Genomic DNA, 53797 nt, shown 5'->3' with positions numbered 1-53797 from the left:
ACGCGCTACCTGTCGCACAAGATGGACGAGCTGGACATCCCGCCGATCCCCGAGTTCGTCGAGATGATCGCGGACACCGGAGCGGGCCTGTACGCGTGCCAGGCCTCCGTCGACCTGTTCGGCCTGTCCAAAGAGGACTTCATCGACCAGGTCCAGGACATCATCACAGTCGGAGAGTTCTACGAGCTCGCCGCGGGAGGCCAGATCATCTTCACCTGACCGGAGCGCTCGGTGCCGCAGGACGGCGGTTTCACCGAGCACCCCGCAGCTGTGTGACGCCCAACGAGTCGAGGCTTGGATGAACGCATCGGACGGGACATCGACGGGTAACAGCGACGAGCACGTGGGCGAGGCGCACCATGGTGGGCTGTCCGGACGGATGAACTGGCTGCGTGCCGGTGTGCTCGGCGCCAACGACGGCATCGTGTCCACCGCGGGCCTGGTGGTGGGCGTTGCCGGTGCCACAGCGGCCACCGGGCCGATCCTCACCGCGGGCATCGCGGGAGTTGTCGCGGGTGCGGTCTCGATGGCGCTGGGCGAGTACGTGTCGGTGAGCAGTCAGCGCGACACCGAACGGTCCCTTCTGGCAAGGGAGCGCGCCGAGCTGACGCTCTACCCCGACGAAGAGCTCGACGAACTGACCGCGCTGTACGTGGCGAAAGGTCTTCGGCGCGCGACAGCCCGCCAGGTCGCCGAAGAGCTGACCGAGCACGACGCCTTCGCTGCACACGCTGACGCGGAACTGGGCATCGACCCTCACGCGCTCACCAATCCTCTGCACGCCGCCGGTGCGTCAGCCGTCGCGTTCATCATCGGCTCGCTGCTGCCGCTGGTCGCCATTCTGTTGCCGCCGCCGGGCGCGCGGGTCGCCGTCACGTTCGTCGTGGTGCTGCTCGCGCTGGCCGCGACCGGCGCGGTGAGTGCTCACCTGGGTACCGCGCGCAAGACCGCCGCCGTCGCCCGCCTGGTCCTCGGTGGAGCACTCGCCATGCTCGTGACCTTCGGCATCGGCCAACTCGTCGGAGTAGCCGTCGTCTGAACGGCGGCCCGATCGTCGTCAAGTAGTCCTGTGAACACTGTCAGGTAGGTGAACGTGCGGCCGGATGTCGGCTACGGCGGCATCTGCGCCCGCGTGGTGACATCCCGTCGCGGATGGCTGTGCAGTCGAACGACACCGCATTGTCCGTACTCACGTATTAGGCGGCACCAGTCGCGTGAGACCGGGCACGCGCTGACCGAGCTCGCGCGGCACGAGCCGACGTGCTCGCGACTGCTGTTCGGGAGGCTCTGGCTGCCTCGCTCAGCGCGGGAACCGTCGGTGGTCGGAAGCTGAACCTCACGCCGTCACGGCGCAGTCGCCACGCACCGAGTGTGAACAGCACGGCCGCGAATCCTGCCGCGAGCGCAGGGTGCGGTCCACCCGGCGCAGCACCACGGTTCTCGGGCGTGCCGCACCTGCCTGACACCGTTCGGGTCAGCGCGATCGTGAGAGCGTCGGCAGGTCTCACGGTCGCGCCAGGTGCTGGGGCGATCAGAAGATGATCTCGCAATTGGACAGCGACTCGAAGCGCGAGTCGCAGCGGTCCGCAGGCCCCGCGCCACCGTCACCGACGTCCAGTCCCGCCGGGTCGGTCAGCGTGTCGTTGCCGGCGTCGCCGTTGACGATGTCGTTGCCGGGGCCGCCGTCGAGGTCGTCGACACCAGCGCCACCGTTGAGACGATCGTTGCCGTTGCCACCCGTCAACCGGTCGGCGCCGTTCTGTCCGTTGAGGGTGTCGGCGTCGTCGCCCCCGCTCACGGAGTCCGCTCCGGCCCCCGCGTTCACGGTGTCGTCACCCGGACCCGCCTCGATGACGTCAGCGGCCGCGCCACCGTTGAGAGTGTCGTTGCCCGCCGCGCCGTCCAGCCGGTCCGGACCCTCGCCTCCGACGAGCGTGTCGTTGCCGGCCTCCCCGTTGAGGCTGTCTGCGCCGATCTCACCGGAAGCCCAGTCGTGGCCCGCGCCGCCGAAGAACTCGTCCGCACCCGCGCCCAGGCAGGCCGTGTCGTTGCCATTCATGCCGAACACGACATCGTCACCGCCGAGCGTGACGAACACGTCCGGTCCATTCGTGCCGAACAGGACATCGTTGCCGTTGGTCCCGACCTGAGTGGCGGCCAAACCGTTGCACGTCGGAGGTGGCTGCGCAGCCGCCGTACCGGTGGGCCACAGCCCCAGGCCTGCCGTCACCAGCAAAGCGGGCACCACTGATTTCAGATAGAAGCTCATGTCAGCAGTCTCTTGCTGTGAGCTGCGATGAACCAAGGGGCCAAACCCCGAGGCTGGCGGCGAGCAGCACCGCACCCGCGACCAACGGCAGCACGCCACCTCCGACGGCACCATCGGTGAGATCCCACACGACCTCGGGAACAACGACGGTCGTGGCGACGACACCGGCCACGAGCAGCACCGTCGAGTGCACGCGCAGATAGGCGGCAAAAACAGGCGACGGCGAGCCCCGCAGGCATCAGAACGTCCACAAGAGACAGAAATGCGCCGGCCAGACCGAGCGCACCCGCGGCCCAGTGGACGAGCGACGACTGCCCAGGAGCCGCCTGCCGCCAAGAGCAGGCTCTCCTCAGTTGCCGCAAGCGGACGGGAAGGAGAGCGAAATGAACATCAACGGCTTCACGGCGAGGCACCGGGCGCTGCTGCAGGCGATCGCGGACGTGGTGAGCTGGTGTGCGGTCGCACCACCAGCCTGACCGTCGACGGCTGGTGGTGCGACTTCACCGCCACGAACGAACTTTCCAAGGTGGGACGTTCCGCGCTGCGCGTGAGGCAGCTGTCGGAGCGCCGGCACCCGCCGTGCTGACCGCGACCGTGGAATGGCAGCGGGTCTCACGTGACTGGACCACTCGCTGACTTCGGTGCTCTCGCGCGACGCCGTCTCGGCGCTCGCCTGCCGGTGTCGACCACCGCGTGCAGCAGGCCGATGCCGGCGACGAAGCCGAAGTCGTACCAGTTGCCGTTGTTGCGGACCTCGTAGATGGTCACGTTGTCGTTGAAGAGCGAGATGAAGAACGTGACCGGGTAGATCAGGCCGTGCCAGATCCCCTGCCAGAAGCCCGCCAGCTGCACACCGTCCACAGCGGACGCGACATTCGGGCCGGCCGCACACGCCGTCAGGAGCAGCGCCGCTGCCGCCAGCAGGCACCACCTCCCGCCACTCACTGCGGCCGCGCCTTCGCCTTGATCAGGCGCAGTGCCACGAAGAGCGCGGCGATGGCCACCGCACCAGACGTCGCGATCAGCTCGTCGACTTTCATGACTGCTCCTCCAAGTCGGGTGTCCGCTTCGAATCCTCGGGCCGGTGTGCCGCGGCCGGACAGGGTCGCAGGTCCTGTTGCGGGAAGGACAAGAACGGGTCCGCGGTGGTACCGGAAGGCACTCGGAGCAGGCTCTCCGGCTCCCTACCGTCGAGCCATGACAGCAGTCATCTCGGTGTCCGGGCTGCGCAAGGCGTTCGGCCGGACGACCGCACTCGACGGTCTGGACCTGACCGTCCGCGCCGGCGAGGTCCACGGGTTCCTCGGGCCCAACGGTGCGGGCAAGACCACGACGTTGCGCATCCTGCTCGGGTTGCTGCGCGCCGATGCGGGCAGCGTCACCTTGCTCGGTGGCGATCCCTGGCGGGACATCGCGACGCTGCACCGGCGCCTGGCCTACGTGCCGGGTGACGTGACGCTGTGGCCGAACCTCACCGGTGGCGAGATCATCGATCTGCTGGGCAGGCTGCGCGGCGGACTCGACCGGAACCGTCTCGCCACGCTGATCGAGCGGTTCGAGTTCGATCCCGCGAAGAAGGGACGCGCCTACTCGTCGGGCAACCGGCAGAAGGTGGCCCTGATGGCCGCGCTGGCGTCCCGTGCCGAGCTGCTGATCCTCGACGAACCGACCGCGGGCCTGGATCCGCTGATGCAGGCGGTGTTCGAAGACTGCCTCGCCGAGGAACGGCGCGAAGGCAGGACCGTGCTGCTCAGCAGCCACATCCTCGCCGAGGTGGAGAAGGTGTGCGACCGGGTGACCATCATCCGTCAGGGCAGGACCGCCGAGACCGGTTCGCTGGCGGAGTTGCGGCACCTCACGCGCACGTCGATCACGGCAGAGCTGGCGCAGCCGCCGAACGGGCTGAAGGCGTTGCCCGGTGTGCACGAGTACCACGCCGAGGGCACCCTGCTGCACTGCCAGGCCGACACCGACCAGCTCGACGGCGTCCTGCGGCAGCTCAGCGCGCTCGGGGTGCGCAACCTCGTCTGCCGGCCGCCGACGCTGGAGGAGCTGTTCCTGCGGCACTACGACGTGACCTCGTGAACGGCACCGTGGAGCTGATCCGGCTCGCGTTGCGCCGCGACCGCGTGCTGATCCCGGCATGGCTGAGCGTCTTCGTGCTGCTCGCGGTCGGTTCCGCCGTCGCGACCAGGGACATGTTCTCCTCCACCGCGGCCGTTGTCGCGGCGGCCGAGAGCATGAACGGCACGCCTGCGCTCGTCGCGGTGTACGGGCGGATCTACGACCCGACGTCCATCGGCGCGCTGGCGATGCTGAAGGCACTGGCGACCGGTGCGATGTTCCTGGCGGTCTTCTCGATCGTCCTCGTGGTGCGGCACACCCGCTCGGAGGAGGAGACCGGGCGGCGTGAGCTGGTCGGCGCGGGCGTCGTCGGCAGGCACGCTCCGCTCGCCGCCGCTCTGGTGGTCGCGGCGGGGACGAACGTCGTGCTGGGTCTGGTGACCTCACTCGGCCTGATCGGTGCCGGATTGCCGGTGGACGGGTCGTTCGTGTTCGGGCTGGCGTGGATGAGCGTGGGCCTGGCCTTCGCCGCGATCGCCGGCATCGCGGCGCAGATCGCGACGAACACACGCGGCGCGGTCGGCCTCGCGGTCGCGGTGCTCGGTGTCGTCTTCCTGCTCCGGGCGATCGGTGACACCGCGGAGGTGGCCGGTCCGCGCTGGCTCTCCTGGCTGTCCCCGCTCGGCTGGGGGCAGCAGTTCCGCCCGTACGCCGGTGACCGCTGGTGGGTTCTGCTGATCACCATCGGCTTCGCGGTCGCCGCCGCGGCGGGAGCGCATCTGCTCGTGGCCCGCCGCGACTTGAACGCGGGTCTCCTGCCGGATCGGCCCGGCCCCGCCACCGGAACTCTGCGTGGCGTCTTCGGGCTGGCCTGGCGGCTGCAGCGGGGTTCGCTGTTGGGCTGGGCCATCGGGTTCGTCGTCTACGGCGTGCTCGTCGGCAGTGTCGCGGGCAGCATCGGCGACATGCTGAGCAGCCCGCAGGCCGAGGAGATGTTCAAGAAGCTCGGCGGCGACAACGTGCTGACGGACGCGGTGTTCGCCGCGATGTTCGGCTTTCTCGGCGTGATCGCCTCGGCGTACGGCCTGCAGGTCGTGTCGCGGCTGCGGCACGAGGAGGAGGACCTCCGCGCGGAGCTGCTCCTCGCCGGCTCGGTCACCAGGGCGCGCTGGGCGGCGAGCCACGTCGTCGTCGCACTGGGAGGCGTCGCCGTCCTGCTCGTCGGCGCGGGCTTGGCGGCCGGAACGGTGCATGCGGCTCAGACCGGTGACGTGTCGGTGGTGGGCAAGATCCTCGCCGGTGCGCTCGTGCAGATCCCCGCCGCGTGGGTGCTCGTGGGCCTCGCCGTCGCCGCGTACGGCGTCGCGCCGAGGCTGGTCGTGGCCGGGTGGTCGGCGCTCGTGGTGTTCCTGCTGCTCGGCGAACTCGGCCCGCTGTTCGGCTTCGACCAGTGGTTGATGGATCTGTCGCCCTGGGCTCACCTGCCCAAGGTGCCGGGATCGGCGTTCACCGCGACTCCGCTGCTGTGGCTGCTCGTGGTCGCGGCGGCAGCGCTGGCGGCGGGTCTGGTGAGTCTGCGACGCCGCGACATCGCCTAGATCCGGCCCACCTGCAAGTCGTTGTCAGTTCGATGGAGGTTGAAGATGAAGCACGCAGGCGCAACGGAGATCGGTAACGTCGTGGTCGAGCTCGACGGCGAGATCGCGGAGCAGGCGAGGCAGTACACCCGCGACAAGATCGCCCCGCTGGCCCGCTACGCGCCGCAGCCCACCGAGTTCGCCAGGGTTCGGCTCATCAGGACGGGGCCACGCGCGATCGCCGTGCACGCGAACCTCGACGTCAACGGCACGCCGGTGGTGGCGAAGGCCGAGGCGGCCACGTTCGAGGAGGCGGTGGACCTGGTGCACGACCAGCTGCAGAACCGATTGCTCAAGATGCACAACTGATCAGGCTCGCTTGGCGGCGGCTGACGCCGCCGTCGGACGGGCGACACGGGGATCTCGGTGCCGGTTCCGCTTCGACCTCAGGTGCGAGGCGGAAACCTGGTACCGCGGGTTGGCGAACTACGAGTTGGAGATCTTGTCCGTGCCCGGAAACTCCTCGGCCACCTCCGTCAGCACCGCCGAGGTCAGCGTGGCGGCCGCGGCCGCCACGGCGGGACTCAAACCGATCCCGAATCCGACGTCGGCGACCTCCACGGCGTAGATCACCAGGTGTTCGGGTCTGCGGTCGAGTGCCTCGGCCAGCTCCACGGCCTCGGGGACGCCGAGTCCGTGCGAACTGGCCGCGGGGATGCTGTGCGGCAACGTGGTGCGGTGCCAGCGACCCGGTACGGCGGGTGTGCAGCGGATGGCGTCCACGATCACGACGAGGTCCGCGCCATCCCACGCCTCCAGCAACCGCGCTGGATCGCCGTCGCTGATTTCCGCGTGCACGCCGGACTCGGCCACCGCGCGGGCGACAGCGGGACCGATGCCGTCGTCCCGGCGGAACTCGTTGCCGACTCCGATGACCACGGCGGTCATGCCCGTTCCCTGGTGAGGTCGAGGAAGTGCGCCGAGCAGGAGATGCACGGGTCGTAGTTGCGGATCGTCTGCTCGCACAGCGACTGCAACCCGTGGTCGTCCAGGTGCTGGTGCGACCGGACCACCGCGGTCACATCGGCCTCGATCGCGGACTGGTTCTGCGACGTGGGCGGCACGATGTCCGCGTCGAGGATCCGGCCGGCCGCGTCGAGCTCGTAGCGGTGGTAGAGCAGGCCTCGTGGCGCTTCCGTGATGCCGTGCCCGAATCCGGCACGGGGAGCCACCTCGACACAGGGTGCGTCCGGGCGTTCGTACGAATCGATGATCTGCAACGCCTCCTCGAGCGCGTACACCACCTCGACCGCTCGCACGACGATGCTGCGGAACGGGTTGCGGCACACCGGGCCGAGCCCTGCCATCGAGGCGGCCTCGCCGGCGACGGGGGAGAGGCGGTCCGAGTTGAGGCTGTACCTGGCCAGCGGGCCGACCAGGAACAACCGGTCGTCCAGCCGCGCGTGCAAGGCCGTGGAATGCGGTACCTGGTGTTCGGCCACGTGGTCGCCGAACTCGGCGACCGGGAAGGAGCGTCCGGTGCTGATGTGCGGCGTGCCCCGGTCGAGCGGATAGCCCTCGACGTCGCGCAGAGCCATGAGGTCGTGCGGCACCTCGAGTTCGGGGAAGTCGAATGCCGCCACCCACTCCACTGTGGCCAGTGCGTCGTGCAGCGCTTGCCGGAGTGTGGTGGTGAGACCACGGATCTCGTCGGTCGTCGGCACGCGGTAGAACCCGCCGACCCGTACGTTGACCGGGTGGATGGCGCGTCCGCCGACCAGGTCCATGATCCGGTTGCCCGCCTTCTTGAGCGCCAGGCCGCGTTCGACCACGGAGCGGTGTTCGCGCGCCAGGGCGATGCCGTCGGGGAACCCGAGGAAGTCGGGCGCGTGCAGCAGGTAGATGTGCAAGGCGTGGCTGGAGATCCACTCACCGCAGTACAGCAACCGGCGCAGCGCCCGCAGCGGACCTTCGACGCGTACCCCGCACGCGTCCTCGATCGCGAGGCACGCGCTCATCTGGTACGCCACCGGGCAGATGCCGCAGATGCGGGCGGTGATGTCGGGTGGTTCGCGGAAGTGCCGGCCGCGCAGGAACGCCTCGAAGAACCGCGGCGGCTCGTAGATGTTCAGCTCGACGCGGTCGACCTCGCCGTCGACGGTGCGAACGTGCAGGGCGCCCTCGCCTTCGACCCGTGCCAGTCCGGCCACCTGCAACGTGCGGTTCGAGCGATGGGTCATGACCACTCCGCGTTCGCGTTGAAGGTGCGGAACACCAGGTGCAGTTCGTCGTCTCCCATGCCACTGCGTCGCAGCAACGGCACGAGGGCGGGCACGTTCGGCTGGTTCATCGGTCCGAAACAGCCGTAGCAGCCCCGGTTGACTGCCGGGCACAACGCCCCGCATCCGGCGTGCGTGACCGGCCCGAGGCAAGGGGTGCCGTGCGCGACCATGACGCAGGTGAGGCCGCGGCGCTTGCAGTCGGTGCACACGCTGGTGTCCGGCAGGTCAGGCGCACGGCCCGCGAGCAACGCCGTCAGCACCTCCAGCAACTGGCCCTTGTCGATGGGACACCCGCGCAGTTCGTGGTCCACGGTGACGTGCGCGGAGATCGGGGTCGAGGTGGCCAGCGCCGTGATGTGTTCGGGCCGGGCGTAGACGATCGAGCGGAACTCGTCGACGTCTGCGAAGTTCCGCAACGCCTGGATGCCGCCCGAGGTCGCGCACGCGCCCACGACGACCAGGATTGCCGACTGGTCCCTGATCCAGCGAATCCGCTCCGCTTCCTCGGGAGTGCTCACCGATCCCTCGACGATCGAGATGTCGTACGGACCTGGTTCGCTGACGCTGGTGACCTCCAGGAAGTGTGCGATTCGGACGTGCTCGGTCAACGGCAGCAGCTCGTCCTCGCAGTCGAGCAACGTGAGCTGGCAGCCGTCGCACGAAGTGAACTTCCACACGGCGATGCTCGGCATCACAACTCCTTCGCTGACAGCAGCGGTCGCGCCGTCGGATAGCCGGTCACGGGACCGTCGCGGCAGAGCAGCAGCGGACCGAGCTGACAGTGACCGCAGACGCCTATGCCGCACTGCATGTTGCGTTCGAGTGACACCTGGATCCGATCGGGCGCCAAGCCCCTGCCGAGCAACGTCCTGGCGCAGAACCTCATCATCGGCTCCGGGCCGCACAGCAACGCCGTGGTGCGTTCCGGATCGAACGGGAGCGATGCCAGCGGCTCGGTGACGAAGCCGACGCGGCCGTGCCAGTCGTGGTCGCCGTGATCGACGGTGAGTACGGTGTCCACACTGGACAGTTGTCCGAGTTCGTCCTTGTACAGCAGGTCCTGTGGGGTCCGGGCGCCCGCGATGAGCACGGTGCGCTTGCTCAGGTGGCCGAGCACGGGCCGCAGCGGGGCGAGTCCGATGCCACCGGCGACGACGAGCAGGTCCTCGACGCCGTCGAGCTGCCACGCCGTGCCGAACGGGCCGCGCGCGCCGATCACTGTGCCGGGCTCGGCGTCGTGCAGCGCCCTGCTCACCGCGCCGACGGCACGGATTGTGTGTACGAGCGTGCCGTCACCGGGAATGGCGCTGATCGAGATGGGTACCTCGCCGACACCGTGCGCGTAGAGCATGGCGAACTGGCCGGGCCGGAAGCCGGGCAACGACTCGGCCACGGGCCGCAGCGTCAAGGTCGCCGAGTCGTGCGTCTCGACGGTGCGCGCCACCACCCGGTAGGGCGTCGGCACCCACGTCATGCGGGGTTCCCGTAGAGGTCGAGCAGCCGGAGCCTGGTCGCCTGCAAGCGGTTGAGCAGCGCGTCGATCAGGATGAGCGACAGCTGGTAGCCGAATGCGGGGTCCTCGTCGGCCAGTTGCCGCAACGCTCCGGTGTCCACCACGGCTGCTCGCGTCGGCGACACCACCGTTGCGCCGAAGTGCCAGCGGTACGGCGGCACCAGCCACGACCAGCCGAGGAGCTCGCCGGGTCCGATGCTCTGCACCGCCACCCGGCCGCGCGACGGCACGACCGTGTCGACCACGACGCAGCCACTCAGCACGACCCAGCACTGGTCGGCGAGCCCACCTTCTTCGAACAACCGGGTTCCCGAGTCGTAGCTCTCGATCCTGCTGACTCCCGCCACCGCCGCTCGCTGGGTGTGCGACAGGTTCGTGAGCAACGGGAGAGTGTCGAGGTCGGCCATCGGGATGGTCATCGTCGGTCACCGCCGTGTTTCATCGTTTGACTGAGCACCGCTGCCTCTTCGGTGATGTCGATCCCGGCGGGGCACCAGGCGATGCACCGTCCACAACCGACACATCCGGACGTGCCGAACTGGTCGTGCCACGTGCCGAGCTTGTGCGTCATCCACTGCCGGTAACGCGCCGCGCCGGACGTGCGCACCGCACCGCCGTGGAGGTAGGAGAAGTCGATCTCGAAGCAGGACGCCCATCGCTGCGCGCGTTCCGCGTTGCCGTCGAGATCCGTGTGGTCCTCCACGGAGACGCAGAAGCAGGTGGGACAGACCATCGTGCAGTTTCCGCAGGTGAGGCACCGCTCGGCGACGGCCTCCCAGTGCGCGGAGTCCCGGCCGGCGGCCAGCAGGTCGCGCAGGTCCAGTTCCGGCATCGCCCGGCCCATGTTCCGTGCGGCCGCGTCGACGTCCTGCTCGGCCAGTGCGATGTCCTCCGGGACGGCTTCACGAGCCGGCACACGGGCGAGCACCGCCGCTCCTTCAGCGGTGCCGGAGGTGGCGAGGAACCGTTGCCCTTGTTCGTCGATCCGCTCGGTCAGCGCGATGTCGTAGCCGGGGCCCGCGGCGGGTCCGCATCCCATGGACGTGCAGAAGCACACCTCGCCCGGTTCGGTGCACTGAGCGGCGACCACGAACGGCGCCCGACCACCGGTGATCTGGCGCAGTTTGCCGATCGCGGCGAGGTCGCAGGCCCGCACGCCGAGGAACGCGTAGTCCGGCGTGTCGTCCTGCACGGCGTGGAATCCGGAGCTGTCGCTGGACATCAACGTGCGGTGCGGTGGGTGCAGGAATCGTTTCCACGACTGGGGGCCCGCCGAATGGCCGAAGACCGCGGTGTCGGTGCGTCTGCGCACCCGGTAGTGGCCGGGGCCGATCTCGACGCCCCAGCCGCTCGGCAGGTCCGTCGCGGACTTCACCTCTGCCAGCGTGATCGCGTCGTCGCGCAGGAGGGGGCCGACGACCACGCGGCCGTCCGCACGGAGCACCCCGATGAGCGCGTCGAGGCCACTGAGGTCGAACACCTGGCTCGCCATGTCGTCGTCCTCCCAGCTCGTCTCTCCATCGTCGCCAGGTGCGGATCCGGCTCCCAGTGACGAAAGACCCGCCCGGCGCGGCGCTTCGGCCCCTGTCCGGGCCCTGCCCGCGGTGGTGGGCTGGAAACGTTGCAAGGCAAAGGAAGGACACGCAATGAGTTCGCTCGTACGCCATCCAGCCAGCAGCCTTCTGCCCGACCTGTGGGAGATGTTCGACGCCACCTGGCCGTTCGGGACGAGGCACCCGCTGCACATCGAGGACTTCGTCGAGGAAGGCACCTACGTCCTCCGCGTGGAGTTGCCCGGTCTGGACGCGGCGAAGGACATCGACGTGAGCGCTGCGGACGGAAGCCTCACCATCACCGCACAGCGGGAGGAGACGAAGAAGGAGCAACACCGCTCCGAGTTCCGCTACGGCTCGTTCAGCCGCACCGTGTCGCTGCCCGCGGGCACGGACACTTCGAAGATCTCCGCCGAGTACAAGCGGGGAATCCTGGAGGTCCGTGTGCCGACCGCCGCGCCGCCGGAGGAGCACAAGGTCAAGATCGACGTCCAGCAGGACTGACCGCTACCCGCTGCCCCGGACCCGCTGATCCGGGGCAGCCGCGGTGCTACACCGCCGAGTAGGGTTCGTCGCGTTCGATGGACGGTGTCACCTCGGGTTTGCCCGCCCGGCGCCTGTTCTGCTCTGCGAGCTCGTCCGCGAGGTGCTCCTGGCGCTCCTCTCCCCGATAGCGGGCCAGAACCGTCATCGTGACGGCGTGGGCCACGGCGAGCAGGAGCAGCACGATCCCGAGCTTGGTCACGATCTTCTGCAGATCACCGTCGACCGGCACCTCGATCGTCGAGATCAGCGCGACCAGCCCGAGCACGATCAGCGAGAACAACGTGGTGGTCAGCCAGCTGGCGGCCACGCTGAGGCCGGGGTGGTCGCGGTCGTTGAGGTACCTGCGGCCACTGATGGTGATGATCACTGCGTCGACGATCACCAGCAGCGTGCTGATGACGAGGTAGGCCACGTAGCTGTTGGTGTTCATGTGTTCCAGGGTCGAACCGGGTGCGCATCCGGAACAGGGACCTGCGTCCACGTTGTCACGGGCCCTTGTACCGATCCGGCCGGCTGGTCCGCGATGATGCGCCGATGAAGTTCTGGCTGAGCCGTCCGGACCTGCGGCGGTACTCGGGGTTGGTGCAGCGACCACGCACCACCGAAACCGGCGTGACGGCGTGGTTTCTGGGCACGAGTTCGGTGTTGCTGAGCGACGGGCGCACCGCGGTGCTCACCGACGGCTTCGTGACCCGGCCCGGCCTCGTCAGGGTCGCGTTCGGCAGGATCGCACCCGACCGGAACCTGGTGCGACAGGCGGTCGAGCGGCTGGGCACACCACCGATCGCCGCGGTGGTCTGCGTGCACTCGCACTACGACCACGCGCTCGATGCTCCGGTGTGGGCATCCTTGACCGGAGCCGAGCTGGTCGGCTCGGAGTCGACCGCGAACATCGGGCGCGGTCTCGGCGTACCCGAACAGGGCCTGCGGGTTGTCGGCGACGGTGACGTCAGGACCTTCGGCGAGTTCGGGCTGACGTTCGTGGAATCCGAGCACAGCCCCGGCGATCACTATCCCGGCACGGTGGACGCCCCGCTGGTCCCGCCGCGTCGCAGCCGGGAATGGCGTACCGGCTCCGTGTACTCCGTGTTCGTGTCGCACCCACGTGGAACGGTCCTGTTGCACGCGAGTGCCGGCTTCCGGCCGGGTGCGCTGCACGGCAGGCACGCGGACGTCGTGTACCTCGGTGTCGGAACGCTGGGCAAACAGCCGGTCGAGTACGTCGAGGCGTACTGGGACGAGGTGGTGCTGGCGACCGGAGCGCGGCGGGTGGTGCTGGTGCACTGGGACGACTTCTTCAGGTCGCTGGACGAACCGCTGCGCCCGATGTCCTACCTGGCTGACGACCTGGACGTCACCCTGAGCTGCCTGTCGGCACTCGCGGAGCGGGACGACCGGGAACTGCTGCTCCCGGTGGCCTGGCAGCCGGCGGACCCGTTCGCGCCGTCACGCGGCTGACGACGGCCGGCTGGAACGGCCCCTTACGTCCTGAACGCTCATGCCGCAGAGTGGCCGACATGACGAGTACACCGATCTTCGATGCGCTCGCCGCGGAGCTCGGCACCGGGGGGAAGCACTCCGCCGAGATCCCGGAGCAGGCCTCCCCACCTGGCGATGTCGTCGATCTGGAAGGTCAGCTGACCGGCACCGTGACCTGACGGTGCCGGCGGTCTGGGTGGTTCGACGCTGTCAGCCCCTGACCTCCCGGCGCTCGAAAGCCATCGCCGCAGCCGCCACGAGAACCGCGGTGAGCGCGACCAACCCGGCCAGTCCGAGCCAGTTCGGGTCGCCGCTGAGCGCGGAGTTCACCGCCGCGTGGTGGAACGGCGACAGCACCCTCCACGGTCGCAACCCGTCCGACAGCGCGGACAGGGCGTCGAGCAGATAGGTGAGCAGCGCGAGTCCCACCGGGACGGCGATGGCGAGCCCCGGCCTGCCGGTCAGCGCGCCGATCAGCAACGCCAGCGCGCCGAACGGCAACGCCACCACAGCGCTCGCCTTGACCGCCAGGACCAGGTCCAGCCACGGCACCCCAAGGCCCACGACACTGTTGCCCACCACGAGCACGACGGCGAAAACGACGGTGACGATCGCGACCGAGACGAGCACCGAGATGGCCTTGTCGAGCAGCAGCCGAGTGCGGGAGATCGGGTTGGCCAGCAAGAGGTCCAGAGTGTGCGCCTTCTCCTCTCCCGCGGTGGCCCTGGCGGCTTGACCGATGGCGATGCCGAGCAGCACCAACGGTGCGAGGAAGCCGAACACCTCGCCCTGCAGGTAACCGACGCCACTGGCGAGGGACTGCTGGATGTTGAACAACGCTTTGAAGGACTCCGGGTAGGACTCGAGCAGCTTCTCGAACTCACCGGCGGCGTCTCGCACCGCGGGGTACACGGCGAGTTGCAGCGCCACGCTCGCCACCAAGGCGATGCCCCAGCCGATCGTGTTGCCCCGGTTGTCCCGCAACGACTTCGTCATCAGCTCAGTCGTCATCGCCGTGCTCCTCGGTGTAGTGCAGGAAGATGTCCTCGAGGTCGGGCTCGTGGCTCGTCACGTTGACCAATGGGAACCGCGCCGCGGCGCGCACGAGTTCGCCGACCGCGCCCGTGACCCGGCATCGCACCTCGGTGCCACTCGTCTGCATCGCCTCCCGGACACCGGGGACACCGCTGAAGGAAGCGGCCGCGACCTCCTCGCCGAACGTGAACGTCAACTCCCGCAACGCGTTGGCCTTCAACGAAGCGACGGTGTCCTGCACGACCAGGCAGCCGGCCAGCAGAATGCCGACCCGGTCGGCGACCTGTTCGACCTCGGACAACACGTGCGAGGAGAACAGCACCGTGCCGCCGCTGTCGACGTACTCGCGCAGATAGCTGTGGAACTCCCGCTGTGCCAACGGATCGAGCCCGCTCGCGGGCTCGTCGAGGATGACGAGGTCGGGACGGTGCCCGAACGCCTGCACGATCCCGAGCTTCTGCCGGTTGCCCTTGGAGAGCTCACCGGCCCGTCGGTCGAGGTCGAGGTCCAGTCGCTTGGCGAGCCGGGTCGCCTCGCCGAGGTCCGCGTGGTCGCGCAACGCCCCGCAGAAGCGCAGGTAGTCCGCGCCGGTGAGCCGGTCGTAGAGGACCAGGTCCCCTGGCAGGTAACCGATCCGGCCGCGCAGCCCGGGCGACATGGGCTCGCCGAACAACGTGATGCTGCCGCCGGTCGGTCTGATGACGTCGATCAGCAGGCGCAACGTCGTCGTCTTGCCCGCGCCGTTGGGGCCCAGCAGGCCGTAGACCTCGCCGGCGTGCACTTCGAGATCCAGGTCGCGCAAGGCAACCGTCTCGTTGTAGGACTTGCTGAGCTGGTGGGTGCTGACGACGTTCATCGCACGCCACCCGTTTCCGCCGAGTGCTTGACCGTGCGAAGAATCGCGCGGCTGATGATCCCGACGAACGGGGTGCTCATCCGCCAGTAGCGGCGGAAGTTCAGCCACGCGTGGGGATCGGTGAGCACCACGCGCATCTCGGCGCTGACGAGGGTGCGGCGCTGGCCGTAGGGAAGTACCGAGATGGAGCAGACGACCTTCGCGTAGCCCGGCTGCGCGAAGTCCAGGAAGTCCCGTGCCTCGACCGGCACCCACTTGACGACCGGCCGCCAGACCTTGCCGATGGCACCGAACACGATCTCGTGGCCGGGCTGCTCGCCGAGCACGACCCAGTCCGAGCCCGTGGCGAGGTCGTTGATCGTCAGGCGGGTGCGTTGCCGTGGAGTGTGGCGCTTGCGTTCGCGCCACCGCTCGGGCAGCTCCCGCAGGCCCACTGCGGCGCTGACGAGGAAGCCGTGAAGCTCGGTCAGGTCGAGGTCGTGCACGGCCTGGTAGGTGGACACCGGATCGGCCTCCACCACGACGTGGTCCGTGCGGCCGAACTCAGACCGTGGTGCGAACTGGTCGGCGAGGAGAGGGAAGGGAAGGGGCGCCATGGCGTTCCTCCTGAACGGATCGGTGCACGACGAGAACGGGGCAGGGCGCGTGATGCAGCGCGGCCCTGGTCACCGAGCCGCACGTGCGGGTCTCGCCAGGGCCGACGACCAGCAGGTCGCTGTCCAGGCAGCGGCTGATGGCCTCGTGCGGCTGCCGGCGCACGAGCACGGCGCTGTGCGGGAACCGTCGGAGCAGCTCGGCCGAGCGCTCCAGGACCCAGGTGTGGTCCTCGTCGAGGTCCGCGCGCACAACCGGCGGCGGCGCGGCGTGCAGCACCCGCAGGGAGGCATCGCGGCGCTGGGCGAACCCGGCGGCGGCGATCAGCACGGCCGAGTCGTCGGGGCCGCCGCTGACGAGCGCGGTCACCCGGCCGTGCAACCCGTGTCGCGCCGCGTCGGTACCGCGTACGACCACCGCGTCACAGGCGACCGAGCACACGGCCGACAGGACGTGACCGCCGAGCCCGAGCGCTGAGCCGGACCGGTCCTGATAGCCGACGACGACGAGCTGGGCGCGGAAGTCGTCCTGCAACTGGTGCGTCTCGACGACGGCGTCCACGAGTTTCGCGTGAGCGGCGGCCCACTGCTCGGCCTCCTCGGTCCCGGGGGAGCCGTCCACGATCACCACGACAGGTTCCATGCCTCAACGGTGGCCCCGTGACGCCGCAGTACCCAGAGCGGAAGGGTTGCCGCCCGCGAGGGACGAAAGTCCTGGCGCCACCGGGCCTCGTGCCGCTGTGGGGGCGGCCGGCAGCCAAGCACCGTGATGTTCCGAGACGAGGAGGCTGATGATGAGCACGCTGACGTTCCTCGGTGGCACCGGCACGGTCACCGGCAGCAAGTTCCTGTTCGACACCGGGACGGCCCAGGTGCTGGTGGACTGCGGCCTGTTCCAGGGCCTGGCCCCGCTTCGCCGGCGGAACTGGCGGCCACCGCCGCTCGACCTCGACCGGCTCGACGCGATCGTGCTCACGCACGCCCATCTGGACCACTGCGGCTATCTGCCGGTGCTCGTGCGGCACGGGTGGCGCGGCCCGGTGTTCACCACCGAGGGCACCGCGGACCTGGCCGCGATCGTGCTGGCCGACAGCGCTCACCTGATGATGGAAGAAGCCCGCCAGGCCAACGAGGCCGGTTGGTCCAAGCACACACCCGCGCTGCCGCTGTACGACACGAGTGACGTCGAACGTGCCGTGCGGCTGTTCCGCCCGGTCGACTTCGAGGTGCAGCGTTCCGTTGCCGACGGCATCGACCTCGAGTTCGGCCGCGCCGGGCACATCCTCGGCTCGGCCTGGGCCCATCTCACGACGGGCGATCGGAGCGTCGTGGTGAGCGGTGACATGGGCAGACAGGCTCACCGCGTGCTGTTGCCACCGCAGCCGAGACCCGCCTGCGACGCCTTGCTGATCGAATCGACCTACGGCGACCGGTCGCACGACGACGCTGCGGCGACCGAGCTCTTCGCGGAGACCATTCGGCGAACGGCCGCACGGGGCGGCAGCGTGCTGATCCCGGCCTTCGCGGTGGACCGGACGGAGGTGATCCTCGTCGAGCTGACCAGGCTCGCGAAGGCGGGAGAGATCCCCGACCTGCCGGTGTTCGTCGACAGTCCGATGGCGCTGGCCTCCCTGCGGGTCTACCGGCAGGCGATCGCGAAGAGCTGGCCGGAGATCCGCCCCGAGCTGATGCACGGCGAGGACGCCTTCGACCCAGGCCGGCTCGCCGAACTGCACACCGCCACGCAGTCGATGCAGGTCAACAACCCCAAGCAACCGTCGATCATCATCTCGGCCTCCGGCATGGCCACCGGCGGGCGGGTGTTGCACCACCTGAAGTCCATGTTGCCCAATCCGAGGCACACGGTCGTCGTGGTGGGCTACGCGGCCGTCGGCACCCGCGCCCGCCACCTGGTCGACGGTGCACGGGAGATCAAGATCCACGGGCGGTACGTGCCGGTGAAGGCCGAGGTCCAGGTGCTGGACGCGTTCAGCGCGCACGCTGACGCCGACGAGCTGCTGACGTGGGCGACGAGCGGACCCCCTCCGGCCACGACCTACGTGGTGCACGGCGAACCGGAGAGCGCGACGACGCTGGCCGACAGGCTCGCGGCAGAGCACGGTTGGACGGCCGTCGTGCCGAGGGACGGGGAGCGGGTCCTGGTGTGATCCGCCCGGAGCAGAACCGGTCAGCTGGTCGAGGTCGTGGGCTCCATCAGGAGCTCGGTCACCGATCGTCGCGGCGTGGCGGGGACCGGTGTGCTGTACCCGACGCGCGGCAGAGTCTGCGGCACCGGCTCGCGGTGGGCAGCACCCGCTGCATCGCCCGTCCGGCCGGCAGTTCGCCGAGCGGCCCGTCGTAGAACGAGCAGACGACCAGGACCAGGAGAGTTTGACTCGTAGTCCTTGCCGGTGAGGCGGGCCGCGCCCGCCCGTGTGCTGACGGCGACGGGTCCGGTGAACAGGGAGCACAGCGGGTGGACTGCTCTCGGGACGTGGTGGCCAGGTCAGCTCGGTCGTCATGCCCCCTCTCGGGTGAGGTCGTCGAAGACGTCGGAGGTGGGGCGTCGTGGCGTCGGCGGCAGAGGGTCGGCGTTGAGCGCGGCCCAGCCGATGCGCAGCACCATCTGTGGGCTCATCGAGTCACCGAGCACGTGGTCGCGCACGAGTTCCTTGGTGTGCTTGACTTCCAGCGGCTGGCTCAGCGGACATGCGGCGAGTCCGGCACTCGTTGCCTCCAACAGCACTGCGCTGGTCGCTTCTCCCGCACGCAGCCGGGACAGAGTGTCGTCGGACGACGTGCTCAGCACGAACAGGGTGCCCGCGTCGTCGGCGAGCCTGGAACCCTCGGGCTGAGGTAGCTCACCGGAGGGGAACCCGCGCACCTGGACATCGCCGTAGCGGTGCTCACCGGAAGGGATGTTCGCGGCCGGTACGCCTTCGGTGGAACCCATGCGCGTGCCGCTCCAGGTGTGCACCTCCGACCGGTACTCGGGATCGGCCTCCTGGGCTACGGCGGCCTCCGTGATTGCGGAGAGCAGGTGGTGGCGCTCGCTCGGGTCGATCACCTCGCGGGCGAGCACACCCTCCGCGGACGCTCGGTCGACCAGCGGTTCGAGCAGGCCGCGCGGCACGGACCACGAGGAGTACGCGCGCCGGTCGGTGCGGCGGCGCGGAATCGCGGCGGCGAGAGCGACGTCGGAGGCTGTGGGCTCCTGCTCGTCGAACTCGATCGCGGCGAGATGGTCGGCTTCTCCTGGATCGGGCAGCCGGTGCACGATCGCGCGCCATCCCAGCGAGGCGAATCCGACCCGCACGTGGTGCAGTGCGGCGCCGCAACTCATGATCAGGTCAGCGCCGTGCGGATCGGTCGCCGGCAGGCTCCGGCTCCAGTCCGCGTAGAGGTGCAGGCCGCGCTCGTCGAGCTTCCACCGCCATGGTTGGGAGTTGTGCACCGACGGTGCGCGACAAGCCAACGACACCGCTGCTCGAACGGCTACCTCGTCCGGCTGACCGCGGTCCATCCGGCTCATCTCCTTGGTTGTCGTGCCGGCTCGGCCGCGTTACCACCGGGACCGGGCTTTCCGGGCCTAGCTGCCGGTCCTTCGCAGCGGTACGACCACCTCGGTGAGGTAGTCGGCAGGACTGGACGTGGCGTCGGGTCCAGTCAGGTAGATCTCTCTCGGGGGTCCCGCCCGGTGGCGGTCGGTGGTGTGGATCCACCGGAACACCGCTTCGTACGCGGCACCGATGGTGTCGTAGCGGCCCTGGTGGAACGTCTGTGCGACCGGGCCGCCAGGCAGTTCGACGACGTCGACGGCGCCCTTCGGCGAGACCGCCTTCGAGATCGGGAGGTACAGGTCGAGGTCGACCTCCGCACCTGGCTCGAACTGCCCGGGATAGGCGAGCTGCGGCGGGCCTGCCGGGGCGGCGCCGGCGGCGACGGCGAACTCGAACAGTTCCTTCAAGCCCTGGCCGACGGCCTCCCCGATCGCGGCTGTGGTGGTATGGCTGCGCACGTGCGCGGCGGTCACCGAGGCCAGCTCCGTGAGTTTCACTTCATAGCTCATGAAACGAGCATCCGGAGTAGTGGCGGCCATCGGCAGGGGCGAACGTCGCCGCTGGACCGGGACCTGTGGCGGCGCCGGCGGCAGGAGGTCCGACTGTGACGTCAGGACCTGGGACTCGTGTGAACTCGGCAGCCTGGTGCACGACCAGGTGCGGGGGAGTCCCGTGTGGATGTTCATCGTGGGCCTGCCGGGCGCACTGCGCGGCTCGGTGACTTCCTCGACTGGACTGGCCCACGATCGGCACGTGGGCCCATGAGATCCCCGAACCAGTGCCCGCGGCCGCCGTTCGCGTTGCTCGGTCCACCGTGGTGACGAGATGCGATCGGCTCGTCATCGCTGATCATCGGTTCCGCCTGTGCGCCAAAGCACTCATCAGTACGGCAGCACCCGCCAACGCCATGATCGGCTGAAGCCAGCTGAACGTGCGGATGACCACGAGCTGGACCGCGATCCAGCCGATGAGGAGCGCACCTGCCGCCGCGACGGCAATCCTCCACTGTGGATGGTTGCGGAGGCACAGCCACGCGGCGAACGTCATCGGCAGCGCGACGATGAGTACGAGTGCGACAGCCGCGACAACGTTGCTGTGGAAAGGCAGCCGCGAAACGACGGCAGATCCGAAGTCAACCGCGCCAGCCGCTGTCCCGGCTGCGCCGGCCCACGCGGACAACGCGACGACGCCCGGCAGGACGCCGATCCACAGAGGTGCGGCCTGGTGCGATCTCGCGCCCACGTCAGCCCTGCTTCACGAGATGAACGAGGGCGGCGCCGGTGATCGCAGCCATCGTCGAGGCCATCAGCAGGCCGGCGAACGCGCCGATGAGCGCGATGAGCGCCGGCGGCTGACCGGGCTGCCACAAAGGCGTGGCGACGGCGAAGAAGACCCCCAGACCGGCGGCCCATGCCAGCGCGTTGGCCCACACCCAGAGGTGGGCTCGATGGACGTGGACGTGCAGAACGAACCATTGCGCAACGCCGATGGACAGCAGCACGCCCGTGCCCATGACCGCGGCGAGAGGGAGCAGCACCGCCGGCGGAAGGGAGTTGAACCTTTCCCCGTTGTGCACCGCGATCATCGCGACAGCCCAGGCGAAACCGGCCGAGACGGCGGTGGCACCGATCCAGTAGCTCGACTGCGGTGTGCGGAACACCCGGCGCAGCACCACGGCTTGAGCCGCGCCGAGCACGGCGCCCTCGACGACTCCCGCGAGGACGAGCAACTCCGCCGACGAGGTGAGTGCGCCGACGAGCGCCGGTGCGAGGAAGCCCGCGAACTCGCCCATCGTCGTCCAGCGGAACCAGGACTGCCAGATGCCGCGAGTGGCGAGTTCGGTGCTCATGTCTCAACGTTGCGCCTCAGTTCGTTCCGACCGCAGGGACGAACGTCCTCATTTGCCTAGTGCGCAATGCCGTGTCCGGCGTGGCCCGGCCAGTGCGGCGGCATTGACATGCGGTGATCGCCGGCGAGGCCTGAGTGTGGCCGCGCACCTCGCGGTGGCCGGTCACCGGCGACCTGTGGTCGTCTCGACGACGGCAGCCGCCCTCTCGACGCCACGCCCTGGGCGTCAGTTGCCCAAGATGCACATGTCAGCGCGCCGCGACCAGCTGCTCGGCGATCATGTCCGCCCAGAACGCGATCTCGTCCCGGTCGCGGAAGTCGCCGGCCATTTCGCCGCGCGCCATCTTCTTGGAGATGAACCCGACCGCGGTCTTGGGTGTGAGCCTGCCACCGAACGTGACGGGCTCGTCCGCGCCGATGCGGGATTCGCTCCTGAGCAATTGCCCGTTCTCCCGCAGCAGCGGATCCCTATCCGGCGTTGGCCCACGTGACTCGTGCACCCCGGCCACGTCCTTCACCTCGTCGGGTCGTGGTGGACCTTCTGTCGCCCCACTGTCGGCGGAACCAGCGTGCGGTCCCTCTGTCGAAGATCCCGACCTGACCGGGATCGCTCGGCGTCGCGGCAAGGCGCGCGATCGCCGGTGCCAAGGGACCTGTTCCGCACGGGACCAATGACAGCGTCCGCGCGGCGCTCCGATTCCTAGCGTTGAGGCAGGAGAGGAGTGCCGCGGTGCGTGCTCGCGACTGCGGACCTGTCGCTGACGACGGACAAGCGCCCGCCGAGGTGCCGGCTCGCGTCATGATCAACGACCGCGGACCGTTCGTGGCCGCGGCGCGTTCTCGTCGTCCACGAAGACACCGAACGGCGCCTGTCGCACTTGCCGGCTCGGTGACCGGAGCGCATCACGGCAGTGTTCTGACTGGAGGACAACGATGAAATCCCCATCCGCCCCGATCGTGTGCGGAGTCGACGGCTCGGCCTCGGCGCTGGCCGCGGTCGGCTGGGCCGCGCAGGAGTGCGCCCGGCACCAGGTGCCACTGCGGCTCGTGCACGCCTTCATGTTGCCGAGCGGTGACTATCCCGAGATCGTGCTCAACGGTGACGGGATCCGCCAGGCGATGGAGGAGCAGGGCCGTGCGTGGCTGGAAGAGGCCAGGGCGACGGCACGAGCGTCCGCTCCCGAGACGGAGGTGACGACCGAGGTCATCTGTTCCGGTGCGGGTGCGTTGCTGATCGAGCTCTCGAAGAGCGCCCGGCAGGTGGCGGTCGGGTCTCGCGGTCTTGGCACCGTGACCGGACTGCTCGTCGGCTCCACGGCCGTCGCGTTGGCGGCGCACGGCCAGAGCCCGGTCATCGTGGTGCGTGGCACCGCAGTTCCTCACGGTCCGGTGGTGGTAGGCGTTGACGGTTCGCCCACGAGCGAGGCCGCGCTGGCGTTCGCGTTCGAGGAGGCATCGCTGCGCAACACCTCGTTGACCGCGGTCATGACCATCGCGGACTTCACCGGCGGCAGTGCGTACACGATGTCCCGTCTGTCCATCGATTGGGGACAGGCCGAGGAGGACGAGCGACGGCTGCTCGCCCAGCGCCTGGCCGGCTGGCAGGAGAAGTACCCCGACGTCGTCATCAACCGGATCGCGCTGCGGGATCGTCCGGCGCGGGCGCTCATGCGTTACGGCGCGGAAGCACAGTTGCTCGTCGTCGGCAGTCACGGGCACGGCGGGTTCGCCGGCATGCTGCTCGGCTCCACCGGCCAAGCGCTGGTTCACCACGCACCCTGCCCGCTGGCCATCGTGCGTCCGCCGAAGAAGTGAGGAGATCGCGATGAGCGCGGACGCGGAAGTCCCGCTGCGCCAGCGAATCCAGGTGCGCCACGTCCAGGGTGACGAGTACGCGATCCGGCTGCCACGACGAGCTGTCATGAGCGTGCCCGGAGTGCGTTCTGTCGTGGTGCGGCCACGTGTGGAAGGCGTCTGAGGAGGAGATCATGAAGGTGCTGGTGGCCTATGCGACCGCGGCGGGCTCGACGGTGGGCGTCGCGACGCGCATCGCGGCGGTGCTGCGCACACATGGGCATGTGGTCGCCACGTACAGCGTGGACGAGATCACCGACGCGGCCGGCTACGACGTCTACGTCGTCGGGAGTGCGGTGCACGACCAGGCCTGGTTGCCGTCCGGTGCGGCGTTCCTGTCCAGGGAACGCCGGACGTTGCGGGGCAAGCCGGTGTGGCTGTTCAGCGTCGGCCTGCCCGGCGCTCTGCGCGGCCCGTTGCGCAAGTGGGCGGGGCTGGAGGAACCGGCGATCCTGGCCCATCTGCGCGACGACGTGACACCCGTCGAGCACCGGCTGTTCAGCGGTGTCGTGCGGGCGGAGATGCTCGGGAAGGTCGGCTCGCTGGTCTTCCGCGCCGTGGGTGGCCGGTTCGGTGACTTCCGCGACTGGCAGGCGATCGAGCAGTGGGCCGGCGCCATCGCCGCCGCACTGGCCGACATCGAGACCACGGCCAGGTGAGCCGGCTGCACGGGAGGACCGCGTGACGGGCGTTGTGCTCGTGAAGGCGAGGCGGTGGGCGGGGGCGACGAGACAACGCCGCCGCCGTCGCCAGGGCTGCCGCTGTGATGGCGGCACACCGGAAAGGGCGTGCTGGCGCCCGCGCTCGTGCACCTCGCGACGAACTCCGGTGGTGTGTTGGTCGCCTGGTTCGTCCTGTCGTCAGCGTGATCCCCGCGAGGCGGTGCGGGCAGGGCCGAAGTGCTCGCACTGGGCGGGACGCCGGGCCGTGTCGGACCGGGATCGTCCTTGCTGCACTGGGTTCATGGACCATCTGAGCCCGCTCGACGCGGCGTTCCTCGACATCGAGGACGCGGATCCGCACTCCTCGCTCGCGATCGCTTCGGTGGCGGTCGTGGAGGGCCCTGTGCCTTCCCAGGACGAGTTCCTCGCGTTGATGCGGGCGAAGCTGGCTGTGTTGCCGCGTTCCCGGCAGAAGCTCGTGCGCGTCCCGCTCGATCTGGGCACGCCGGGCTGGCGGGACGATCCGGCGTTCAACCTCGCCTATCACGTGCGCCGTACCGCGTTGCCGGTGCCGGGCGGTGATGCGGAGCTGTGCGCGCTGATCGCGCGTGTCATGGGGCAGCGTCTGGACCGCGATCGTCCGCTGTGGGAGTACTGGGTGGTCGAGGGACTCGAGGGTGGGCGCTGGGCGATTGTCGCCAAGGTGCACCACTGCCTGGTCGACGGTGTGGGCGGCACGATGCTCTACGACGTGATGTACGGCGACGCGCCCGCGCCGGACCCCGCGCCGGAGCAGGACGCGAGCTTGCTGGCGTTGCTGGGTGCCGTGGTGGCCTCGCCGGTGCGGACCGCGCGGCTGGTCGCGTCGGCGGTGAGCGGTCTGGTGTCGCTCGTCGGCTCGCTGCTGCCGGTGCACGCTTCGTCGCTGTTCGGGCCGCTCGGTACCGCGCGGCACTACCGGATCGTCCGCGCCTCGCTGGCCGAGGTGAAGGAGGTCGCGCATGCCTTCGGTGTCACCGTCAACGACGTGGTGCTCGCGGCGGTGAGCTCCGCGTATCGTGCTGTGTTGCTGGCGCGGGGGGAGCAGCCCGGTCCGGACAGCGTGCGGACGATGGTGCCGGTGTCGGTGCGCGGTGACCGCAGGATGGACAACCAGGTCAGCGTTCGGCTGGCGTTCCTGCCGGTCGACACCGAGCACGTTGTGGACGCGCTTTCCGTGGTGCACCAACGGTTCGCCGCGCTCAAGAAGGGCAACGAGGCCGAGGCTGGGCACGCGGTGACCGAGCTGGCGCGGCATGAACCGTTCGCGCCGTTGTCGTGGAGCATCCGGTTCGGGGCGATGCTGCCGCAGCGCAGCATCGTCACGGTGACCACGAACGTTCCAGGTCCACGGGAAGAGCTTCGTGTGCTGGGCCGGCCGATCGTCGAGATCCTGCCCTACGTGCCGATCGCCGTGCGCATCAGGACGGGCATCGCCGTGCTCTCCTACGCCGACCGGTTCACCATCGGCATCACCGCCGACTACGACAGCAACCCGGACGTGGACGTGCTCGCGGAAGCGTTGCACGAGGCCATCGCCGCGCTGGTGAGCGCGGCGAAGGCCCGTGTCACGCCGTCACAACCCGCCGCAGCCTCCACCCGCCGGGCTCGAGACCGTAGGTCTCGCCTTCCGCGATCGTGATCGAGACGTCGTCGACGGCTTGGACGTCACCGAACCTGCGGCTCGGGCCGGAGCATGAGAGGACCGTCATGGTGCGCTCCTTCCAGCGGGACCACGACGACGGGACACAGGGCGTGCCGCAGGCAGTAGCTCGTGACGGAGCTCATCACCAGGAGGTCCGCCCTGTGTGAGCCGTGCTCGCCGACGACGAGGTAGGCCGCATCGGCGGAACGTGCCACCAGGACCGGACCCGCCACGCCCTGCGGCACCTCCGTGTCGATGCGCACGCCGAGCACTGATGGGCCGAGCGACTCCACGGCGGCTTCCAGGTCGTGGCGATGCTGTTCGCTGAACGGATCGATGCCTTCGTCGAGCGAGGGGTTCAGTTGGCAGACCGACAGCGCCAGCACGGACGCGTTGGTGCGCTTGGCCTCCGCGACGGCCCAGGCGAGCGCTCCCCGCGCGGCGGGGGAGCCGTCGACGCCGACGACGATGCGGGACTTGTCGTTCATGAGCTGCTCCTCGGGTGGGTTCGCTGATCAGCTTGCCCAGTCCGCGATGCCATCGCGCAGAGCCCTTCGTCCCGTACCGGCACCGGCTTTCGCACGTGCCGGAGCGGCAGTGGTCGCACGTGCCGCAGTTGATGGACCAGGGGAGTACGACCAGGTCGCCGGGAGAGACGCCGGTCACCGCGTCGCCGATGTCGGCGACGTGGGCCGCGACCGGCCTCCCGCACGAGCCTTCACCACCGGGCTCAAGCCCGGCGCACAACCCGCCCTTCGGTAGCGGTGCTTCGCGTGTTGGTTCAGGAGCTACCGCGGTAGAGCCGTTCGTAGGCGGCTTTGGCGCGTGCGTCGGCGTCGGCGTGTTTGGCGCGGCGGGTCTGTGCGCCGAGTCCTCTCTCGAAGCCTTGTTTGACGAGGCGTTGCTCGGTGGTGTGCCACATGTAGGTCATCGAGTAGAAGTAGCCGACGAGCATGCCGAGCAGGATCGACAGGATCCTGATGTAGAGCGGCCCAGGTAGCAGGAGCAGCAGCAGGATCGGCGACATCTGGACGAGCCCGCGCGCGAAGTGCCGCACTGCCCAGGTGCGGCAGGTGACGTCGTGCAGGACCCATGGGTTGCAGCGCTGGGGCAGTCGTCCGCCTACCGCGTACCACAGCCATTGGAACGGGTTGGGTCTGGTTCCGCGCAGTGTCACAGGGTGGCGCCTTCCTCGGCTGCTCGGCGGATGGCCGCCAGGATCTTGCGGTTGGGCACGCCTTTGATCACGTACTCGACGACGCCGAGTTCGCGAAGCTCGGTCTCGGATAGTGCGTCGATGAAACCGCACAACGCGACGACCTTCACCGCGGGTGTCTTGTGATGGATGCGGCGGATGGCGTGCAGGCCGTCGCCGGGCAGGTGGACGTCCACGACGGCGACGGCGGGCCGGCGCTGTTCGGCCAGGCGGATCGCGTCGTCCGCTGATCCCGCGATGCCGACGACATCGATGTCGTCCGCGGCGCGCAGGACTTCCTGGAGTGTGTCGCGGAAGAACGACGATCCGTCGGCGACGAGAACTCTCAGCTGGTCGGGAGTTCCGGTCACGGGTGTGGTCCTGTCGGGCTACGCTGTTTCTGACTTGCTAAGGTTAGCAAGTGCTGAAGCGTGCGACCAGGTGTCGGGCAGCACGTGAGCAGAAAGGGGTGCGCGGGTGAGCAGGCCGCTGTACCAGCTCAAGGCGGAGTTCTTCAGGACGCTGGGGCATCCGGCGCGGATCCGGGTGCTGGAGCTGCTGAGCCTGCGTGAGCACGCGGTCGCGGAGATGGTGCCGCAGGTGGGGGTAGAGCCCGCAAACCTGTCCCAGCAGCTGACGGTGCTGCGCCAGGCCGGCCTGGTCGCGACCCGCAAGGAACGCGCGACGGTCTACTACTCGCTGACCAGCCCGCACGTGGCCGAGCTGCTGGTCGCGGCGCGCCGGATCCTCTCGGGCGTGCTGTCCGGGCAGGTCGAGCTGCTCGAGGATCTCCGCGCCGCCGGCCCGCCGGTGCCGCGCACCGGTTGAGCCGCGGTCACCCCGTGTCCCTCACCCCGACGGCGGGGTGACCGCACCTTCTTCTCTGATGTGACCGACTCGATCACGGGAGCGAGAGCGTGCTGAGTTTGTGGCGCAAGATCCGCCGGACCGGACGAGTAGCCGAATCGGCACCGCCGCTGCCGGACGGCGAGCGACCGGAGCGAGCGGTGGTGCTGGGCGGATCGGTGCAGATCCGGCATGTCGACGCGGGATCGTGCAACGGGTGCGAGGTCGAGATCGGATCGGCGTTCGGGCCGGTCTACGACGGTGAGCGGTACGGGGCGCGGCTGGTGGCCTCGCCGCGGCACGCCGATGCGTTGCTGGTGACCGGGGTCGTCACGCGGAACATGGCCGAGCCGCTGCGGCGGACGTTCGACGCGGTCCCGGCGCCGAAGCTGGTGGTCGCGGTGGGGGACTGCGCGCGTGATTGCGGGGTGTTCGCGGGCGCTTACGGGGTGGCCGGTGCCGTGCGGGACATCGTGCCGGTCGACGTGGAGATCCCGGGTTGTCCGCCGCGGCCGGAGGCGATCGTCGAGGGACTGCGGAAGCTGACCGGCCGATGAACCTCGCCGCGACGGGGATGGCCGCTGCCGTGGCCATCGCAGTGCTGACGGCACTGCTCGCCGTCGTGGTCCGCACGCGGACGTCGGTGGTCGGCGTGGGGACGGCGTTGACGGGTGTGGCCGCGGTCGTCGCGGGTGCCGCGGCGCTGGCCGGTGGTTCGTTCTCCGTTGTGCTGCCTGGGGTGTTGCCGCTGTCGGGGGTGTCGCTGACGCTGGACCCGTTGGGCGGGTTGTTCGTGGCGGTGACCGGTGGCGTGGCGGTGGCGGCGGGGATCTATTCGATGTCCTATGCGGACACACCGGATCTGCGTGCGCGCGGTGTGCGGGTGGCGTTGCCGTTGTTCGTGGTGGCGATGGTGCTGGTGCCGGCGGCGGCGAACGTGGGCACGTTGCTGGTGTGCTGGGAGCTGATGGCGCTGACGTCGCTCGTGCTCGTGGTCGCCGAGCATCGGCGCGGGCCGCAGGTGGCCTCGGCGGGTCGGTGGTACGCGGTGATGACACACCTGGGTTTCGTGTCGGTCCTGATTGGACTGATGCTGTTCGTCGCGCACACCGGTGACGACTCGTTCGCCGCGATGCGCGAGGCGGGCCGGCATCTGTCGCCGGCGGTGGCGGGTGTGGTGTTCGTGGCGACGCTGGTGGGGTTCGCGTCCAAGGCTGGGATTGTGCCGTTGCACGCGTGGCTGCCGCGGGCGCATCCGGAGGCGCCCAGTCACGTGTCGGCGTTGATGTCGGCGGCGATGGTGAACCTCGGCGTGTACGGGCTGGTGCGGGTCGGGGTCGACCTGCTCGGCGGCGGTGCGGCGTGGTGGTGGCTGCTGGTGCTCGCGCTGGGCGCGGTGTCGGCGGTGTACGGGATTCTGCAGGCCGCGATGAGCTCGGACCTGAAGCGGCTGCTCGGGCAGTCGACGACGGAGAACATGGGCCTGGTGCTGATCGGTGTCGGCGCGGCCGGGCTGTTCGCTTCCTCCGGTGATCGTGCACTGGCCGCGCTGGCGTTGACCGCCGCGCTGGTGCACGTGGTCGGGCACGCGGCGTTCAAGACGGTGTTGTTCCTCGCGGCGGGCTCGGTGCTGCACGCCACCGGCAGCCGCGATCTCGACGCGCTGGGCGGGTTGCGGCCGGTGATGCCCGTGACCACGGCGGCGTTCGGCGTGGGAGCGTTGGCGGCGTCGGCGTTGCCGCCGGGGACGGCGTTCGTGTCGGAGTGGCTGTTGCTGCAGGCGTTGATCCACGGCCTGCCCGCGGGTGGGGTCGCGGCGGCGATCGCCATGCCGGTCGCGGTGGCGGCGGTGGCGCTGACCGCGGGGCTGGCGGTGGCCACCTTCGTGAAGGCGTTCGGGGTGGGCTTCCTGGCAAAACCCCGCAGTGAGGCCGTGGCAGGCGCACACGAAAGCCCGTTCACCATGCTCGCCGCGATGGGCATCGCCGCAGTGGTCTGCGTGGTGCTCGCGCTCTGGCCGGCTGGGATCCTGCCCGCGGTCCAGGCCGCGGCGGGCGGGGTCGCGGTGTCCGGTGATGTGACCTTGCGGCTGAACCAGGCCACTGGCGCGTTGTCGCCGCTGCTGCTGACTCTCGGGCTCGTCGCCGCCGTGGCCGTGGTGGCCGCGGTGATGCGGGCGGCTGTGGCGCGGCGAGTGCGTCGGGAGGCGCGGTTGTGGGACTGCGGTGGGGGACCGATGTCGGCGCGCATGGAATACACGGCGACGTCGTTCGCCGAGCCGTTGCAGCGGGTGTTCGACGACGTGGTGCAGCCGGAGCTGGACGTGGACGTGTCGCACCACGAGGAGTCGCGCTATCTCGTGCAGGCCGTGGAGTACCGGCGGAAGGTGCCTGACCGGATCGAGCGCCGCCTCTACCAGCCGGTGCTGAGCGTGATCACGGCGTGGGGTCGAGCCGGACGTGGGCTGGCGCCGGGCAGCGTGCACCGCTACCTCGGCTATGGCTTCTACGCGGTGTGCGGCGTGCTGCTCCTCTTGGCGGTGACGCGATGAGCGCGCTGGGCGTGATCGGCGGGGTCGTGCAGCCAGTGCTGATCGTCGCGGGGTCGCCGTTGCTGGTCGGATTGATGCGGCAGGTGCGAGCCCGGTTGGAGGGGCGCGCCGGTGCGGGTGTCGGGCAGCCGTGGCGTGATCTGCGCAAGCTGCTGCGCAAGGAGCGGATCGCGCCGCGCGGCACGAGCGAGGTGTTCCGGTTCGCGCCGCTGGTGCTGGTGGCCACGACGCTGGTGGTCGCGGTCGTGGTGCCGTTCGTCGCGACGGAGTCCGCGCTGGACCCGGTCGCGGACCTGTTCGCGGTGGTGGCGTTGCTGGCGCTGGGTGCGGTGGCGCTGGCGCTGGCAGGCCTGGACACCGGCACGGCGTTCGGTGGGATGGGTGCCAGCCGGGAGATGACGATCCTCGCGCTGGTCGAGCCCACGCTGCTGGTGGCGATCTTCGCGTTGTCGGTGCGGGTCGGGTCGACCAACCTGGGTGCCATCGTCTCGTCGACGCTGCACGATCCGGCGCGGGTGATCTCACCGGTCAGCCTGCTGGCCGCGGTCGCGCTGATCGTGGTGATCGTGGCCGAGACGGGGCGCATCCCGGTGGACAACCCGTCGACGCATCTTGAGCTGACGATGGTGCACGAGGCGATGGTGCTGGAGCATGCGGGCCCTGATCTGGCGTTGGTGGAACTGGCGTCGGCCATGCGGTTGTCGGTGTTCCTCGGGTTGCTGGCGAACCTGTTCGTGCCGTGGGGAATCGCAACCGAGGCCACGCCACTGGCGTTGCTGATCGGCGTCCTGGCCTTGGTGGTGAAGGTCGGTGTGCTGGGCGGTCTGCTCGCGGCGGGTGAGGTGTTCGTGGCCAAGTTGCGGCTGTTCCGGGTGCCCGAGCTGCTGGCCGGATCGTTCCTGCTCGCGCTGCTGGCCGTCGCGGCCTCGTTCTTCCTGGCCTGAGGAGGCACCGTGTACGTGCAGCTGCTGGACCTGGCGTGCGGCGCCTTGTTGCTGACCGCGGTGCTGGTGCTGTGGCGCCGCGAGCTCACGGTGATCATCCGGATGTTCGCGTTGCAGGGCGCCGCGCTCGCCGTTCTCGTGGGAGTGCTTGCGGCCCAGGAGAACTCCGCCGAGCTGTGGGCCGTCGCTGTCGGGGTGTTCGCGTTGCGGGCGGTCGTCTTGCCCTACCTGTTGCGCCGTGCATTGGCAGGCGCGGGAGAGTCACGGCGGGAGACCAGACCGCTGGTGAACGTGTCCGCGTCACTACTGGCCGCCGCCGTGCTGACGCTGCTGGCCTACGCCGTGTCACAGCCGCTGGTGGAGCTGGCGCCGTCGGCGGCGACTCAGGCCATCCCGGTCGGGATCACGGTGGTGCTGATCGGGTTCTTCGTGCTGGTGACCCGGCGTCGCGCGCTGTCGCAGCTGGTCGGGTTCCTGTTGATGGACAACGGGATCACCGCGGTCGGCTTCCTCGCCACCACCGGTGTCGGCTTGGTGGTGGAACTCGGAGTGTCGCTGGACGTGTTGCTGGCGGTGCTGGTCCTGCAGGTGCTCACCACCCGGATGCGGGAGACCTTCGGCGACACCGACCTCGACGAACTGCGGGAGTTGCGCGACTGATGACTCTGCTCGTACCTGTCGCAGTGCCCGTGCTCGGCGCACTCACCTACCTCGTCTTCGGCTGGCGCCGTGCCACCACCTGGGTCAGTGCCCTGTCCGCGGGCGTCGTGCTCGGTGCGGCGATCTTCCTGGCGGTCGGGGTGAGCCGGTCCGGCCCGGTGGCCGCGGTCGCCGGGCTGCTACGGGCGGACGCGTTGTCGGCGTTCATGTTGCTGGTGATCGGCGCGGTCGGGCTGGTCGCCACCGCGGCGACTCCGGCCTATCTGCGTGAGGAGATCGCGGCGGGCCGCGCGACCGCCCGCACGGCCGCGCGGCACAGCCTGCTCGTGCAGCTGTTCCTCGCGACCATGGCGCTGGCGGTACTCGCGGCGAATCTCGGCGTGGTGTGGGTCGCGGTCGAGGCCACCACGATCGTCACCGCGTTCCTGGTCGGGCAGCGCCGCACCCGCGCGTCCGTGGAAGCGGCCTGGAAATACGTGGTGATCTGCTCGGCCGGTATCGCCCTCGCGCTGCTCGGCGCCATCGTGCTCAACTTCGCCGCCGCCCACACCCGCGGCACCACAGGGCTGGACCTCGTCGCGCTCACCACGCACGCCTCGGGACTGGATCCCGGTGTCACCCGGATCGCGATCGCGCTGCTGGTCCTCGGGTTCGGCACCAAAGCCGGCCTGGCGCCGTTGCACGCATGGCTGCCCGACGCGCACTCTCAAGCCCCAGCACCGGTGTCGGCGTTGATGTCCGGTGTTCTGCTGTCGGTGGCGTTCTACGCGATCCTGCGGGTCAAGGTCATCAGCGACGCCGCATTGGGTGTCGGCTTCGCCCGCACCCTGCTCGTCGTGATGGCGTTGGCGTCGCTGGTGCTGGCCGCGTCACTGCTGATCAGTCAGCGGGACTACAAGCGGATGCTGGCGTACTCGAGCATCGAACACCTTGGCCTGGTCGCGTTCGGCGCCGCGATCGGCAGCCCTCTCGCCCTCACGGCGGCCCTGCTGCACGTCCTCGGCCACGGACTGGTCAAGGCGGTGCTGTTCCTCAGCGCGGGCCGCGTCCTGCAGATCACCGGCACCAGCCGGATCGACGGCGTGCGCGGCCTGATCGCCCGCCGGTCCGCGCTCGCCACGACCTTCGGGCTCGGCGTGCTCGCGTTGATCGGCTTGCCGCCGTTCAGCCTGTTCGCCAGTGAGCTCGGCATCGTCCGAGCAGGTTTCACCGCGGGTCTGGGGTGGTTCACGTCGGTTGCGCTGCTGCTGGTGCTGGTGATCGCCGCCGCCCTGATCACCGGCACCAGTCGAATGCTGCTCGGAGAACCGTCCACAGTGGACGCAGAGGCCGCATCGCCGATCCCGATCGCCCTGGCCGGTGGGCTGCTCGCGTGCGCCGTGCTCGGCGTCGCGGCCGGACCACTGCCGAGTCTGCTCGACCTGGCAACCCAGCCTCTGGTGGTGACGCGATGATCACGAAGTCCCTCGCTCCGGACGAACTGCCCGGCCAGGCCGGGTCTCTGCTGAAGCGGGGTTTCCGGCTCGCCTTGGTCGCCGGTCACGACGACGGGGACCGGTTGCGCGCGGTGTACCTGTTCACCGCGGCCGGGCCGGACCGCAGAGTCGAACTGCACGTCCTGCTCGACCGGGACACGCCGCGACTGCCGAGCCTGGCCGGGTTGTCGTTCGCCGCCGGACGGTTCGAGCGCGAGATGCACGACCTGTTCGGCATCGTGCCCACCGACCATCCGCTGCCGCAGCGGCTGGTACGTCACTTCCGCTGGCCCCAGGGCTGGTACCCGATGCTCGCCGACGCGGGTGACCCGCCGGAGTTCGGCGACCTCGACGGCCCGTATCCGTTCCGGACGGTGGAAGGGCCCGGGGTGTACGAGATCCCGGTCGGCCCGGTGCACGCCGGCATGATCGGCCCCGGCCACTTCCGGTTCTCCGTGGTCGGCGAGACCATCCTCAACCTCAAGGCCCGCCTCTGGTTCATCCACAGAGGACTCGAAAAGCTGTTCCAGGGCCGCACTCCGGAGGGCGGGGTCGAACTGGCGGAACGGGTCAGCGGCGACACCAGCGTCGGGCACACCCTGGCGTACTGCCTTGCCGTCGAGGACGCTCACCGCTGGTCGGTGCCCCAGGACGCGCAACGCATCCGAGCGATCCTGCTGGAGCTGGAACGGCTCTACAACCACATCACCGACATCGGAGCGCTGTGCAACGATGTCGCCTACAGCGTGCTCAACGCCCACTCCCAGCGCGTCCGCGAACGCCTGCTGCGCCTCAACGACACCGTCACCGGACACCGGCTGCTACGCGGCGCCATCCACCCCGGCGGCGCCAGGATCATCGGGTTGCCCGACCGTCACGAGCTGGCCGTCATCGGCGCAGACATCGCCGAGATCGTCGAGCTGGCCCTGTCGAACACCGTGGTGGCAGACCGGTTCACCGGCACCGCCCCGCTCGGTCGTGACCAGGCCGCCGACCTCGGCACGCTCGGCGTCGTGGCCCGCGCCAGCGGCCTGGGCATCGACGCCCGGCACGACCACCCGTTCCTGTCCGCGGAGTTCCCCCGCACCGTCCACACCCGCACCGACGGCGACGTGCTGTCCCGCTTCCTGGTGCGCGCGGAGGAGATCGTCACTTCGATCGCCATGATCAGCAGCCTCACCGACATGCTCGGCGGCCGCACCGCCGCGACTTCGGCAACCACGGGCAGCGGCGGCTGCGGGGTCGGCATTGTCGAGGGCTGGCGCGGCACGATCGTGCACCGTGTCGAGCTGAACGGCGACGGGCGGCTTGGCCGGGTGAAGATCGTGGACCCCAGCTTCTTCAACTGGCCCGCGCTCCCGCTTGCGCTGGCCGACACGATCGTTCCCGACTTCCCGTTGGCCAACAAGAGCTTCAACCTGTCCTACGCCGGCAACGACCTGTAGGTGGCAACCCGATCGAGTGTGTGCGGTCTCGCACGCCCAAACAGTTGCAAACTTATTTAAGTCAGCAGATTATGGAGTCTGCGGATGACGGAGAGATGTTGGGGACGATGAGCGAGTTCGAAGCAGTGCTGCGAAGCAAGGTCACCGAGGCCGAACAGACCCTGCATCAGGCCAGGGAGGCTGGTCACGACTACGAGATCCACCTGCACGGCGCTCGGATCCGCGACCTGCTCGACCTGGCCTCCCGGCACGGCATCGACACCACCCGCTGGATCGACCCGGCGCTACTGGAGAACTCGGGACTCGGACGTTGACCACGGATCGCGCTGTTGTCGCCGTGGTGGGCGGAATCGGCGCCACCACGGCCGTTCTGCGCCGCTACGCCGCGCTGGTCGAAGAGCAGGCAGGGCTGCCGACCCGGGTGATCGCCTCCGACTACGGGCTGCACACCCTCCCGGCCGGTACGAGCGCGGTACTGCTCGTCCGCGCCACGCCCGAACGTGAGCAGAAGGCACGCGACTCCATCGTCGGCATCCCGGTGCTCACCGACCAGGACACCACCGCGATCGCGCTGACCGCGGCACTGCTCACCTCGCTGTCCCGCGCGGGCCGCACGCCGCAGACCAGCAGAGTTGTCGTCGCGGGCGCGGGCACCATGCCACTGCTCAACCCCGTCCTGCTGACCGCGGGAATCCGGGACATCACCACCTGGAACCCCGCCGACGCGCTCGCGTTCCCGTTGCGCCGCATCGCCGCCAACGCCGACGCGGTGATCAACCTGGTCGGCGGAGGCGGCCGCTTCGCCTGGCCCCGCCACGCCGCGCCCGCCGTGATCGTGCCGGATCCCGCCCGTGACCCGACGCTGGCCCTGCCCGGCCTGCTGCACGCGCTCACCCAGCACCCGCACGCACGCTTGACCCCGGACGTGCAGCACGCCTGCGCGGTCGCACTGTCGGCCGCCACCCCGCCCGGCGAACAACTGCCGCGGCGCGCTGACGACACTCTCACCCGCCAGGTCGCCGAGTTCGCGACAGACGCACTGCACCGAGGAGCCGCACGATGACCGCCCCCACGACGCACCGTGGCCTGCTGGAATGGGTGTCCGAGGTCGCGGCGCTGACCACTCCCGACCAGGTGGTGTGGTGCGACGGCTCACCCCTGGAATGGCGACGGCTGACCGACAAGCTGGTCGCGGCGGGAACCCTCGTGCGGCTGGACAAGAAACCCAACTCGTTCTGGTGCGCCTCGGACCCCACCGATGTCGCGCGGGTCGAGGACCGCACCTACATCTGCTCGGCCGACGAAGCCGACGCCGGTCCCACGAACAACTGGATGGACCCGCTCGACATGAAGGTCATCATGACCGAGCACTACCGGGGCAGCATGGCCGGCCGCACCATGTACGTCATCCCGTTCTGCATGGGACCACTGACAGCCGACAAACCCATGCTGGGCGTGGAGATCACCGACTCCGCGTACGTGGTCATCTCCATGCACATCATGACCCGCATGGGCAGCGACGCCTTGGCGTTGTTCGGTGAGGACGCGGACTTCGTGCGGTGCTTGCACTCCGTCGGGGCGCCGTTGAAGCCCGGCCGGGCCGATGTGCCGTGGCCGTGCGACCGGACCAAGTACATCACCCAGTTCCCCGAGGAACGGATGATCTGGAGCTACGGCTCCGGTTACGGCGGCAACGCCCTGCTCGGCAAGAAGTGCTACTCCCTGCGCATCGCGTCCGTGCTCGCCCGCGATGAGGGCTGGCTCGCCGAGCACATGCTCATCCTCAAACTCACCGCGCCTCACGGCGCGGTCCACTACATCGCCGCCGCGTTCCCCTCGGCGTGCGGCAAGACCAACCTCGCCATGCTCGAGCCCTCGATTCCCGGTTGGACGGTCGAAACCCTCGGCGACGACATCGCCTGGATGCGCTTCGGGGACGACGGCCGCCTCTACGCCGTCAACCCCGAGAACGGCTTCTTCGGTGTCGCACCCGGCACCGGCTGGAACACCAACCCCAACGCCATGCTCACCCTCGCCGAAGGCAACTCCATCTTCACCAACGTCGCGCTCACCGACGACGGCGACGTCTGGTGGGAGGGCTGCACCGACAGCCCGCCGGACTACCTCACCTCGTGGCGGCGCGAGAACTGGACACCTGAGTCCACCGATCCGTCCTCACACCCGAACTCGCGTTACTGCACTCCGATCACGCAGTGCCCGATCACCGCCCCCGAGTGGGACGACCCGAACGGTGTGCCGATCTCGGCGATCTTCTTCGGCGGCCGCCGAGCCACCACCGTGCCCCTGGTCGCCGAGTCGTTCGACTGGCAGCACGGGGTGTTCATGGGCGCGACGCTCTCCTCGGAGACCACGGCCGCCGCCACCGGCGAGGTCGGCGTGGTGCGCCGCGACCCCATGGCCATGCTGCCGTTCATCGGCTACCACGCCGGCGACTACTTCCAGCACTGGATCGACACCGGCAAACACGCCGACACCACCAAGCTCCCGAAGATCTTCTACGTCAACTGGTTCCGCCGCGGCGACGACGGCAGCCTCCTCTGGCCCGGCTTCAGCGAGAACGCCCGCATCCTCAAATGGGCCGTCGACCGAATCGAAGGCCACGGCACGGCTTTCCAGACCCCGATCGGCTGGGTCCCCGGAACCAAAGCACTCGACCTCCGCGGCCTCGAGACAGCGTCCCATTGGGCCATCAGCAAGGCGCTCACGGTCGACCACGACGAGTGGCGTGCTGAGCTTCCGCTGATCGAACAATGGTTCGCCACCATCGGCGACAAGCTCCCCACCGCCCTGCACGACGAACTCGAGGCCCTGCGGCAACGCCTCGGCTAAGACCGTCGCCGGCCGATGGCAACCTCACTCCGCGACCTGGCCATCGGCCGGCGACACCCCGGCTGCCGCTCACGCCGCGCGACCACGGCATCCTGCCGCCGAAAGGGGAACGTCCGTGCCCACAGCGGCGGGGAATGTCGCTCAGGCCAACGCCGAACACCGCACGGAATGGTTTCTCCCGCCGCGCTGAACTGGATCAGCAGGCCTGCGACGCCGTCACTCACAGGCCCGTGATCATCAGGTCGTCGACGTCGAAGCTCAGGTTGTTGCACACTGCGATCACTCCGGGCACCCCGCGCGCGATCCACCCTGCTCGCTCGGTCGCACTGTGCAGACAGAGCGCTCCGTCGAGCGTGACCATCCCGTCGGACACGTGCACCGTGACCCGGTGCACCGTCGCCGAGGCCGGAAGCAGGTGCCGTTCAAGATCGGCCCGGATCGAGTCGTCACCGCGCAGGAACAGCCGCAGCGGATCACGCCGCGTGAGCACACCGACCAGAGTGCCCGCACCGTTCACCACACACAGCACATTCGCGCGCTCGTCCGCGAGTAGCCGCAAGGCGGCACGCAGATCCACGCCCTCGGTGACAGTCACGGCGGCGGTCATCAGATCGGCCGCGACCGTCGCGGACGACTTGTGCCATCGCGCCCGCGCGTGCCGACCCCCCAGCACCGGCGGGTTCGCGGCACCACCGTGGAACTCCAGCTTCGTCGACAGATCTTCCTCGGACACGACGCCGACGGGACGACCTGCCGAGTCCACCACAGGGATCGCGCTCACCTCGTGGGCGATCATGGCCCCGACGAGTTCCTTGAACGAGGTGTCCACGGCCGCGGTGACGACCCGCCGGCACATCACATCCGCCGTCTTCGGCTCACTCATGTTCGCCCTCCCACGGTCGTACGAGGTGACCAGGGTTGCTTACTTGGTAAGATTAGCAACTGCTGAACCCCGTTGAAATGCATCCCGAGTCGCGGCAACAGGGATCGACCAGGGAGGATCGGCACCATGACGACGGTCGACTGGAAGGGGCACCGATGAGCAAGCCCCTCTACCAGGTCAAGGCGGAGTTCTTCAAAACCCTCGGCCACCCGGCACGCATCCGGGTGCTCGAACTGCTCAGCGAGCGCGAACACTCCGTCGCGGAGATGCTGCCCGAAGTCGGCATCGAAGCAGCGAACCTCTCCCAGCAACTGGCCGTGCTGCGCCGCGCCGGACTCGTCACCACCCGCAAAGAAGGCTCGAACGTCTTCTACTCGCTGACCAGCCCCCACGTCGCCGAACTGCTCGCCGTCGCACGACTCATCCTGACCGGCGTCATCACCGGCCAGATGGAGCTCCTCGAAGACCTCCGCACCCCAGCTGTGGCAGCTCCCCGCGGCAGGAGCCGCCGGTCCTCGACCTGAGCCCAGCCGATTTCTGCGGATTTCCGGCAGTTCCTACACCGGACCGGTCTCGCACGAGTACTACGCAGGAAGCTCGCAGGCACGGGTACCGAGGATGACTGACCTGTGGATGGTGGCGGTAGCTGCGGGTGCCGGCCGTCGTGGCGATGGTGATCCGCGCATCGTCGCCTGCACGGCCGCTCCCGGCAGCGACATGCCGGACAAGCCCAAGCTCCTCGACGCCGTCGGCACCCGGACCATGACCGACACCTCTGGCCCTCACGATGTCGCCAACGCCTGACGCGGAACATGTTCCATCTTCCGACGCATTGCCCTCACTGTGCGTGGTTGGGAGACTCGCTGTGGTGACATGACTCCCGCGGGGGGAGGATGCTGGTGGACTGGCAGGAGCAGATCGCCCGGAACGCGGAGAGCTACCGGCGACTGCATCAGCGCCTGTCCCAGATGTCGATCACCGAGATGTCCGGGGACGGTACGGTCGAGGTGACGGTGTCGGCCGACGGCCTGATGACCGGTCTGGTTCTCAAGGACCGCTGGCGCCCGCCACCGCTACCGGAGATCGCTGCGGAGATCATCGATTGTCTGGGCCGTGCACAGGCGAGGATCCCCGACCTGGTCCGGCAGGTGATGGTCGAGACCGTCGAAACGGCGGACGCCGGCACGCACCTCGTTCTCTCCGACGCCCGAGACAAGTTCCCGGAACCGCCGCCCCGCGAGCCGGTTCGAGACGACGACCTGCGTCGTGCTCATGTGCCGGAAGCGGTGGCACCCGCAGTCGCGCCTCGCCGCCGCCCCCACGCGGAGGGCGTCGACGAGGACGACTGGGACGGCCGCACGGTCCTGGAAGACACGGTGGACCTCTGAAGGGATCGGCCATGGCGGAGTCCTACGAGGTCGTCACAGCCTCGCTGACCAGTCACGTCCGGACGCTGACCGACCTGTCCGGCGAGTTGGGCACGGCGCTGACCGCGGCCACCGTCACTGTCACCGGCGACGCCTACGGCCAGGCGGGGAGGCGGTTCGCCAAAGCGCTCGGCGACGTTGCGAGTTCGGGGCAGGACACGCTGCGGACCGCGATCGAGGCGTTGGAGAAGGCCGCTGCGGCGCTGCGCGACACGGTCACCGCCTATGAACAGCAGGAGGAGGCCGTACGGGCCGGGCTCACTCGGATCGGCGATGAGCGATGATCAGCACGGACGCCGCGATCTCCTTGCGGGACGGCATGTCCTCCTCCGGGGGCAGCATGTCGGCGCTGGACGCGACCATCCGGCCGATCGACGCGTTGTCCTCGGCCGGGTTGGGCTGGCTGATCTCGTACGTCCAGCCGTTGCAGGACGTCGTCGACCGGATGGCCGGCCTGTCGAGCGTGATCCAGACCTTCACCGACGGCTGGCAGCGCGCTGCGGCTGCAGTCGAGCAGGTTCAGCAGAGCCTCGAGCGGGCGGTCTCCACCGGCGTCGCGGACTGGAAGGGCGAGGCCGGCGACGCCTACCGGGCCAGGGCCGACGAGATCACCACCGCGTTGCGGGGCGTGGTCGCGCTCGCGACCGCCACCGGCACCAGCGCCCGCGGTATGGGCGAGATCGCCGCGAACGCCAGGCAGAGTGCCGGTGACCTGCTTGCCGACCTGGTGCAGCGGCTCATCTCCTACGTCTCCCAGGCAAAAGCGGTCGAGGGCGGGGTCACCTCGAACGTGATGGCCCAGGCGACCACGCTGGTCAACTCCTACCAGGCCCCGATTTCCGAGGTAGAGCAGGAACTCCGGCAAGCCTTCGCCACCGCACTGGGGAAGCTCACCGGCGAGGCCCAGGTGGCGAGCCTCGGCAGCACCGGTGTGGGCACGGCCGTGCTGTCCACGTGGAAGGAACTGAAGAAGCAGCTGGACAGCGATGTCCACCAGGCCCAGGTGATCATCCAGATTCCGCCGCCCCCGTTGCCACTTGACGCGCGACCGGCGACCAAGGCCGAACTGGACCGGATCGCCCAGAACCCGATCTTCGCCGGCAAGCTCGGCTACAAGGTCACCATCGGCGAATACGCAGAAGCCGCCGCGCTGCAGGCCATGGGACTGACCAAGAACGAGGACAAGTTCCACCCCTACCTGGACTCGCGGTTTCCGGAGGACAGGAGAAAGCACGTCATCCCCGACGCCGTCGGGAACAACCAGAGCCTGATCATCTCGTCGAGCGGCACCGAGTACCACGTCCTTCCCAACGGCTACATGGTCGACATCAAGGCGACCAGCTCGCCCATCGGGGGTGGCGATGAGCAGTTCAAGAAGTACGTCGACTACCTCTCCAAGAACTACGAAGCCGTGGCCCGCAACGATCCTGATGTCCCGAGACCGTCCCTGATCTACGTCGGCACGTCGGAGACCCAGATCGGTCAACGAGCCCTCGACTACGCGACCCGCAACGGCGTGGAGGTCTGGCGTTCCCAGATCTTTCTGTCAGGCCCGGAGAGCGACCCGCGCGTTTCGGTCGGACCACCGATGGCGTTGACCGACACCGACCACGACATGCCCATCTTGGGATCACGGCCCCCGCAACAGGCGGTCCCGCTGTTCAACTCGCCCTACGACGAACTCCTGCGGCGCAAGCTGTTGGAGGAGGAACAGAACTGACGGCGGTCAGCGGCTCACACCGAGCAACGCGGGGGTGAACGCCACTGGCGCCTCCTGCGGCACGCTGTGCCCTGTACCGCTCGAAAGTCGGCAAGTCAGCGGTCCTACGTCGCCGGAAGCGAGGTAAGCCCACCGGTCCGCACGTCTTTCCGGACCGTCGGGCCCTCCGCGGGAACGGCCAGGCGCATCGTGGGGAAGCGCGGGATCAGTTGGGAGAACACGGCCTGTAGTTCCATGCGGGCCAGTGGAGCGCCAATGCAGTACCGAAGACCGTGCCCGAAGGTGAGGTGGGTAGCAGCCTTGCGGGTGATGTCGAAGCGGTCGGGTTCGGCGAAGACGGCGGGGCCGTGGTTGGCGGCTCCGTTGTCGAGCAGGACGAGGTCACCGGCGCGGATGCTGACGCCGTCGATCTCCATGTCGGTGCGCGCGTATCGGGGGTCAGACCGTCGAGCGGCTTTTTGGCACCCCACAGGGCGGTGTGCGCCGGCGAGTTGCTGTAGCGGAAAGCAAGCTCGTCCGCGCGGCGTCGCTACGCCAACCGGGAGCGCAGCGATGCCATCAACTCGGCCCGCCCGCTCACCGCGAGCTTCTGCCGGATCTTCGCCACGTGCTGCTCGACGGTCTTCGGCGAGATGTAGAGGCGGGCGCCGATCTCCTTGTGGGTCATGCCTTCCAGCAGCAGTTCGCCGACCGCGCGTTCGCGCTTCGACAGGCCGTCGCCCGGCGCGTTGTCCTCGGTGCCGATCCGAGCCCGCAGCGCACGTCCTGTGCTCAGCAGCTCGCGGGCCGCCGCCGGATCATCCAAGCGGGCGGCTGCCGCGCCGCACAACGCCATCGCGTCCCACGGCTGGCCCGCACAGGCCAAGCGATCGGCCACCCGTGCCACCACAACGGGATCGACGTCGCCGGCGAGGATCGACGCCCACATCCGCGCGGCGGAGGCCCGTGGCTCGATGGTCAGTTCGACCACTACCGACGTGTCACCGGTGAGCACTGCTCGTTGGACGCGCCACCAGCTATCGGTTTCCGCGCACCACTTCGCATCGACGCGAGCGACCGTGGAGGTCATGGCGTCGACGATCGTGTCGCGTTCGAAGGCGCTGCCCGCGCCGGCGGACAGTTCGCCCCACGCGTCCAGCAGCAGCGGTTCCACGTCCACCCCGGCTACGACGGGTGCGACCCTGCGCCAGGTCGCCCGCAGCGCTTCCTGGTCGCCGGCGCGGCGGGCCAGGCCGATCGTCACGGCTGCGGCCAGTACCGCGTCGCGGCGCAGCACCGGCGTGGTGCAGGCGGCGATCTCGTCGCGAGCGGCGGCCAACCGGCCTGCCCGCAGGTGTAGCCACGCGGTGAGCAACCGGCGGCGGGCCGTTGTGCTGTTGGGGAGCATCATCAGCAGTTCCTCGGCGCTGGCGTCGTGACCACCCGCTAGCAGCGCCGTTACCGCCAGGTCGCACCACTGCTCGGCGGCCATGGGGTCGGCGGGCACGGTCGCCGTGGCCAGACCGGCCAGTTTGCGGGCGGCAGGGGCGAACTCGCCGCGCACCGCCTCCAGCGCCGCGGCCACGCCGTCCAGCAGCACCGTCAGACCCCGTGGCGCGGCACCGGACAGCCGGGCACGCGCGTCGGCGAGGTCCCCGGTGGCCGAGCCCAGATCGCCGGCCAGGCAGCCGGCCAGTGCGGCACGGGCCGCTGCGGCGACACCGGGAGCGCCGCTCAAAGAACTCGCGATGGCGCGCCACCGTGCGGCGGCGTCGAACAGGGCGCCATCGGCGGCCGCTGCTGCCGCGGCGACTCCGGCCGCCACGCAGTCCTGGTCCGTGCCCTCGGTGAGAATCCGGTCGGCGGTCTCGATCGCCGACGCGGTATCGCCTTCCCGCCACGCCAACTCCGCCGCGATCGCGGTCATGGTCGCCTCCCCGCGAACCAGGCGTTCGACACGGGCAGGAACATCAGCACGCCCGCACCGGCCAACGCGATCCCCGCCACCAGTGGCATCGGGGACACCAGAGCTCCGACAACTCCCAGCACCGCCAACAAGATCCGCGCCCAGTTCCGGCCGACGCGGTAGGACTGCAGCACTCCCAGCTGTACCAACGCCACCAGCACGCCTGGTCCGAGCAGCACGCCCAGGCCGGCCAGCACCACTGCGTCCTGTGTGGACTGATCGACACCGCGGGTCGCCACCTCGGCGGCAAGGTCGGTGCGCACGCCGCCGAACGCGACGGCGACGACCGCCAGCTCGACGATCACCGCGACCAGCCACAGGTAGGTCGATGCCGTGACCAGCCGGGGCCGCGGCACCTGGACCAGCTGAAACTTCGATTGCCCAGGTCTCGGAGGTAACGCGGTCACGGTGCACCTGCCTTGGTGCTGGCCTTGCTGGTGGGCACCGGCGCCGGGACGCTGACCGACTTGCTGACGCTGGGCGTCGTGCTCGACGGCCAGGTGGTCGTCGTCGTGCGCTTCGTCGGCGGGGCTGGGGGCGGCGGTGCGACTGTCTTCTGCGGCTCGACCGGTGCGACGGTCGTGGTCGTCACCGGTGCGACGGTCGTCGGCTCCTCGGTGGTCGGTGACGGCGTCGTGCTCGTCGTCGTGTCCGGTGTGGCGTTGCCCGCGAAGTACGTGTTCATCGCGAGACCACCTCCGACCGCCGCCGCGAGCACCGCCGCGGTGATGTACGGGGTGAGCTTCGTCCGCTTGTGCGCCACCGCGGGCACGGCGGGCATCGGCGGCCGGGACCACATGACGGTCGCCACCTCCGGCGCGGGTTCGCGCACGCGGGCCGACAGCGCGGCGCCGACGGCGACCATGCCCTCGAACGCGGGTGTAACCGAACGGCCGAGCAACGCGGAGACTTCTTGCGTCACCAAAGGAATTCGCGCGGAGCCGCCGACCAGCAGCACGGCGGCGAGCTCGTTCGCGGTCGTTCCGGCGTTCTGCAACGCCCGCAGGAGCGTGGCCGTCGTCTCGGTCAGCGCTGGCCGGATCATCTCCTCGAACTCGGCACGGGTCAGCCGCACCTCGCGGGCGGAGATCCCCGGCACGGCAACGGGAATCCGCACCTCGGTGTCCGACGACAGCTGTTCCTTCGCGGCCGTGCAGGCTCGCCGGAGATCGGCGACCGCCGCCAGCACGACAGGATTCTCGGTGTCCAGCGAGTCCCACTCCAGCGACTCGACCACGTGCGCGAAGACGGCTTCGTCGAAGTCCAGTCCGCCGACCTCGGATTCCTCGGGACGGCCGGCCAGCACCCAGGAGTCGGCGAGCTTGCGCACGACAGCGGCCTCGAAACCGCCGCCGCCCAGGTCGTAGACGGCGATGACGGAACCCGGTTCCAGCCGGGCCTGCTCGTCGTACGCCACGGCCGCGGCCTGCGGCGCCGGTACGAACAGCGCGTCGGGAAGTCCGGCTCGCCGCAGGGATTCCAGGCGGTGCGGGCCCCATGCGGCCGGATGTGCGACGGCGACCCGGCCGTTGTGCTGCGCGAGCAGCATTGTGACGAAACGCGCGGTGAGCACGTCGGCACTGAGCGTTGCGGCGCCCAGTCGCAACGGCGTCGGGTCGCCCACGCGACGCAGGAACCGGCGCGCCACTCGGCTCGGGTCGGCGGACGCGCGGCGCTCCGCCTCCTCGCCGATGACCAGGGAACCATCGGGATTCGCGAACACCACGGTCGGCGTCACCGATTCGAGCCTCGGTACCTCGCGGCACGTGGCGGTTGCTGTGCGGGTGGATCCGAGATCCAGCCCGATCTGGTAGTGCATCGGACACCCCCTGTAGCGGCGGACTAGGCGGACGTCAGTACACGTGCGTCTCATATGGAGCGGTTCACCCTTTTCGAAATACAGGGGTGAATCCCCTATCACTGACGGGATCCCTGCGTGCGCGGCCGGTGACTCACCGGGAGCCGCCCAGATGGCAAGGGGCTCCGCGCTCCCTAACTTTGTTGGCAGCCGGTCGAAAAAGCGTCCGGCAGACCAGACACAGAGGAGCCCGACATGAGCAACCCCATCGACCTCAACGCTTTCCTCGCCGACCTGACCGCCGACCTGGACGCCGACGGCACCCAGGCCAGCGAGCAGCAGGTCCAGTCGGCTCAGGTCGCGCCGCAGACTTCCTCGCAGGAGTCGGCGCAGAACCAGGACACCACCACCGCCACGCAGACCACGGGTGGCGACGGCGGCAACGGTGGCCTGGCTGTGGCGGGTGACGGTGGCAGCGCGGACGGCGGCAACGGCCTGGGCATCGGTGGCGCCGGTGGCGACATCGACCAGGACGGGCTGGTGAACGTCAACTTCGGCACCACGTCGGGCGGCAGCGGCCTCGGGGTCGGTGGCGCCGGTGGCAGCGCGGGCAACGGTGGCAACGCCGACGCCGGCGGTGGCAACGGTGGCGACGCGCGTTCCGACGTGGACGTGGACGCGGACCAGGACGCCGACCTCGACTCGGACCAGTTCTCCGAGCAGGACGCGGACCAGGTCGCCGTCTCCGAGCAGGACCAGGACTTCGACCTGGACGTCGACACCCAGATCGACAACGTCATCGAGAACCTCGACCTGCCCGTCTGACTCGGACCGGCCCCCGCACCGCGGCGCAGTTCTCCGGTGGGCGGGGGCCGGTCTCCTCGGTGAGGAGACACCATGCTGGAAAAGCTCATCGACTTCCTGATGAACATGATGAAGGACCCGAAGGCCCAGCAGGCGTTCGACGAGAACCCGCAGAAGGAACTGGCGCGCAACGGGCTTTCCGGGGCGACCGACGCCGACATCCGGGACGCGAAGCTGATCATGGCCGACCGCCCGGTGCGGGAGGTGCACCACACCGAGGTCGTGCACGATCGTCCGGTCCAGCAGATCGACCAGACGTTCAACATCGACGACCGCGACACCGTGCTGATCGACGACTCGTTCAACTCCGACGACGACACGGAGGTCAACTCCGTCGCGATCCAGGACAACGACACGGAGACCAACGTCGTGCAGGTGAAGGACTCCTTCAACGACATCGACGTGGACAAGGTGGACGCCGCCTCGCCTGCGGAGGACGACGAGCCGGAGCCCGAACCGGTCGAGGAGCCCGCGCTGGAGGTGCCGGCCGAACCGGAACCGGAACCCGTCCTGCTGGACGAGCCCGTCGCCGAGCCCGAGCCCGACCCCGTCGACGCCTTGGCCGGGTGACCTGATGCCGGCCACACCGCAGCAGGCCGTCGAGCTCGCGCTGGCCGCCGTCAAGCGCTACGACCGTCCTGACCTGGAGCGACGACTGCACCAGGCCAGGACGCGGTTAGCCGACGACCACGTCCGCCTGCTGGTCGTCGGGGAGTTCAAGCAAGGCAAGAGCATGCTGGTCAACGGCCTCGTCGGGGCACCGGTCTGCCCGGTGTCCGACGACATCGCCACCGCCGTGCCGACCGTCGTGAAGCACGCGGAGACGCCGACGGTGACGGTGGTGCGGGCCGAGGGCCGCACGGAGGTGCCGCTCGAGGAGCTGTCGGCGTTCGCTTCGGAAGCGGGCAACCCCGGCAACCGCGAACGTCTGCTGCACGTCGAGGTCGGTCTTCCCCGGCCGCTGCTGGCCGAAGGACTGGTGCTCGTCGACACCCCCGGTGTCGGCGGGCTCAGCTCCGTCCACGGCGCCGCCACGATGGCGGCGCTGCCGTCCGCGGACGCGGTGCTGCTGGTCTCCGACAGTTCGCAGGAGTACACGGCGCCGGAGCTCGAGTTCCTGAAGCAGGCCATGGCCGTGTGCCCGAACGTGGCCTGCGTGCTCACCAAGACCGACCTGTACCCGGACTGGCGTTCGATCGCCGACCGCGACCGGCAGCACCTGGTGGACGCGGGCATCAAGGCGGAGCTGTTCACCGTGTCGTCGACCTTGCGGTGGCACGCCCTGCAATCCAGCGACCAGGACGTGAACGCCGAATCCGGCTACCCGGCGCTGGTGAGCTACTTGCGCAAGAAGGTCCTTGCCCAGGCTGATCTTCTGGCCCGGCGGTCGACGTTGCACGACGTGCTGACGGTGATCGGACAGGTCGTGGACAGCCTGCGGGCAGAGCAGTCGGCGCAGGAGAACCCGGAGTCGGTGCAACAGCTGATCCGGGAGCTGACCGAGGCGGAGCAGCGCGCGGCGGGTCTGAAGGAACGGTCCGCACGCTGGCAGCAGACGCTGAGTGACGGCGTCGCCGACCTCAACGCCGACGTCGACTACGACCTGCGCGACAGAATGCGGGAGATCGTCCGCGAGGCGGAAGAGGCTTTGCTGGCAGGAGATCCGCAGAAGATCTGGGACCAGTTCTCGGTGTGGGCGCAGCAGGCGGTGACGTCGGCGGTGTCGGCGAACTCGGTCTGGGCGACGCAGCGAGCGCGGTGGCTGGCCAAGCGTGTCGCGGAGCACTTCGACTCGGACCGCGAGCAGATGTTGCCGGCGCTGCGCGTCGGCACCGCTGATCCGTTGCGCTCGGTGCCCGAGCTCTCGGTGCGTGAGTCCGACAAGTTCGGCATCGGCAGCCGCCTGCTGACCGGACTGCGCGGCGGCTACGGCGGTCTGCTGATGTTCGGCCTGATGGGCTCGGTGATCGGCCTGACCCTGATCAACCCGATCTCGGTGGGCGCGGCGTTGTTGCTGGGCGGCAAGGGGATCGTGGACGAGCGCAAGCGGATCACCACCAAACGCCAGACCGACTCCAAGGTGGCGTTGCGGAAGTACGTGGACGACGTGTCGTTCCACGCGGGCAAGGACTCCCGCGACATGCTGCGCGGTCTGCAACGCGACCTGCGTGACCACTTCACGACCTTGGCCGAGCAACTGAAGCGCTCGCTCCAGGAGTCCATCCAGGCGGCGCAGAAGTCCGTGAAGGCATCGCAGGGCGACCGCGACGCGCGGCTCGCCGAGATCAGGGCCGAGCTGGCGGCATTGGAGCGTGTGGTGAAGGAGGTGACGGCGTGATCACCGATGAGGTGCGGCAGGTGCTGCTCGCCGCCATTGACCTGTATCCGCAGGCGGGCGACGTGTTGCGCCGCCAGCTGGTCCGGCTCGACGAGCCGTTGCGCGTGGCCATCGCGGGCAAGGTCAAGGCGGGCAAGTCGACGTTGCTCAACGCCCTGGTCGGCGAGGAGATCGCGCCGACCGACGCGGGCGAGTGCACGAAGGTCGTCACCTGGTACCGCGACGGCCACTCGCCGCGCATTGTCCAGTTCCCCCAAGGCAAGTCGCTACCGGTGGTGCGCCGCGACGGCGCGTTGGAGATCACCCTGGACGGTCCCGCCGACCGGCTCGTGGTCGACTGGCCGTCGCAGTCGCTGCGGACGACCACGTTGATCGACACTCCCGGCATCGCGTCGTTGACCGCCTCGAACTCCTTGCGCGCCACCCGCTTCCTCGCGCCGGACGACTCGACGCCCACCGAGGCCGACGCGGTCATCTACCTGATGCGGCACCTGCACTCGGCCGACGCGAACTTCCTGGAGTCGTTCCACGACCAGGGCGTCGCGCGGGCCACCGCGATCAACACCGTCGCGGTGATCTCGCGGGCCGACGAGATCGGTGGCGGCCGGGTGGACGCGATGATCTCGGCGCGCGGCATCGCCGGCCGCTATCGGTCGGACCCGTCGTTGCAGGGCCTGTGCCAGAACGTCGTGGCGGTCGCCGGTCTGCTGGCCTTCTCGGGGCGTTCGTTGCGGCAGAACGACTTCGTCGCGTTGTCGGCGTTGGCCGCGTTGCCGCGCGAAGAGCTGGAGTCCTCGCTGCTGTCCGCTGACCGCTTCATGGACGGCTCGGTGGAACGGCGGACACTGCTCGGGAGGTTCGGGGTGTTCGGCATCCGGCTGGCGGTGACGTTGATCAGACAGGGCGTGACCGAGCCGTCGGCGCTGGCCGCGGAACTGGTGGCGCGCAGCGGGTTGCTCGAACTGCAGAAGGTGCTGCACACCCAGTTCAGCGAACGCCGTCACCTGCTGAAGGCGCGTTCGGCGTTGCTGGCGCTGGACGGCGTGCTGCGCTCGGTAGGCGACTCGCGGCTGACCGGCGCGGTCGAGCGGGTCCTGGCAGGCACGCACGAGTTCGCCGAGCTGCGGCTGTTGAGCGCGTTGAGGTCCGGCGTGGTCAAGGTGCCCGATGCGGAGCTGGCCTCGCGACTGCTGGGCGAGGGCGGCGCGCATCCGCTGGTGCGCTTGGGTTTGCCTCATGGCTCCGCCCCTGGCCAGGTGAGGCAGGCCGCGTTCGCCGCGTTGCAGCGCTGGCAGCGGCACGCCGAGAACCCGATGCTGACCCGTCGCTCGGCCGACGCGTGCCGGGTGCTGATCCGCACCTGCGAGGGCCTGCTGGCCCGCCGCTAGACGGGCAGCCGGTTCCGCTGGGTCAGCTCCATGGTGGAGTGAGGTGGTCATGCTCGGCCGTGGTGGGTGCGGAACATGTCGTGTGGGTCGACGGTGCGTTTGATGGTGGTGAGCCGATCGAGGTCGCCGGGGAGGTAGCCGGTGGCGAGTTCGGCGGCGGTGACGTCGGGGCCGGACAGGAAGTTCACGCAGACACCGCCGGTGCTCCAGGGGCTCATCGCGGTGAAGAGCCGGGTGAACGCCGCGCGCAGTGCCGGTAGTTGTGCGGGTTCTGCAGCGGCCCCGGCGTAGAGGACGTACTGGCCGTCGCGGCGGGCGAGCGCGCTGGGGACCGTGCCGAGCCGGTTCAGGGCGCCGCCGGTGTGGCGCAGTTCGACGAGGTAAGGGGCGTCGGCATCAGGCCCGGCGTGACGCAGCAGTTCCGTGACGGCAGCGGGGTCCAGGGATGCCAGCATGGTGTTGCGGGCGTGGAACGGCACCGGGGTGGTGGGTTCGGCGTGGATGGTGCCGACAGAGGTGTAGGGCATCTCGGTGACCGTGTCGGTGATGGGTCCGAGCTCGCGGAACGGGCGGACGAGCTCCTGCCCGGCGTCGGCGGAGCCGGTGTAGGCGAACCGCAGGTGCAGGAGATAGCGGCCGCGGAGGTTGTCGGGCAGGGCAGGGATGTCGGGCATCCGGATGAGCAGCACCGAAGAGCTGATCGCCTCGGGGGCGGTGCGGGTCCACTGCGCCCAGGCGGCGAGGGCGCGTTCGGCGGTGTCCGCGGCGAAGTGCATGCCGCCGCCGTAGAGCCGGGTGATCGGGTGCAGGTCGATCTCGATGGCGGTGACGACGCCGAAGGTGCCTTTACCGCCGCCGCGCAACGCCCAGAACAGGTCCGGGTGCTGGGTCGCGGTGACGCGGCGCAGCTCCACGCGGCCGGACGCGTCGGCGGTGACGATCTCGATGGCGCGGACGTGGTCGACGGCCCAGCCGAGGCTGCGGCCGAGGATCCCCAGCCCGCCGCCGAGGTGGTACGAGACCGCGCCGACCTCGGGGGAGGAGCCGTTGAGGGGCGCGAGCCCGTGTTCGGCGGCGGCGCGCACGAGCGCTCCGCCGCGCACTCCGGCCTCGATCCGGGCGGTGCGGGCGTGCGGGTCGATGGTGATGCCGTCGAGCCGCGAGGTGGTGATCAGGACCTGGCCGTCGGCGCTGAGGGACGGACCGTGCCCGGTGGCCTGGACTGCGACGCCCAGACCGTGGGCCACCGCGTAGCGGACGGCGGCGATCACGTCGTCGACGGAGGTCGCCGGGACCACGACCGCGGGCTTGTGCTCGACGGAGAGGTTGTAGCCGCGGCGCTCGGTGTCGTAGCCGGGATCGGTGAAGGTGAGGTAATCGGTCATGACACGATCTTGTCGGCGCTGAGCTGCGAGAACAACGTCGAATCAGGCATCGACTGATAACCTGGAAGTTATGGAACGGCGTGAGATTGAGATCTTCCTGACACTCGCGGAGGAGCTGCATTTCGGTCGGACGGCGCAGCGGCTGCTGGTGTCGCAGGCGCGGGTGAGCCAGACGGTCGCCCGGCTGGAACGCCGGTTCGGAGTGGCCCTGTTCGAGCGCACCAGCCGGCGGGTCGCACTCACCCCGGTCGGCGCCGCCCTCTACGCAGACGTCCGCGCCGGACACGACCGCATCGAACGCGGGGTCGCCGCCGCCGTCGCGGCCGGCCGCGGGATCACCGGCGTGCTCACCGTCGGCCTGGAAGCACCCGCGGTCGCCGAGCTCGCCGCCCCGGTGTTCACCCGGTTCCGGGAGAACAACCCCGGCGTCGAGATCGTCTTCCGCGAGACCGGTTTCACCGACCCGCTCGACCTGCTGCGCACCGGCGAGGTGGACGTCACCGTCACCAACGCACCCGTCGGCCGGCACGGAGCCGACAACGCGGGCCAGGACGAAGCCGGGTTCGAGGAAGGCCCGCTCCTGTACACCGAACCGGTCGTGCTGGCCGTGGCACGCGGGCACCGGCTGGCCACCCGCACAACGGTGACACTCGACGATCTCGACGGCGAGGTGGTGTTCCGGGCAGGTCGCCGGGCCGCCCCGTACCGCCGCGACCCCGAACCACCCACCCCAGCCGTGACCCTGTTGGACCTGTTGGCGCGAGTCGCCGCCGAGGAGGGGGTGTGCCCGTTGGCCGCGCACGCCGCCGACTACTTCGCCCGCCCCACCCTCGCGATGGTGCCTTTCGCGCCGGGATCGCCGCCCGTGCGCTGGGTGCTGTGCTGGCGTACTGGCGCCCGCACCGCCAGGGTCGCCGCCCTCGCCGCCGCGGTGGCCCATCGGTGAACCTGCCTTCACGCTGGGGTGGCTCCACGACGGGTCGGGGGAGTCGTGGAGCCCGTCGAACTTCCCGGCCCAGGTCGTGGTTGACCTACCGCTCGGCTGGTGCGGGTTGTGCGCGAGTTCCCGGCCGCGGTTGTTCGCGGTCGGGCCAGTCGATCTGACCCATTTCAGGACCACGTCCGCAGTCCGCGTCCAACGAGGGTGTTCCGGGACAGTGCTTCGACAGCAGCGCAGGCCACCGCCTGACTCGGCCAACGCGATGTTTGTTCTACGGTCATGTGGGCCGTGCCCTGAGACGACTGCCGTCAAGGCATTCGGCTTGCCGGAGAAGGGCTTTCGGTTAACCGTGCGTATGGAGGCGGCACCATGACCAAGCCGATTCGCCACCTGGTGCCGCTGGGCGCCGAGAACAAGTGGAGCGACTTGGTCGCGACGCTGATCGAGCTGGATCCGGACCCGGTGGCCGACCTGTTGGGCCTTGGCGACTCGCCGGCCCACGTCTCGGTCGAACGCGAGGTGCCGGCCGGCAGCGGCGGCCGTGTCGACCTCGTCATCAGCGTGGACAACGAGAAGCGTTGTGTCGCCGAGGCCAAGGTGCTGTCCGGTCTCGGGCTCGGCCAGTTGCGGCGCTACCGCGACCACTTCCCGGACGTTCCCCATCATGTGCTGATCACCTTGGAGCACTTTCCGATCGACGTCCCCAGTTCTGCGGGATGGCGCTCGGTGCGCTGGGAGGACCTGCTGCGGGCGTTGTCCGGCAGCAGCGTCCCCCTGGTCGCGGAGACGGCGTCCACCTGGTTGTCCTACGTCGACGGGGAGATGCCTGTTGGTGGCCAGTTTGAACTCCCCGCTGGCGGCCAGTTAGTGGGGAGTTGTTCGCTGCGTCGTTCGATGATGTCCTCAGTCTCCTGCCGTCGAATGCTCACTTCCTTGATTGTTCGTGCGGGACCGGACAGTTGGCGGTTGGCCTCGCCGGTCGTGCCATACAGGTTGTCGCAACTGACGCCGGCGAAGCGATGGTTCGTCGGACTGTGGAGTTGTCTGAGGAGTTCGGGGCGTCCGTCCGGGCCGTGCGGGCGAGTTGCCTGACCATTTCGAGGACGGCACGTTCGACATGGTGTTCTGCGTTGGCAACTCGCTTCACCATGCTGCGGGCGCGACAGGCAGGGGTGCTGCTCTGGAGTCGATGTCACGGCTCTTGCGCCGTGGCGGGCGTTTGGTGCTCACCTCCCGCACGTGGGAACTCGTGAGGGCTAGAGGTTCCCGGCTGGACATCAGTGACCGACTCGTCCGCCGGAACGGTCGCGATGCCGTCGTGGTCTACCGCTGGGAGATCGCGCCGCGGTGGGAGGAGGAGCACCACATCGAGATTGCGATCGCCCAGGTTGATGCGACTGGGTTGGTTCTTGTCCGCTCGGAACTGCTGTCCTGCTGGCCCTACCGGTACGAGGAACTCGAAGTCGAGCTGCACCGGGTCGGACTTCGGACGGAAGTGAGTACCTTCGATCTTGAGGCCGAGAACTACATGGTGGTGGCGAGCAAGGTATAGACAACGGGCTCTCAGCCCCTGGCCGGACCGCGCGGTTGCTCGCAGGAAGCTAGCGCTCTCTCATCGGCATGAGCGTGCGCCGGAGCTGCCAGGTCCGGCCGTGTCGCCTGCTCCCGGAAGCCTAAGAACTCCTAACTCAATGAGAGGTTGCGGAGGCGGCGCCAGCAGATGATGCCGCAGGCCAGGCTGAGGAAGGCTTCGTGGATGTCGTCGCGG

At 69.4% G+C, this 53797-nt stretch carries 63 protein-coding genes and 3 pseudogenes (1 of these 66 cut by a window edge); 36 read left to right on the top strand and 30 right to left on the bottom strand.

What is annotated here, in order from left to right; genetic code table 11:
• Together BM417_RS05345 and BM417_RS05340 are read left to right on the top strand one after the other, a co-directional pair.
• Positions 1-219, top strand: the final stretch of a protein-coding gene (locus BM417_RS05345; RefSeq protein WP_093588671.1) for a DsrE/DsrF/DrsH-like family protein. It extends 249 nt beyond the left edge of the window; 219 of the gene's 468 nt are visible here — the last part of the coding sequence; its start codon lies off the left edge, out of view; its stop codon occupies positions 217-219.
• A 79-nt stretch (positions 220-298) separates the two neighbouring features.
• Complete coding sequence (locus tag BM417_RS05340; RefSeq protein ID WP_093588670.1) at positions 299-1039, top strand: VIT1/CCC1 transporter family protein; 741 nt, start codon at positions 299-301, stop codon at positions 1037-1039.
• 492 nt (positions 1040-1531) lie between these two features.
• Here the strand turns inward: BM417_RS05340 and BM417_RS05335 are convergent, their stop codons facing one another.
• The 3 genes from BM417_RS05335 to BM417_RS05325 all read right to left on the bottom strand — a co-directional run bounded on the left by BM417_RS05335 (position 1532) and on the right by BM417_RS05325 (position 3214).
• A complete protein-coding gene (locus tag BM417_RS05335; protein ID WP_177320301.1) occupies positions 1532-2269 on the bottom strand; it encodes a calcium-binding protein in 738 nt (245 codons plus the stop codon).
• A gap of 1 nt (position 2270) precedes the next feature.
• Positions 2271-2462, bottom strand: a complete 192-nt coding sequence (locus BM417_RS47600; RefSeq protein WP_093588668.1) for a hypothetical protein — start codon at positions 2460-2462, stop codon at positions 2271-2273.
• A 419-nt stretch (positions 2463-2881) separates the two neighbouring features.
• Positions 2882-3214 carry a hypothetical protein gene (locus BM417_RS05325; RefSeq protein ID WP_218164356.1) on the bottom strand — a complete coding sequence of 111 codons (333 nt, stop codon included), beginning with the start codon at positions 3212-3214 and terminating at the stop codon, positions 2882-2884.
• Between the two features lie 252 nt (positions 3215-3466).
• Here BM417_RS05325 and BM417_RS05320 point away from each other — a divergent pair, with 252 nt between their 5' ends.
• From BM417_RS05320 to BM417_RS05310, 3 genes are read left to right on the top strand one after another with little or no spacing between them, the layout of a single operon-like run.
• Positions 3467-4354 (top strand): ABC transporter ATP-binding protein, encoded by an 888-nt coding sequence (locus tag BM417_RS05320; RefSeq protein WP_093588667.1) that lies wholly within the window; start codon positions 3467-3469, stop codon positions 4352-4354.
• A complete protein-coding gene (locus BM417_RS05315) occupies positions 4351-5931 on the top strand; it encodes an ABC transporter permease (protein WP_093588666.1) in 1581 nt (526 codons plus the stop codon). The genes BM417_RS05320 and BM417_RS05315 overlap by 4 nt, the downstream gene beginning before the upstream one ends.
• Positions 5932-5976: 45 nt before the next feature.
• Positions 5977-6279, top strand: coding sequence for an HPF/RaiA family ribosome-associated protein (locus tag BM417_RS05310; RefSeq protein WP_093588665.1), 303 nt, complete (start codon positions 5977-5979; stop codon positions 6277-6279).
• 117 nt (positions 6280-6396) lie between these two features.
• On the opposite strand, the gene BM417_RS05305 is transcribed toward BM417_RS05310, so the two are convergent.
• The 6 genes from BM417_RS05305 to BM417_RS05280 are packed head-to-tail and all read right to left on the bottom strand — an operon-like array spanning position 6397 to position 11197.
• The gene (locus BM417_RS05305) at positions 6397-6858 is read right to left on the bottom strand and encodes a hydrogenase maturation protease (RefSeq protein WP_093588664.1); all 462 of its coding nucleotides are present in this window, start codon (positions 6856-6858) and stop codon (positions 6397-6399) included.
• A complete protein-coding gene (locus tag BM417_RS05300; protein ID WP_093590669.1) occupies positions 6855-8150 on the bottom strand; it encodes a Ni/Fe hydrogenase subunit alpha in 1296 nt (431 codons plus the stop codon). The genes BM417_RS05305 and BM417_RS05300 overlap by 4 nt, the downstream gene beginning before the upstream one ends.
• Positions 8147-8884 (bottom strand): NADH-quinone oxidoreductase subunit B family protein, encoded by a 738-nt coding sequence (locus tag BM417_RS05295; protein WP_093590666.1) that lies wholly within the window; start codon positions 8882-8884, stop codon positions 8147-8149. The genes BM417_RS05300 and BM417_RS05295 overlap by 4 nt, the downstream gene beginning before the upstream one ends.
• Complete coding sequence (locus BM417_RS05290) at positions 8884-9666, bottom strand: FAD/NAD(P)-binding protein (RefSeq protein WP_093588663.1); 783 nt, start codon at positions 9664-9666, stop codon at positions 8884-8886. The genes BM417_RS05295 and BM417_RS05290 overlap by 1 nt, the downstream gene beginning before the upstream one ends.
• Positions 9663-10124 carry a Crp/Fnr family transcriptional regulator gene (locus BM417_RS05285; protein ID WP_218164355.1) on the bottom strand — a complete coding sequence of 154 codons (462 nt, stop codon included), beginning with the start codon at positions 10122-10124 and terminating at the stop codon, positions 9663-9665. Before BM417_RS05285 ends, BM417_RS05290 begins: the two co-directional genes overlap by 4 nt.
• Positions 10121-11197 (bottom strand): 4Fe-4S dicluster domain-containing protein, encoded by a 1077-nt coding sequence (locus tag BM417_RS05280; protein ID WP_093588662.1) that lies wholly within the window; start codon positions 11195-11197, stop codon positions 10121-10123. Before BM417_RS05280 ends, BM417_RS05285 begins: the two co-directional genes overlap by 4 nt.
• Before the next feature lie 154 nt (positions 11198-11351).
• Here BM417_RS05280 and BM417_RS05275 point away from each other — a divergent pair, with 154 nt between their 5' ends.
• Positions 11352-11762, top strand: coding sequence for an Hsp20/alpha crystallin family protein (locus BM417_RS05275; RefSeq protein WP_093588661.1), 411 nt, complete (start codon positions 11352-11354; stop codon positions 11760-11762).
• A gap of 46 nt (positions 11763-11808) precedes the next feature.
• Here BM417_RS05275 and BM417_RS05270 read toward each other — a convergent pair whose 3' ends face one another.
• Entirely contained in the window at positions 11809-12234 is a 426-nt protein-coding gene (locus tag BM417_RS05270; protein WP_093588660.1) for a hypothetical protein, read from the bottom strand.
• Positions 12235-12338: 104 nt separating this feature from the next.
• Between BM417_RS05270 and BM417_RS05265 the strand changes: the two genes are divergently transcribed.
• Positions 12339-13262 (top strand): MBL fold metallo-hydrolase, encoded by a 924-nt coding sequence (locus BM417_RS05265; protein ID WP_093588659.1) that lies wholly within the window; start codon positions 12339-12341, stop codon positions 13260-13262.
• A 59-nt stretch (positions 13263-13321) separates the two neighbouring features.
• The gene (locus BM417_RS47595) at positions 13322-13462 is read left to right on the top strand and encodes a hypothetical protein (RefSeq protein WP_177320300.1); all 141 of its coding nucleotides are present in this window, start codon (positions 13322-13324) and stop codon (positions 13460-13462) included.
• 31 nt (positions 13463-13493) lie between these two features.
• Here the strand turns inward: BM417_RS47595 and BM417_RS05260 are convergent, their stop codons facing one another.
• The 4 genes from BM417_RS05260 to BM417_RS05245 are packed head-to-tail and all read right to left on the bottom strand — an operon-like array spanning position 13494 to position 16410.
• Entirely contained in the window at positions 13494-14294 is an 801-nt protein-coding gene (locus BM417_RS05260) for an ABC transporter permease subunit (RefSeq protein WP_093588658.1), read from the bottom strand.
• A complete protein-coding gene (locus tag BM417_RS05255) occupies positions 14284-15174 on the bottom strand; it encodes an ABC transporter ATP-binding protein (protein WP_093588657.1) in 891 nt (296 codons plus the stop codon). Before BM417_RS05255 ends, BM417_RS05260 begins: the two co-directional genes overlap by 11 nt.
• Positions 15171-15770 (bottom strand): hypothetical protein, encoded by a 600-nt coding sequence (locus BM417_RS05250; RefSeq protein WP_093588656.1) that lies wholly within the window; start codon positions 15768-15770, stop codon positions 15171-15173. Before BM417_RS05250 ends, BM417_RS05255 begins: the two co-directional genes overlap by 4 nt.
• Complete coding sequence (locus BM417_RS05245) at positions 15718-16410, bottom strand: universal stress protein (RefSeq protein WP_093588655.1); 693 nt, start codon at positions 16408-16410, stop codon at positions 15718-15720. Before BM417_RS05245 ends, BM417_RS05250 begins: the two co-directional genes overlap by 53 nt.
• Positions 16411-16558: 148 nt before the next feature.
• Between BM417_RS05245 and BM417_RS05240 the strand changes: the two genes are divergently transcribed.
• Positions 16559-17935 carry an MBL fold metallo-hydrolase RNA specificity domain-containing protein gene (locus BM417_RS05240; RefSeq protein WP_093588654.1) on the top strand — a complete coding sequence of 459 codons (1377 nt, stop codon included), beginning with the start codon at positions 16559-16561 and terminating at the stop codon, positions 17933-17935.
• 350 nt (positions 17936-18285) lie between these two features.
• Here BM417_RS05240 and BM417_RS05235 read toward each other — a convergent pair whose 3' ends face one another.
• From BM417_RS05235 to BM417_RS05215, 5 genes are all read right to left on the bottom strand, one after another.
• Entirely contained in the window at positions 18286-19290 is a 1005-nt protein-coding gene (locus tag BM417_RS05235; protein WP_093588653.1) for an Acg family FMN-binding oxidoreductase, read from the bottom strand.
• A gap of 66 nt (positions 19291-19356) precedes the next feature.
• Positions 19357-19836, bottom strand: a complete 480-nt coding sequence (locus BM417_RS05230; RefSeq protein WP_177320299.1) for a GyrI-like domain-containing protein — start codon at positions 19834-19836, stop codon at positions 19357-19359.
• A gap of 340 nt (positions 19837-20176) precedes the next feature.
• Positions 20177-20569, bottom strand: a complete 393-nt coding sequence (locus tag BM417_RS05225) for a hypothetical protein (protein ID WP_093588651.1) — start codon at positions 20567-20569, stop codon at positions 20177-20179.
• A gap of 1 nt (position 20570) precedes the next feature.
• Entirely contained in the window at positions 20571-21176 is a 606-nt protein-coding gene (locus BM417_RS05220; RefSeq protein WP_093588650.1) for a hypothetical protein, read from the bottom strand.
• A gap of 247 nt (positions 21177-21423) precedes the next feature.
• A complete protein-coding gene (locus BM417_RS05215) occupies positions 21424-21615 on the bottom strand; it encodes a hypothetical protein (RefSeq protein ID WP_093588649.1) in 192 nt (63 codons plus the stop codon).
• Between the two features lie 493 nt (positions 21616-22108).
• Here BM417_RS05215 and BM417_RS05210 point away from each other — a divergent pair, with 493 nt between their 5' ends.
• From BM417_RS05210 to BM417_RS05200, 4 genes are all read left to right on the top strand, one after another.
• Positions 22109-22990: a universal stress protein gene (locus BM417_RS05210; RefSeq protein ID WP_093588648.1), complete on the top strand. Its 882-nt coding sequence runs from the start codon at positions 22109-22111 to the stop codon at positions 22988-22990.
• A gap of 10 nt (positions 22991-23000) precedes the next feature.
• Entirely contained in the window at positions 23001-23153 is a 153-nt protein-coding gene (locus BM417_RS47590; RefSeq protein WP_177320298.1) for a hypothetical protein, read from the top strand.
• Positions 23154-23163: 10 nt separating this feature from the next.
• Positions 23164-23688, top strand: coding sequence for a flavodoxin domain-containing protein (locus BM417_RS05205; RefSeq protein ID WP_093590660.1), 525 nt, complete (start codon positions 23164-23166; stop codon positions 23686-23688).
• Between the two features lie 304 nt (positions 23689-23992).
• Positions 23993-25372, top strand: coding sequence for a wax ester/triacylglycerol synthase family O-acyltransferase (locus BM417_RS05200; protein ID WP_093588647.1), 1380 nt, complete (start codon positions 23993-23995; stop codon positions 25370-25372).
• 26 nt (positions 25373-25398) lie between these two features.
• On the opposite strand, the gene BM417_RS05195 is transcribed toward BM417_RS05200, so the two are convergent.
• The 4 genes and pseudogenes from BM417_RS05195 to BM417_RS05180 form a co-directional block, all read right to left on the bottom strand.
• The gene (locus BM417_RS05195; protein WP_093588646.1) at positions 25399-25863 is read right to left on the bottom strand and encodes a universal stress protein; all 465 of its coding nucleotides are present in this window, start codon (positions 25861-25863) and stop codon (positions 25399-25401) included.
• Between the two features lie 73 nt (positions 25864-25936).
• Positions 25937-26122 (bottom strand): annotated as a pseudogene (locus BM417_RS49815) (alcohol dehydrogenase catalytic domain-containing protein); the annotation flags it as partial.
• 34 nt (positions 26123-26156) lie between these two features.
• A complete protein-coding gene (locus tag BM417_RS05185) occupies positions 26157-26552 on the bottom strand; it encodes a DUF5313 family protein (RefSeq protein ID WP_218164354.1) in 396 nt (131 codons plus the stop codon).
• Complete coding sequence (locus tag BM417_RS05180) at positions 26549-26941, bottom strand: response regulator (RefSeq protein WP_093588645.1); 393 nt, start codon at positions 26939-26941, stop codon at positions 26549-26551. The genes BM417_RS05185 and BM417_RS05180 overlap by 4 nt, the downstream gene beginning before the upstream one ends.
• A 106-nt stretch (positions 26942-27047) precedes the next feature.
• Between BM417_RS05180 and BM417_RS05175 the strand changes: the two genes are divergently transcribed.
• The 10 genes from BM417_RS05175 to BM417_RS05130 all read left to right on the top strand — a co-directional run bounded on the left by BM417_RS05175 (position 27048) and on the right by BM417_RS05130 (position 37341).
• The gene (locus BM417_RS05175; protein ID WP_093588644.1) at positions 27048-27398 is read left to right on the top strand and encodes an ArsR/SmtB family transcription factor; all 351 of its coding nucleotides are present in this window, start codon (positions 27048-27050) and stop codon (positions 27396-27398) included.
• A gap of 89 nt (positions 27399-27487) precedes the next feature.
• On the top strand, positions 27488-27973 hold the full coding sequence (locus BM417_RS05170) for an NADH-quinone oxidoreductase subunit B family protein (RefSeq protein ID WP_218164353.1): 486 nt from the start codon (positions 27488-27490) through the stop codon (positions 27971-27973).
• A complete protein-coding gene (locus BM417_RS05165; protein WP_093588643.1) occupies positions 27970-29967 on the top strand; it encodes a proton-conducting transporter transmembrane domain-containing protein in 1998 nt (665 codons plus the stop codon). The genes BM417_RS05170 and BM417_RS05165 overlap by 4 nt, the downstream gene beginning before the upstream one ends.
• Positions 29964-30911, top strand: a complete 948-nt coding sequence (locus BM417_RS05160) for a respiratory chain complex I subunit 1 family protein (RefSeq protein WP_093588642.1) — start codon at positions 29964-29966, stop codon at positions 30909-30911. The genes BM417_RS05165 and BM417_RS05160 overlap by 4 nt, the downstream gene beginning before the upstream one ends.
• A 9-nt stretch (positions 30912-30920) precedes the next feature.
• Positions 30921-31571 (top strand): hypothetical protein, encoded by a 651-nt coding sequence (locus tag BM417_RS05155; RefSeq protein WP_093588641.1) that lies wholly within the window; start codon positions 30921-30923, stop codon positions 31569-31571.
• Complete coding sequence (locus tag BM417_RS05150; protein ID WP_093588640.1) at positions 31571-33025, top strand: proton-conducting transporter transmembrane domain-containing protein; 1455 nt, start codon at positions 31571-31573, stop codon at positions 33023-33025. Before BM417_RS05155 ends, BM417_RS05150 begins: the two co-directional genes overlap by 1 nt.
• Entirely contained in the window at positions 33022-34491 is a 1470-nt protein-coding gene (locus tag BM417_RS05145; protein WP_093588639.1) for a hydrogenase large subunit, read from the top strand. Before BM417_RS05150 ends, BM417_RS05145 begins: the two co-directional genes overlap by 4 nt.
• A 107-nt stretch (positions 34492-34598) precedes the next feature.
• The gene (locus tag BM417_RS05140; RefSeq protein ID WP_093588638.1) at positions 34599-34805 is read left to right on the top strand and encodes a hypothetical protein; all 207 of its coding nucleotides are present in this window, start codon (positions 34599-34601) and stop codon (positions 34803-34805) included.
• The gene (locus BM417_RS05135; protein WP_143138521.1) at positions 34802-35554 is read left to right on the top strand and encodes a hypothetical protein; all 753 of its coding nucleotides are present in this window, start codon (positions 34802-34804) and stop codon (positions 35552-35554) included. Before BM417_RS05140 ends, BM417_RS05135 begins: the two co-directional genes overlap by 4 nt.
• Complete coding sequence (locus tag BM417_RS05130) at positions 35551-37341, top strand: phosphoenolpyruvate carboxykinase (GTP) (RefSeq protein ID WP_093588636.1); 1791 nt, start codon at positions 35551-35553, stop codon at positions 37339-37341. The genes BM417_RS05135 and BM417_RS05130 overlap by 4 nt, the downstream gene beginning before the upstream one ends.
• A 220-nt stretch (positions 37342-37561) precedes the next feature.
• Here the strand turns inward: BM417_RS05130 and BM417_RS05125 are convergent, their stop codons facing one another.
• Positions 37562-38224 (bottom strand): CBS domain-containing protein, encoded by a 663-nt coding sequence (locus BM417_RS05125; protein ID WP_093588635.1) that lies wholly within the window; start codon positions 38222-38224, stop codon positions 37562-37564.
• Between the two features lie 155 nt (positions 38225-38379).
• Here BM417_RS05125 and BM417_RS05120 point away from each other — a divergent pair, with 155 nt between their 5' ends.
• The 5 genes from BM417_RS05120 to BM417_RS05105 all read left to right on the top strand — a co-directional run bounded on the left by BM417_RS05120 (position 38380) and on the right by BM417_RS05105 (position 41371).
• A complete protein-coding gene (locus BM417_RS05120) occupies positions 38380-38748 on the top strand; it encodes an ArsR/SmtB family transcription factor (protein WP_093588634.1) in 369 nt (122 codons plus the stop codon).
• A gap of 94 nt (positions 38749-38842) precedes the next feature.
• The gene (locus BM417_RS46645; protein ID WP_143138520.1) at positions 38843-39028 is read left to right on the top strand and encodes a hypothetical protein; all 186 of its coding nucleotides are present in this window, start codon (positions 38843-38845) and stop codon (positions 39026-39028) included.
• 95 nt (positions 39029-39123) lie between these two features.
• Complete coding sequence (locus BM417_RS05115) at positions 39124-39612, top strand: YbaB/EbfC family nucleoid-associated protein (RefSeq protein ID WP_177320297.1); 489 nt, start codon at positions 39124-39126, stop codon at positions 39610-39612.
• 11 nt (positions 39613-39623) lie between these two features.
• Positions 39624-39935, top strand: a complete 312-nt coding sequence (locus tag BM417_RS05110) for a type VII secretion target (protein ID WP_093588632.1) — start codon at positions 39624-39626, stop codon at positions 39933-39935.
• Positions 39932-41371: a WXG100 family type VII secretion target gene (locus tag BM417_RS05105; RefSeq protein ID WP_093588631.1), complete on the top strand. Its 1440-nt coding sequence runs from the start codon at positions 39932-39934 to the stop codon at positions 41369-41371. The genes BM417_RS05110 and BM417_RS05105 overlap by 4 nt, the downstream gene beginning before the upstream one ends.
• 104 nt (positions 41372-41475) lie before the next feature.
• On the opposite strand, the gene BM417_RS05100 is transcribed toward BM417_RS05105, so the two are convergent.
• From BM417_RS05100 to BM417_RS05085, 4 genes are read right to left on the bottom strand one after another with little or no spacing between them, the layout of a single operon-like run.
• A complete protein-coding gene (locus BM417_RS05100; protein WP_281251293.1) occupies positions 41476-41841 on the bottom strand; it encodes a cytochrome P450 in 366 nt (121 codons plus the stop codon).
• Between the two features lie 59 nt (positions 41842-41900).
• Positions 41901-43277 (bottom strand): helix-turn-helix transcriptional regulator, encoded by a 1377-nt coding sequence (locus BM417_RS05095; protein WP_093588629.1) that lies wholly within the window; start codon positions 43275-43277, stop codon positions 41901-41903.
• The gene (locus BM417_RS05090) at positions 43274-43672 is read right to left on the bottom strand and encodes a hypothetical protein (protein ID WP_093588628.1); all 399 of its coding nucleotides are present in this window, start codon (positions 43670-43672) and stop codon (positions 43274-43276) included. Before BM417_RS05090 ends, BM417_RS05095 begins: the two co-directional genes overlap by 4 nt.
• 47 nt (positions 43673-43719) lie before the next feature.
• Positions 43720-45135 (bottom strand): Hsp70 family protein, encoded by a 1416-nt coding sequence (locus BM417_RS05085; RefSeq protein ID WP_177320296.1) that lies wholly within the window; start codon positions 45133-45135, stop codon positions 43720-43722.
• 234 nt (positions 45136-45369) lie between these two features.
• Here BM417_RS05085 and BM417_RS05080 point away from each other — a divergent pair, with 234 nt between their 5' ends.
• From BM417_RS05080 to BM417_RS05065, 4 genes are all read left to right on the top strand, one after another.
• Positions 45370-45939, top strand: a complete 570-nt coding sequence (locus tag BM417_RS05080; RefSeq protein WP_093588626.1) for a hypothetical protein — start codon at positions 45370-45372, stop codon at positions 45937-45939.
• A 72-nt stretch (positions 45940-46011) separates the two neighbouring features.
• The gene (locus BM417_RS05075; RefSeq protein ID WP_093588625.1) at positions 46012-46548 is read left to right on the top strand and encodes an IniB N-terminal domain-containing protein; all 537 of its coding nucleotides are present in this window, start codon (positions 46012-46014) and stop codon (positions 46546-46548) included.
• Between the two features lie 4 nt (positions 46549-46552).
• On the top strand, positions 46553-48316 hold the full coding sequence (locus tag BM417_RS05070; protein WP_093588624.1) for a dynamin family protein: 1764 nt from the start codon (positions 46553-46555) through the stop codon (positions 48314-48316).
• Complete coding sequence (locus BM417_RS05065; protein ID WP_245821717.1) at positions 48313-49704, top strand: dynamin family protein; 1392 nt, start codon at positions 48313-48315, stop codon at positions 49702-49704. The genes BM417_RS05070 and BM417_RS05065 overlap by 4 nt, the downstream gene beginning before the upstream one ends.
• A gap of 47 nt (positions 49705-49751) precedes the next feature.
• Here BM417_RS05065 and BM417_RS05060 read toward each other — a convergent pair whose 3' ends face one another.
• The gene (locus BM417_RS05060; RefSeq protein ID WP_093588622.1) at positions 49752-51089 is read right to left on the bottom strand and encodes an FAD-binding oxidoreductase; all 1338 of its coding nucleotides are present in this window, start codon (positions 51087-51089) and stop codon (positions 49752-49754) included.
• A 70-nt stretch (positions 51090-51159) separates the two neighbouring features.
• Between BM417_RS05060 and BM417_RS05055 the strand changes: the two genes are divergently transcribed.
• Entirely contained in the window at positions 51160-52035 is an 876-nt protein-coding gene (locus tag BM417_RS05055; protein ID WP_093588621.1) for a LysR family transcriptional regulator, read from the top strand.
• Between the two features lie 656 nt (positions 52036-52691).
• On the opposite strand, the gene BM417_RS49810 is transcribed toward BM417_RS05055, so the two are convergent.
• Positions 52692-52826 carry a hypothetical protein gene (locus tag BM417_RS49810; RefSeq protein WP_281251292.1) on the bottom strand — a complete coding sequence of 45 codons (135 nt, stop codon included), beginning with the start codon at positions 52824-52826 and terminating at the stop codon, positions 52692-52694.
• A gap of 78 nt (positions 52827-52904) precedes the next feature.
• Here BM417_RS49810 and BM417_RS50085 point away from each other — a divergent pair.
• The 3 genes and pseudogenes from BM417_RS50085 to BM417_RS49045 form a co-directional block, all read left to right on the top strand.
• A pseudogene (locus BM417_RS50085) lies at positions 52905-53081 on the top strand (SAM-dependent methyltransferase); the annotation flags it as partial.
• A gap of 65 nt (positions 53082-53146) precedes the next feature.
• Positions 53147-53197: pseudogene (locus tag BM417_RS49050) on the top strand (hypothetical protein); the annotation flags it as partial.
• A 54-nt stretch (positions 53198-53251) separates the two neighbouring features.
• A complete protein-coding gene (locus tag BM417_RS49045; protein ID WP_245821840.1) occupies positions 53252-53581 on the top strand; it encodes a hypothetical protein in 330 nt (109 codons plus the stop codon).
• Positions 53582-53797: the final 216 nt, after the last annotated feature.

The sequence above is a fragment of the Lentzea waywayandensis genome (assembly GCF_900115955.1).
GTDB classification, from domain to species: domain Bacteria; phylum Actinomycetota; class Actinomycetes; order Mycobacteriales; family Pseudonocardiaceae; genus Lentzea; species Lentzea waywayandensis.
The sequence above is the reverse complement of the archived record's forward strand: the minus strand, read 5'-3'. Positions and strand labels throughout refer to the sequence as shown.

Bases quoted from the DNA above. Each gene is read 5' to 3' on its own strand.
- BM417_RS05160 (WP_093588642.1), top strand. From the start codon at position 29,964: ATGAGCGCGCTGGGCGTGATCGGCGGGGTCGTGCAGCCAGTGCTGATC.
- BM417_RS05240 (WP_093588654.1), top strand. From the start codon at position 16,559: ATGATGAGCACGCTGACGTTCCTCGGTGGCACCGGCACGGTCACCGGC.
- BM417_RS05105 (WP_093588631.1), top strand. From the start codon at position 39,932: ATGATCAGCACGGACGCCGCGATCTCCTTGCGGGACGGCATGTCCTCC.
- BM417_RS05145 (WP_093588639.1), top strand. From the start codon at position 33,022: ATGATCACGAAGTCCCTCGCTCCGGACGAACTGCCCGGCCAGGCCGGG.
- BM417_RS05095 (WP_093588629.1), bottom strand. From the start codon at position 43,277: ATGACCGCGATCGCGGCGGAGTTGGCGTGGCGGGAAGGCGATACCGCG.
- BM417_RS05195 (WP_093588646.1), bottom strand. From the start codon at position 25,863: ATGAACGACAAGTCCCGCATCGTCGTCGGCGTCGACGGCTCCCCCGCC.
- BM417_RS46645 (WP_143138520.1), top strand. From the start codon at position 38,843: ATGACTGACCTGTGGATGGTGGCGGTAGCTGCGGGTGCCGGCCGTCGT.
- BM417_RS05080 (WP_093588626.1), top strand. From the start codon at position 45,370: ATGAGCAACCCCATCGACCTCAACGCTTTCCTCGCCGACCTGACCGCC.
- BM417_RS05085 (WP_177320296.1), bottom strand. From the start codon at position 45,135: ATGCACTACCAGATCGGGCTGGATCTCGGATCCACCCGCACAGCAACC.
- BM417_RS05230 (WP_177320299.1), bottom strand. From the start codon at position 19,836: ATGAGCTATGAAGTGAAACTCACGGAGCTGGCCTCGGTGACCGCCGCG.
- BM417_RS05335 (WP_177320301.1), bottom strand. From the start codon at position 2,269: ATGAGCTTCTATCTGAAATCAGTGGTGCCCGCTTTGCTGGTGACGGCA.
- BM417_RS05280 (WP_093588662.1), bottom strand. From the start codon at position 11,197: ATGGCGAGCCAGGTGTTCGACCTCAGTGGCCTCGACGCGCTCATCGGG.
- BM417_RS05125 (WP_093588635.1), bottom strand. From the start codon at position 38,224: ATGAGTGAGCCGAAGACGGCGGATGTGATGTGCCGGCGGGTCGTCACC.
- BM417_RS05250 (WP_093588656.1), bottom strand. From the start codon at position 15,770: ATGGCGCCCCTTCCCTTCCCTCTCCTCGCCGACCAGTTCGCACCACGG.
- BM417_RS05295 (WP_093590666.1), bottom strand. From the start codon at position 8,884: ATGCCGAGCATCGCCGTGTGGAAGTTCACTTCGTGCGACGGCTGCCAG.
- BM417_RS05305 (WP_093588664.1), bottom strand. From the start codon at position 6,858: ATGACCGCCGTGGTCATCGGAGTCGGCAACGAGTTCCGCCGGGACGAC.
- BM417_RS47590 (WP_177320298.1), top strand. From the start codon at position 23,001: ATGAGCGCGGACGCGGAAGTCCCGCTGCGCCAGCGAATCCAGGTGCGC.
- BM417_RS05200 (WP_093588647.1), top strand. From the start codon at position 23,993: ATGGACCATCTGAGCCCGCTCGACGCGGCGTTCCTCGACATCGAGGAC.
- BM417_RS05235 (WP_093588653.1), bottom strand. From the start codon at position 19,290: ATGGACCGCGGTCAGCCGGACGAGGTAGCCGTTCGAGCAGCGGTGTCG.
- BM417_RS05075 (WP_093588625.1), top strand. From the start codon at position 46,012: ATGCTGGAAAAGCTCATCGACTTCCTGATGAACATGATGAAGGACCCG.
- BM417_RS05270 (WP_093588660.1), bottom strand. From the start codon at position 12,234: ATGAACACCAACAGCTACGTGGCCTACCTCGTCATCAGCACGCTGCTG.
- BM417_RS05220 (WP_093588650.1), bottom strand. From the start codon at position 21,176: ATGAGCACCGAACTCGCCACTCGCGGCATCTGGCAGTCCTGGTTCCGC.
- BM417_RS05265 (WP_093588659.1), top strand. From the start codon at position 12,339: ATGAAGTTCTGGCTGAGCCGTCCGGACCTGCGGCGGTACTCGGGGTTG.
- BM417_RS05140 (WP_093588638.1), top strand. From the start codon at position 34,599: ATGAGCGAGTTCGAAGCAGTGCTGCGAAGCAAGGTCACCGAGGCCGAA.
- BM417_RS05245 (WP_093588655.1), bottom strand. From the start codon at position 16,410: ATGGAACCTGTCGTGGTGATCGTGGACGGCTCCCCCGGGACCGAGGAG.
- BM417_RS05310 (WP_093588665.1), top strand. From the start codon at position 5,977: ATGAAGCACGCAGGCGCAACGGAGATCGGTAACGTCGTGGTCGAGCTC.
- BM417_RS47595 (WP_177320300.1), top strand. From the start codon at position 13,322: ATGACGAGTACACCGATCTTCGATGCGCTCGCCGCGGAGCTCGGCACC.
- BM417_RS05120 (WP_093588634.1), top strand. From the start codon at position 38,380: ATGAGCAAGCCCCTCTACCAGGTCAAGGCGGAGTTCTTCAAAACCCTC.
- BM417_RS05055 (WP_093588621.1), top strand. From the start codon at position 51,160: ATGGAACGGCGTGAGATTGAGATCTTCCTGACACTCGCGGAGGAGCTG.
- BM417_RS05070 (WP_093588624.1), top strand. From the start codon at position 46,553: ATGCCGGCCACACCGCAGCAGGCCGTCGAGCTCGCGCTGGCCGCCGTC.
- BM417_RS05255 (WP_093588657.1), bottom strand. From the start codon at position 15,174: ATGAACGTCGTCAGCACCCACCAGCTCAGCAAGTCCTACAACGAGACG.
- BM417_RS05290 (WP_093588663.1), bottom strand. From the start codon at position 9,666: ATGACGTGGGTGCCGACGCCCTACCGGGTGGTGGCGCGCACCGTCGAG.
- BM417_RS05320 (WP_093588667.1), top strand. From the start codon at position 3,467: ATGACAGCAGTCATCTCGGTGTCCGGGCTGCGCAAGGCGTTCGGCCGG.
- BM417_RS05275 (WP_093588661.1), top strand. From the start codon at position 11,352: ATGAGTTCGCTCGTACGCCATCCAGCCAGCAGCCTTCTGCCCGACCTG.
- BM417_RS05130 (WP_093588636.1), top strand. From the start codon at position 35,551: ATGACCGCCCCCACGACGCACCGTGGCCTGCTGGAATGGGTGTCCGAG.
- BM417_RS05165 (WP_093588643.1), top strand. From the start codon at position 27,970: ATGAACCTCGCCGCGACGGGGATGGCCGCTGCCGTGGCCATCGCAGTG.
- BM417_RS05210 (WP_093588648.1), top strand. From the start codon at position 22,109: ATGAAATCCCCATCCGCCCCGATCGTGTGCGGAGTCGACGGCTCGGCC.
- BM417_RS05150 (WP_093588640.1), top strand. From the start codon at position 31,571: ATGACTCTGCTCGTACCTGTCGCAGTGCCCGTGCTCGGCGCACTCACC.
- BM417_RS05060 (WP_093588622.1), bottom strand. From the start codon at position 51,089: ATGACCGATTACCTCACCTTCACCGATCCCGGCTACGACACCGAGCGC.
- BM417_RS05300 (WP_093590669.1), bottom strand. From the start codon at position 8,150: ATGACCCATCGCTCGAACCGCACGTTGCAGGTGGCCGGACTGGCACGG.
- BM417_RS05205 (WP_093590660.1), top strand. From the start codon at position 23,164: ATGAAGGTGCTGGTGGCCTATGCGACCGCGGCGGGCTCGACGGTGGGC.
- BM417_RS05110 (WP_093588632.1), top strand. From the start codon at position 39,624: ATGGCGGAGTCCTACGAGGTCGTCACAGCCTCGCTGACCAGTCACGTC.
- BM417_RS05260 (WP_093588658.1), bottom strand. From the start codon at position 14,294: ATGACGACTGAGCTGATGACGAAGTCGTTGCGGGACAACCGGGGCAAC.
- BM417_RS05340 (WP_093588670.1), top strand. From the start codon at position 299: ATGAACGCATCGGACGGGACATCGACGGGTAACAGCGACGAGCACGTG.
- BM417_RS05285 (WP_218164355.1), bottom strand. From the start codon at position 10,124: ATGACCATCCCGATGGCCGACCTCGACACTCTCCCGTTGCTCACGAAC.